At 32.9% G+C, this 57,671-nt stretch carries 53 protein-coding genes and 1 pseudogene (2 of these 54 cut by a window edge); 37 read left to right on the plus strand and 17 right to left on the minus strand.

Features of this window, described 5'->3' with window-relative positions; all coding sequences use genetic code 11:
• The 3 genes in view from holA to ettA are tightly spaced (at most 60 nt apart) and all read left to right on the plus strand, a layout consistent with a single transcriptional unit that may run on beyond the window.
• Nucleotides 1-291: the final stretch of a DNA polymerase III subunit delta gene (gene holA / locus ACM55G_RS13350; RefSeq protein WP_416844435.1), read on the plus strand. The gene continues 714 nt to the left of window position 1, outside the view; the window shows 291 of its 1,005 coding nt (coding positions 715-1,005); its start codon lies off the left edge, out of view; the stop codon is at nt 289-291.
• Nucleotides 292-351: 60 nt separating this feature from the next.
• Complete coding sequence (locus ACM55G_RS13355) at nt 352-534, plus strand: CAL67264 family membrane protein (protein ID WP_416844436.1); 183 nt, start codon at nt 352-354, stop codon at nt 532-534.
• Between the two features lie 44 nt (nt 535-578).
• Nucleotides 579-2,273 (plus strand): energy-dependent translational throttle protein EttA, encoded by a 1,695-nt coding sequence (gene ettA / locus ACM55G_RS13360; protein WP_416844437.1) that lies wholly within the window; start codon nt 579-581, stop codon nt 2,271-2,273.
• Between the two features lie 139 nt (nt 2,274-2,412).
• Here the strand turns inward: ettA and ACM55G_RS13365 are convergent, their stop codons facing one another.
• The 8 genes from ACM55G_RS13365 to ACM55G_RS13400 form a co-directional block, all read right to left on the minus strand.
• Nucleotides 2,413-2,826, minus strand: coding sequence for a thiol-disulfide oxidoreductase DCC family protein (locus tag ACM55G_RS13365; RefSeq protein WP_416844438.1), 414 nt, complete (start codon nt 2,824-2,826; stop codon nt 2,413-2,415).
• Between the two features lie 201 nt (nt 2,827-3,027).
• Nucleotides 3,028-3,960, minus strand: coding sequence for a transglutaminase (locus ACM55G_RS13370; protein ID WP_416844439.1), 933 nt, complete (start codon nt 3,958-3,960; stop codon nt 3,028-3,030).
• Nucleotides 3,961-3,981: 21 nt separating this feature from the next.
• A complete protein-coding gene (locus ACM55G_RS13375) occupies nt 3,982-4,833 on the minus strand; it encodes a substrate-binding domain-containing protein (protein ID WP_416844440.1) in 852 nt (283 codons plus the stop codon).
• A gap of 111 nt (nt 4,834-4,944) precedes the next feature.
• Nucleotides 4,945-6,069 carry an SDR family oxidoreductase gene (locus ACM55G_RS13380; RefSeq protein ID WP_416844441.1) on the minus strand — a complete coding sequence of 375 codons (1,125 nt, stop codon included), beginning with the start codon at nt 6,067-6,069 and terminating at the stop codon, nt 4,945-4,947.
• A gap of 94 nt (nt 6,070-6,163) precedes the next feature.
• Nucleotides 6,164-6,385 (minus strand): hypothetical protein, encoded by a 222-nt coding sequence (locus tag ACM55G_RS13385; protein WP_416844442.1) that lies wholly within the window; start codon nt 6,383-6,385, stop codon nt 6,164-6,166.
• A gap of 135 nt (nt 6,386-6,520) precedes the next feature.
• On the minus strand, nt 6,521-7,387 hold the full coding sequence (locus ACM55G_RS13390) for a nucleoside phosphorylase (RefSeq protein ID WP_416844443.1): 867 nt from the start codon (nt 7,385-7,387) through the stop codon (nt 6,521-6,523).
• Nucleotides 7,388-7,453: 66 nt separating this feature from the next.
• On the minus strand, nt 7,454-7,783 hold the full coding sequence (locus tag ACM55G_RS13395) for a translation initiation factor (RefSeq protein WP_035672460.1): 330 nt from the start codon (nt 7,781-7,783) through the stop codon (nt 7,454-7,456).
• 139 nt (nt 7,784-7,922) lie between these two features.
• Complete coding sequence (locus tag ACM55G_RS13400) at nt 7,923-8,873, minus strand: isopenicillin N synthase family dioxygenase (RefSeq protein ID WP_416844444.1); 951 nt, start codon at nt 8,871-8,873, stop codon at nt 7,923-7,925.
• A gap of 172 nt (nt 8,874-9,045) precedes the next feature.
• Between ACM55G_RS13400 and ACM55G_RS13405 the strand changes: the two genes are divergently transcribed.
• A complete protein-coding gene (locus ACM55G_RS13405) occupies nt 9,046-11,022 on the plus strand; it encodes an alpha-ketoacid dehydrogenase subunit alpha/beta (RefSeq protein WP_416844445.1) in 1,977 nt (658 codons plus the stop codon).
• Between the two features lie 353 nt (nt 11,023-11,375).
• Here the strand turns inward: ACM55G_RS13405 and ACM55G_RS13410 are convergent, their stop codons facing one another.
• The gene (locus tag ACM55G_RS13410; protein WP_416844446.1) at nt 11,376-12,920 is read right to left on the minus strand and encodes a hypothetical protein; all 1,545 of its coding nucleotides are present in this window, start codon (nt 12,918-12,920) and stop codon (nt 11,376-11,378) included.
• 154 nt (nt 12,921-13,074) lie between these two features.
• Here ACM55G_RS13410 and ACM55G_RS13415 point away from each other — a divergent pair, with 154 nt between their 5' ends.
• The 14 genes from ACM55G_RS13415 to ACM55G_RS13480 all read left to right on the plus strand — a co-directional run bounded on the left by ACM55G_RS13415 (nt 13,075) and on the right by ACM55G_RS13480 (nt 29,619).
• On the plus strand, nt 13,075-14,250 hold the full coding sequence (locus tag ACM55G_RS13415; RefSeq protein ID WP_416844447.1) for a 2-isopropylmalate synthase: 1,176 nt from the start codon (nt 13,075-13,077) through the stop codon (nt 14,248-14,250).
• A 30-nt stretch (nt 14,251-14,280) separates the two neighbouring features.
• Entirely contained in the window at nt 14,281-15,396 is a 1,116-nt protein-coding gene (gene leuB, locus ACM55G_RS13420; RefSeq protein ID WP_416844448.1) for a 3-isopropylmalate dehydrogenase, read from the plus strand.
• 266 nt (nt 15,397-15,662) lie between these two features.
• On the plus strand, nt 15,663-17,336 hold the full coding sequence (gene ilvD / locus ACM55G_RS13425) for a dihydroxy-acid dehydratase (protein WP_416844449.1): 1,674 nt from the start codon (nt 15,663-15,665) through the stop codon (nt 17,334-17,336).
• A 148-nt stretch (nt 17,337-17,484) separates the two neighbouring features.
• Nucleotides 17,485-19,179, plus strand: coding sequence for a biosynthetic-type acetolactate synthase large subunit (gene ilvB, locus ACM55G_RS13430; protein ID WP_416844450.1), 1,695 nt, complete (start codon nt 17,485-17,487; stop codon nt 19,177-19,179).
• Nucleotides 19,180-19,183: 4 nt separating this feature from the next.
• Nucleotides 19,184-19,705, plus strand: a complete 522-nt coding sequence (gene ilvN, locus ACM55G_RS13435) for an acetolactate synthase small subunit (RefSeq protein WP_379858263.1) — start codon at nt 19,184-19,186, stop codon at nt 19,703-19,705.
• An 84-nt stretch (nt 19,706-19,789) separates the two neighbouring features.
• Nucleotides 19,790-21,259 carry a ketol-acid reductoisomerase gene (gene ilvC / locus ACM55G_RS13440; protein ID WP_416844451.1) on the plus strand — a complete coding sequence of 490 codons (1,470 nt, stop codon included), beginning with the start codon at nt 19,790-19,792 and terminating at the stop codon, nt 21,257-21,259.
• 476 nt (nt 21,260-21,735) lie between these two features.
• Complete coding sequence (gene acs / locus ACM55G_RS13445; protein WP_416844452.1) at nt 21,736-23,643, plus strand: acetate--CoA ligase; 1,908 nt, start codon at nt 21,736-21,738, stop codon at nt 23,641-23,643.
• A 169-nt stretch (nt 23,644-23,812) separates the two neighbouring features.
• A complete protein-coding gene (locus tag ACM55G_RS13450; RefSeq protein WP_416844453.1) occupies nt 23,813-24,943 on the plus strand; it encodes an NAD(P)/FAD-dependent oxidoreductase in 1,131 nt (376 codons plus the stop codon).
• Complete coding sequence (locus tag ACM55G_RS13455) at nt 24,944-25,675, plus strand: methyltransferase domain-containing protein (protein WP_416844454.1); 732 nt, start codon at nt 24,944-24,946, stop codon at nt 25,673-25,675.
• Nucleotides 25,676-25,734: 59 nt separating this feature from the next.
• Nucleotides 25,735-26,787 (plus strand): type III polyketide synthase, encoded by a 1,053-nt coding sequence (locus tag ACM55G_RS13460; RefSeq protein ID WP_416844455.1) that lies wholly within the window; start codon nt 25,735-25,737, stop codon nt 26,785-26,787.
• A 31-nt stretch (nt 26,788-26,818) separates the two neighbouring features.
• Nucleotides 26,819-27,268 carry a 3-hydroxyacyl-ACP dehydratase FabZ family protein gene (locus ACM55G_RS13465; protein ID WP_416844456.1) on the plus strand — a complete coding sequence of 150 codons (450 nt, stop codon included), beginning with the start codon at nt 26,819-26,821 and terminating at the stop codon, nt 27,266-27,268.
• Nucleotides 27,269-27,331: 63 nt separating this feature from the next.
• Nucleotides 27,332-28,612 (plus strand): beta-ketoacyl-[acyl-carrier-protein] synthase family protein, encoded by a 1,281-nt coding sequence (locus tag ACM55G_RS13470; protein WP_416844457.1) that lies wholly within the window; start codon nt 27,332-27,334, stop codon nt 28,610-28,612.
• A gap of 151 nt (nt 28,613-28,763) precedes the next feature.
• Entirely contained in the window at nt 28,764-29,012 is a 249-nt protein-coding gene (locus ACM55G_RS13475; protein ID WP_416844458.1) for an acyl carrier protein, read from the plus strand.
• 112 nt (nt 29,013-29,124) lie between these two features.
• The gene (locus tag ACM55G_RS13480; RefSeq protein ID WP_416844459.1) at nt 29,125-29,619 is read left to right on the plus strand and encodes a 4'-phosphopantetheinyl transferase family protein; all 495 of its coding nucleotides are present in this window, start codon (nt 29,125-29,127) and stop codon (nt 29,617-29,619) included.
• 47 nt (nt 29,620-29,666) lie between these two features.
• Here ACM55G_RS13480 and ACM55G_RS13485 read toward each other — a convergent pair whose 3' ends face one another.
• Complete coding sequence (locus ACM55G_RS13485; RefSeq protein ID WP_416844460.1) at nt 29,667-30,263, minus strand: 3'-5' exonuclease; 597 nt, start codon at nt 30,261-30,263, stop codon at nt 29,667-29,669.
• Nucleotides 30,264-30,265: 2 nt separating this feature from the next.
• On the minus strand, nt 30,266-32,182 hold the full coding sequence (locus ACM55G_RS13490) for a DUF294 nucleotidyltransferase-like domain-containing protein (RefSeq protein ID WP_416844461.1): 1,917 nt from the start codon (nt 32,180-32,182) through the stop codon (nt 30,266-30,268).
• 186 nt (nt 32,183-32,368) lie between these two features.
• Here ACM55G_RS13490 and ACM55G_RS13495 point away from each other — a divergent pair, with 186 nt between their 5' ends.
• Both ACM55G_RS13495 and ACM55G_RS13500 read left to right on the plus strand, forming a co-directional pair.
• Nucleotides 32,369-32,872, plus strand: a complete 504-nt coding sequence (locus ACM55G_RS13495) for a DUF2911 domain-containing protein (protein ID WP_416844462.1) — start codon at nt 32,369-32,371, stop codon at nt 32,870-32,872.
• Nucleotides 32,873-33,149: 277 nt separating this feature from the next.
• Nucleotides 33,150-34,379, plus strand: a complete 1,230-nt coding sequence (locus ACM55G_RS13500) for a multidrug effflux MFS transporter (RefSeq protein WP_416844557.1) — start codon at nt 33,150-33,152, stop codon at nt 34,377-34,379.
• Nucleotides 34,380-34,390: 11 nt separating this feature from the next.
• Here the strand turns inward: ACM55G_RS13500 and ACM55G_RS13505 are convergent, their stop codons facing one another.
• The 4 genes from ACM55G_RS13505 to ACM55G_RS13520 all read right to left on the minus strand — a co-directional run bounded on the left by ACM55G_RS13505 (nt 34,391) and on the right by ACM55G_RS13520 (nt 39,421).
• Nucleotides 34,391-35,668, minus strand: a complete 1,278-nt coding sequence (locus ACM55G_RS13505) for an NAD(P)/FAD-dependent oxidoreductase (protein WP_416844463.1) — start codon at nt 35,666-35,668, stop codon at nt 34,391-34,393.
• A 94-nt stretch (nt 35,669-35,762) separates the two neighbouring features.
• The gene (locus tag ACM55G_RS13510) at nt 35,763-37,100 is read right to left on the minus strand and encodes a DEAD/DEAH box helicase (RefSeq protein WP_416844464.1); all 1,338 of its coding nucleotides are present in this window, start codon (nt 37,098-37,100) and stop codon (nt 35,763-35,765) included.
• A 141-nt stretch (nt 37,101-37,241) separates the two neighbouring features.
• Nucleotides 37,242-38,786: a DEAD/DEAH box helicase gene (locus ACM55G_RS13515; RefSeq protein WP_416844465.1), complete on the minus strand. Its 1,545-nt coding sequence runs from the start codon at nt 38,784-38,786 to the stop codon at nt 37,242-37,244.
• A 107-nt stretch (nt 38,787-38,893) separates the two neighbouring features.
• Nucleotides 38,894-39,421, minus strand: a complete 528-nt coding sequence (locus ACM55G_RS13520; protein ID WP_416844466.1) for a DUF6155 family protein — start codon at nt 39,419-39,421, stop codon at nt 38,894-38,896.
• Nucleotides 39,422-39,567: 146 nt separating this feature from the next.
• Here ACM55G_RS13520 and ACM55G_RS13525 point away from each other — a divergent pair, with 146 nt between their 5' ends.
• Together ACM55G_RS13525 and ACM55G_RS13530 are read left to right on the plus strand one after the other, a co-directional pair.
• Nucleotides 39,568-39,852: a DUF3817 domain-containing protein gene (locus ACM55G_RS13525; RefSeq protein ID WP_416844467.1), complete on the plus strand. Its 285-nt coding sequence runs from the start codon at nt 39,568-39,570 to the stop codon at nt 39,850-39,852.
• Entirely contained in the window at nt 39,845-41,101 is a 1,257-nt protein-coding gene (locus tag ACM55G_RS13530; RefSeq protein WP_416844468.1) for a mechanosensitive ion channel family protein, read from the plus strand. The genes ACM55G_RS13525 and ACM55G_RS13530 overlap by 8 nt, the downstream gene beginning before the upstream one ends.
• Nucleotides 41,102-41,108: 7 nt before the next feature.
• Here ACM55G_RS13530 and ACM55G_RS13535 read toward each other — a convergent pair.
• Nucleotides 41,109-41,486: pseudogene (locus tag ACM55G_RS13535) on the minus strand (acyl-CoA thioesterase); the annotation flags it as partial.
• Between the two features lie 72 nt (nt 41,487-41,558).
• Between ACM55G_RS13535 and ACM55G_RS13540 the strand changes: the two are divergent.
• The 15 genes from ACM55G_RS13540 (at nt 41,559) to ACM55G_RS13610 (ending at nt 57,587) form a co-directional block, all read left to right on the plus strand.
• Nucleotides 41,559-41,951 (plus strand): glyoxalase, encoded by a 393-nt coding sequence (locus ACM55G_RS13540; RefSeq protein WP_416844558.1) that lies wholly within the window; start codon nt 41,559-41,561, stop codon nt 41,949-41,951.
• A gap of 228 nt (nt 41,952-42,179) precedes the next feature.
• A complete protein-coding gene (locus tag ACM55G_RS13545) occupies nt 42,180-42,893 on the plus strand; it encodes an esterase family protein (RefSeq protein ID WP_416844469.1) in 714 nt (237 codons plus the stop codon).
• A gap of 18 nt (nt 42,894-42,911) precedes the next feature.
• Nucleotides 42,912-43,859, plus strand: coding sequence for an ATP-grasp domain-containing protein (locus ACM55G_RS13550; RefSeq protein ID WP_416844470.1), 948 nt, complete (start codon nt 42,912-42,914; stop codon nt 43,857-43,859).
• 122 nt (nt 43,860-43,981) lie between these two features.
• Nucleotides 43,982-45,088 carry a carboxylate-amine ligase gene (locus ACM55G_RS13555; RefSeq protein WP_416844471.1) on the plus strand — a complete coding sequence of 369 codons (1,107 nt, stop codon included), beginning with the start codon at nt 43,982-43,984 and terminating at the stop codon, nt 45,086-45,088.
• A 40-nt stretch (nt 45,089-45,128) separates the two neighbouring features.
• Nucleotides 45,129-45,959 carry a type 1 glutamine amidotransferase gene (locus ACM55G_RS13560; RefSeq protein ID WP_416844472.1) on the plus strand — a complete coding sequence of 277 codons (831 nt, stop codon included), beginning with the start codon at nt 45,129-45,131 and terminating at the stop codon, nt 45,957-45,959.
• Between the two features lie 15 nt (nt 45,960-45,974).
• The gene (locus ACM55G_RS13565) at nt 45,975-47,165 is read left to right on the plus strand and encodes a hypothetical protein (RefSeq protein WP_416844473.1); all 1,191 of its coding nucleotides are present in this window, start codon (nt 45,975-45,977) and stop codon (nt 47,163-47,165) included.
• Nucleotides 47,166-47,607: 442 nt separating this feature from the next.
• Nucleotides 47,608-48,168 (plus strand): gluconate 2-dehydrogenase subunit 3 family protein, encoded by a 561-nt coding sequence (locus ACM55G_RS13570; protein ID WP_416844474.1) that lies wholly within the window; start codon nt 47,608-47,610, stop codon nt 48,166-48,168.
• A gap of 105 nt (nt 48,169-48,273) precedes the next feature.
• Nucleotides 48,274-49,977 carry a GMC oxidoreductase gene (locus ACM55G_RS13575; RefSeq protein ID WP_416844475.1) on the plus strand — a complete coding sequence of 568 codons (1,704 nt, stop codon included), beginning with the start codon at nt 48,274-48,276 and terminating at the stop codon, nt 49,975-49,977.
• A gap of 10 nt (nt 49,978-49,987) precedes the next feature.
• Complete coding sequence (locus tag ACM55G_RS13580; protein WP_416844476.1) at nt 49,988-51,151, plus strand: Gfo/Idh/MocA family protein; 1,164 nt, start codon at nt 49,988-49,990, stop codon at nt 51,149-51,151.
• Nucleotides 51,152-51,186: 35 nt separating this feature from the next.
• Nucleotides 51,187-52,239 (plus strand): sugar phosphate isomerase/epimerase family protein, encoded by a 1,053-nt coding sequence (locus tag ACM55G_RS13585; protein WP_416844477.1) that lies wholly within the window; start codon nt 51,187-51,189, stop codon nt 52,237-52,239.
• Nucleotides 52,240-52,324: 85 nt separating this feature from the next.
• Complete coding sequence (locus tag ACM55G_RS13590; protein WP_416844478.1) at nt 52,325-53,791, plus strand: Gfo/Idh/MocA family protein; 1,467 nt, start codon at nt 52,325-52,327, stop codon at nt 53,789-53,791.
• 24 nt (nt 53,792-53,815) lie between these two features.
• The gene (locus tag ACM55G_RS13595; RefSeq protein WP_416844479.1) at nt 53,816-54,499 is read left to right on the plus strand and encodes a 3-keto-disaccharide hydrolase; all 684 of its coding nucleotides are present in this window, start codon (nt 53,816-53,818) and stop codon (nt 54,497-54,499) included.
• A 45-nt stretch (nt 54,500-54,544) separates the two neighbouring features.
• Nucleotides 54,545-55,786: a nucleoside permease gene (locus tag ACM55G_RS13600; RefSeq protein WP_416844480.1), complete on the plus strand. Its 1,242-nt coding sequence runs from the start codon at nt 54,545-54,547 to the stop codon at nt 55,784-55,786.
• An 11-nt stretch (nt 55,787-55,797) separates the two neighbouring features.
• Complete coding sequence (locus tag ACM55G_RS13605) at nt 55,798-56,691, plus strand: hydroxypyruvate isomerase family protein (protein ID WP_416844481.1); 894 nt, start codon at nt 55,798-55,800, stop codon at nt 56,689-56,691.
• A gap of 20 nt (nt 56,692-56,711) precedes the next feature.
• Nucleotides 56,712-57,587, plus strand: coding sequence for a sugar phosphate isomerase/epimerase family protein (locus ACM55G_RS13610; RefSeq protein WP_416844482.1), 876 nt, complete (start codon nt 56,712-56,714; stop codon nt 57,585-57,587).
• A 54-nt stretch (nt 57,588-57,641) separates the two neighbouring features.
• On the opposite strand, the gene ACM55G_RS13615 is transcribed toward ACM55G_RS13610, so the two are convergent.
• On the minus strand, nt 57,642-57,671 hold the 3' end of the coding sequence (locus ACM55G_RS13615; protein WP_416844483.1) for a phytanoyl-CoA dioxygenase family protein. Its footprint extends 966 nt past the window's final position; 30 of the gene's 996 nt are visible here — the last part of the coding sequence; its start codon lies beyond the right edge, outside the window; its stop codon occupies nt 57,642-57,644.

A 57,671-nucleotide genomic window follows, 5' to 3' on the forward strand; every position in this document is an offset into this window, starting at 1 on the left:
AAAGACAATCCCATGGTGGTGACAACGAGTTTGGTGTTTGGTTTTTTTATTCAATTGCTGAAATACCACGGATTGAAAGACAGAAATCCTAAAAATGTTGCGGCAGTATTAGGTGTTAATCCGTTCTTTTTGAAAGAATATGATGTGGCATTGAAGAATTATCCAATGAAAAAAGTCAGTCAAATTATTGGGGCTTTAAGAGATATTGATGTAAAAAGTAAAGGTGTTGGTGCTAATGCATTGTCACAATCGGATTTATTAAGAGAAATGCTTTATAAAATATTTAATTAGCGACTAAAATAACCGATATTTGCACTCCGAAACTTCGGCATAAATATAATTTACCTAAATATGGGAATGAATAAAAATACTATTTTAGGTTGGGCTACTTTAATAATGATTATAATGGGTTTGTTGCTTATAGCTTTAGGCGCTTTCAGATATGATGATGTAGCCGGTTGGGGATTTGCGGCCGTAGGGGTTGGCTTTTTGGCTAATGGCTGGGTTTTTAGTTCGCTTAAGGGCAGACTTTAATAGTTATTTTAAATGTTGAATTTTAAATTTTAAATTAAAAAAAAATGGCAGACGATAAGAAAGTAATATTCTCAATGTCAAAATTGAGTAAAACGTATTCAAGCAGTGATAAGCAGGTGTTAAAAAATATTTATTTAAGTTTCTTCTACGGAGCTAAAATTGGTATTTTGGGTTTAAATGGCTCAGGAAAATCTTCTTTATTAAAAATTATCGCAGGTGTTGATAAAAACTACCAAGGAGATGTAGTCTTTGCACCCGGGTATACGGTTGGTTATTTAGAACAAGAACCTGTTTTAGATGATAGTAAAACGGTTATTGAAATTGTAAGAGAAGGAGTTGCTGAAACAATGGCAGTATTAGACGAATTCAATAAAATCAACGATAGCTTTGGTCTTCCAGAAGTTTACGAAGATGCCGATAAAATGGAAAAATTGATGGACCGTCAGGCGTTATTACAAGACAAAATTGATGCGCTTGGAGCTTGGGAAATTGATACTAAATTAGAAATAGCGATGGATGCGTTACGTACTCCTGATGCTGATACTCCAATTAAAAATCTTTCTGGTGGTGAACGTCGCCGTGTGGCTTTATGTCGTTTGTTGTTACAACAACCTGACGTTTTGCTTTTGGATGAGCCTACGAATCACTTGGATGCTGAAAGTGTTCTTTGGTTGGAACAACATTTAGCACAATACGCCGGAACTGTTATTGCGGTAACGCACGATAGATATTTCTTGGATAATGTTGCAGGTTGGATTTTAGAGTTAGACAGAGGAGAAGGAATTCCTTGGAAAGGAAACTACTCTTCTTGGTTAGATCAAAAATCTAGCAGAATGGCGTTAGAAGAAAAAGTAGCTTCTAAACGTAGAAAAAACTTAGAACGGGAGTTGGACTGGGTTCGTCAAGGAGCTAAAGGCCGTCAAACAAAACAAAAAGCACGTTTACAGAATTACGATAAACTGCTAAATGAAGATCAAAAAGCATTAGATGAAAATCTAGAAATCTATATTCCAAACGGACCCCGTTTAGGAACCAATGTAATTGAAGCTAAAGGTGTTGCAAAAGCCTATGGTGATAAATTACTATATGACAATTTGAATTTCACATTGCCTCAAGCTGGTATCGTTGGGATTATTGGGCCAAACGGAGCTGGTAAATCAACGATTTTCAGAATGATTATGGGTGAAGAAAAACCTGATGCAGGGGAGTTTGCCATTGGAGAAACAGTGAAAATCGCATATGTCGATCAAGCACACTCTAATATTAATCCTGATAAATCAATTTGGGAAAACTTTTGTGATGGGCAGGAATTGATTATGATGGGTGGAAGACAGGTGAATTCCAGAGCTTATTTAAGCCGATTTAATTTTGGAGGAAGCGATCAAAACAAAAAAGTATCAACACTTTCAGGTGGAGAACGTAACCGTTTGCATCTTGCCATGACTTTGAAAGAAGAAGGAAACGTTCTTTTACTGGATGAACCTACCAATGATTTGGACATTAATACGCTTCGTGCATTAGAAGAAGGGTTGGAAAATTTTGCAGGTTGTGCGGTAGTTATTTCGCACGATAGGTGGTTCTTAGACAGAATTTGCACACACATTCTAGCTTTCGAAGGAAACTCTGAAGTGTATTATTTTGAAGGCGGTTTCTCTGAATACGAAGAGAATAAGAAGAAACGTTTGGGTGGTGATTTAACTCCGAAACGATTGAAATACAAAAAATTAATCAGAAGTTAATTCTATTTCAAATAATCAAAAAGCCTCAAATTCTATTGTAATTTGAGGCTTTTTTTTATGTTTTTAGGAGGTGTTTCCTGAATAAAGGATTTCCGTTGCTATCAGGGCTATTGCATTTGTTCCCGTTAGAAAATTAGCTTTACAAAAACTTAGCTTTTAATTCAGGAGTTGGCACCATGCAACTTTCTTTTTTGCCATACCATTTGTATCGATTTTTGGCGATATGATCATAAATGCGATTATTAAATGAAGTAGGAAAAATAGAAAATAAAGTGCCAAAATAATAAATCCCGCCTAAACTTTTAGCAATTTCTAATACGGCTTCCGATTTGTAGTAATAAGCGATTCCGGGCTGGTAGATAATTACACTCTCAATGTTTTTAGCATCAATTCCAATGTATTTAATGATTTCTTGACCTAAATCAGATTGAAGTGCCACAAACCTAAAAATATCTTTTTTGTCCTGTTTAATGATGAATTGTACCGCCGAATCGCAGAGATTACAAACACCATCAAACAGGATAATTTTTTTTTCTTTAGGAAGGTTCAGCATTTTCTTGTTTTATTTTTGCGAAAGTTAATTCGTCATTCTATTTTTGATTCTTCAAATAAATATTTCCAAGTTGGGTTCTTAGAACGAATTAAAGTATTTTTTGCTCTCTTGAGCCCACTTTTAATTGCTTCTCTCAATGCTATTGTATCACGCACCTATTACCCTTTTTTAGAATTTATACGGTACCTATTTTTTTAGTGATTAATCCAATGTTAATGCGCCCAGGATTTCTTCGGATAAAAAGGGGCCTCCGGGATATGTTGCAGTATAATCAAGGTTTAACCAAACTTGCCCTCGCTCATCTATGTGATAATGAAGTTGTTTTTCATTACTTTCAGTTGTAAACAGAATATTTTTAATTAGAAAATTTACTTTTTCTAAATCAATGAGGGAACCAATTAATATTTCGGGATAAATATGACCCTTTGTATGAATTAATCTTGGAGTTCCACCAATCGATTTTATACTCGCTGCCATTAAAATAGAATGATCATCACAATCTCCTGAAAAGTATAGCAATGATTCACTGGCAGTTGCAATATAATCGCCTTCTTTTGGATCACTCACATAATTCCATCGGTGATTTATTTCTTTAAATACTGCAAAACATTGAATGATGGTTCTGTAGTCTGAATATCCTTTTAAGTTTTTGAAATATTTAGAAGTAGCCATAATCGCAAAATTTCTAATTTTTGGATTTTGGTACTCAATAGCATTAATGATTTTTGATTTATTAGGAAACGGAAGTAGTTTGGCAATGATTATATCTTGTGGATATGGATTGTCAGACATGGAATACATCATTGAATTATAATCTTCAAAAACGCTGTTAAAACCATAGTTTCCAATAGTTGAACCATAAATCAAAATTAATAAATACAAGATGATACAAAAGAGAATAATCGTTCTTAAGAATCGCAGAATGATTTGAATAACAACAATTATTAATAGAAATAAAACGACTCTGTCGATATTCAGAAACCAATTTGGATTAATTAAATTTTGATGTACAATTATAAAAACGGGAATAGCAACCAATATGTTCAAAACAAAAATTATAACATCATCCCAGGGTTTTTTGACCTGAAATTTCTGTTTCATACCTTGAAAATTAATTTCTTTTATTTTTATCATAGTAAAAATAAAAACAGCAATCTAGACTGTTTTTACAATATCCTCAAAAGTACCTTTTTTATCGATAATTTTAAGTTGTAATAGTTGATTTTGAACTTTGTTTAACATTTTTTCTAACAATGGTTTTTGCGACCATTGAGTTATTGACAACCATTCCTCTATATCTTCTATTTTTTGACTGTAATTTGAGGCTAAAGTTTTGTCAATACTGGGAATGTCTTTAAATTCAATTGTAGTTTGATTGATGATTTTTAAAATATTAGAAATAATATCGGGTTGTTTTTCCAAAATTTCATCCCGAACGCCAATTACAAAACATGGCCAAGGTGTTGGGCAATCAGCAACTCTGCGAAAAATTCCTTTGTCGACAAGTGGTTTTGTCATGAACCGTTCCCACATAAAATAATCGGCAGTTCCGATAGTTAAAGCTTCAACGGCGCCGTCAATTGTATTTACGATTTCGAACTGAAGATTATCTGTTTTCCAACCTTGATTATCCGCATTGACGTACGCCATTAATTGCGAACCGGAACCCAATCTGGAAATAGCCACTTTGGTGTTTTGTAAATCTGCTAGCGTTTTAAAATTGGAGTTTGCAGCTACGTGAATCCCCCAAATTAATGGACTTTCTACATAAACCTGAACAATTTTACTTGGATTTCCGGCAACAATATCTTTGACAATTCCTTCGGTTAGGATTACGGCAATATCAGTTTCTCCATCACGAAGCATTTGACACATTTTTCCTGTTCCTTCAGGAACATCAGTCCATTGTAAATCGATATTTTCTTTTTCGAAATCTCCGTTTTCAATGCTTAAATGCCAAGGAAGATTAAAATGTTCTGGAACTCCAGCTATTTTTATTGTTGTCATTTTTTATTTTTATCGTTAATCGTTTTAAGTAGCCCAGATGAAACGGAAATCCTATTGTGCCGGGGTTCGGCGCAATAGATTATAGTGCACAGCAGGAGTTAGCTCCTAAAATTACACATTAATATCTTTGAAATTATTCAATCTCGCGTAACGAATCATATTAGTAAACGCTTCTGGGTCCAGTTTTGGTACTTCCAGAATGGAGTTCAATAAAGTGGTATCGTATTCGTTGGCAGCTGTTGTGAAATAAGGGTTTAAATGCTTTCCAATGCTTTCATAATACAATTTTTCTATAGTATTTTTGTATTTGAAATCTAACGGATTTTGGATTAAAGTGAAATTAGTGTAACCCACTTCCTTCATAATCAACTGCAATCCATTTACCATATTGAAACTTTTAGTATTTACAATGTTAAGCTGTTCAATATCGTCTCTTTCGAAGGTATTTACAATTACTTTTGCCACATAATCGACAGGAATAATGTTTAAAACTGTTTCTTTATTGATAATAAAACGGACATTTTCTTGTTCGCCTTTTCGTTGGGAAGTAAAGTGAAAGAATTTTGCCAAAAGATAAAAAACCATGTATTTTGGGATGAAATATTGATTTTCGGTTCCTAACATTTTACCTCCAATCACACTTGGACGCAGAATTTGGAATGGTAAACCTATTTTTTTACATTCTTGGGCTATAAAGTTTTCCGAGTGAAATTTTGCATTTTCATACGCATTTCGGTGCTCTGGTTTGAAACTTAAACTATGAAAATCATTAGCAATTAACCCTTTTCTAATTCCTGATGAAAAAGCGGTTCCTATATATATGAATTTTTTTATAAAGGGATGAAATATATTAAAAAGTGATTTTGTGATTTTAGTATTTTCATCAAAAATTTTATCGCGTTGTTCTTCATCTGTAGATAAATTAACGAATCCAGCCGAATGGATGAAATAAGCATCTTTTATTTTACTTGAAAAAGTATTCTGAATTACATCCAAATCCGTATCGATTATTTCAATGTATTCGTGTAGTTTTTCTACGCCTTTTTCTTTTATGATTTTAGGGGTGTAGCTACTGGATAAGAGTTCGTTAATTCTATTTAAAGCGGAGTTCTTTCCTTTATTTCTTGCTATAAGAAAAAGTTTTCCGTCAATTTTATTGTTGATAAAAAGTTCCAGAATTTCATACATAATATGAGAACCTAAAACTCCTGTAGCACCTGTAAGTATTATTTTCATTATCGTTTTGTTGTAAAAGCAAAGGTAGTTTTAAAAACTAAATATTTCAGGTTTAAAGTCGAATCGAGTTTTTGAAATAGTCAATCAATAATTATCACCCTTTTGCTTTCAAATCAGAAATAACAATTCGGAATTCATCAGGATCAAGAAACATTTTTCCGCCTAAAACTTGGGTATTATTCCAATATGAATTTTTTAAAGTTACGATTGAAATGTTTATTTCTAAAACATTATTTATGAGGCTGTTATATTCTAAAACAGTTTCAGGATAGAATATTAAAATATGACCATAATTGTTATGTTTTTGAAAACCCATAAGACGTTCAAAACCAAGAATATTAATATAAAAATATTCTATTTTCTAAATTTCCGGTTTGTCTAGCAATTCGTAAGTTCATAGTTATATAAATGAGAGATCAAAAAACGTTAATCTACATTCTTAAATCAAAAGCTATTTACTCAGTTTATCCAGCGTATACGAAATCAATTCATCGACCGCTTTATAGGGATCTTCACTAAAAGTTCCTGAAGCCCGATTGGCAATTATAGCGTTTAATGACAATGCATTATGTCCTAAAAGAGCCGAAAGTCCATATATAGCAGCGGTTTCCATTTCTAAATTAGTAATTTGATTGTCACCAAATTTAAAATTATCCATTTTAGAATTTAATGTTTCATCTTGAATATTTAAACGCAAAACACGGCCTTGTGGGCCGTAAAAACCTCCGGCTGTAGCAGTAATTCCTTTGTGCATTTTTTCGCTTTCAATCATTTTTTCCAATGTCGAAGAACACGAAATCACATACGGCTTTCCTTTTCGCAAATCCCAATTGGTGTGTTTTACAAAAGCATCTTCCATTTCAATATTCGAAACTTCATCAATCAAATAGGAGCGGAGCATGTTGTCCAAACCTAATCCAAATTTAGACAGCACAAAACTATCCACAGGAATATCAGCTTGTAAAGAACCCGAAGTTCCAATACGGATGATGTTCAATGAAGTCAGCTTTTCTTTTGGTTGACGCGTTTTTAAATCAATATTAACCAAAGCATCTAATTCATTCATGACAATATCAATATTATCTGGACCAATTCCTGTTGACATCACGGTAATTCGTTTCCCTTTGAAAATCCCGGTTTGCGTTTTAAATTCTCTTTTTTGAGTAGAAAATTCAATACTATCAAAAAACTGTGTGATTTTTTCGACCCGATTTTGATCCCCTACAAAGATGATATCTTGCGCAATATGCTCCGGTTTTAAATTCAAATGGTAGACGCTTCCATCTGGATTTAATATTAATTCTGATGATTGTATCATTCTTTTTTTGTTTAAGGTTTAATGTTTCAAGTTGCTCAACTGAATACTAATTACTGAACACTTTTTCTACCCTCCAACGCGTTTTACTTTAAAGCCTTTTTCTTTTAAAATAGTCATGATTTTATCCCGATAATCACCTTGTATAATGATGGAATCATCCTTGAAAGTTCCACCAACACTTAATTTGGTTTTGATTTCTTTTGCCAGAATTTTAAAATCCTCGTCTGTTCCTTCGTAACCTTCAATTATAGTGGTAGCTTTTCCTTTTCGTTTTTCGAATTTGCAGATCATAGGTTCTTTTTGAACATATAATTCGTGTGCAACTTCTTCAATTGCTTCCTCAGGTGATGGTTCGTGATCCGGAAAAAGGTTTTTTAATTGGTCTTTTAAGTCCATAATTTTAAAATTAATTTTTATTTAAAACTCTTTAAAAATTAAGAATAGGAAGTTTATTTTCTTAATTTCTAAAGAGTAAAAAACAAAAGACATTAAGCATACACTCAATGTCTTTTAGTATTTGACGTAAATTTAAGTTTTATTTTTTAATAAGTCCCAAATCTACTAAACGTTCATATAAATAAGCTCCTGCGGTAATATCTTCGAATTTTTTTGGATGTTCTGAATCAATACAGTTCTCTAAACAATCTAATTTCATATCACTCACCGGATGCATAAAAAACGGAATAGAATAACGCGAAGTTCCCCATAATTCTCTTGGTGGATTTACCACTTGATGAATCGTAGATTTCAACTTGTTATTGGTGTGGCGCGATAACATATCACCGACATTAATTACTAATTCATCGGGTTCAGCAATAGCATCAATCCATTCACCATCGTGATTTTGGACTTGTAATCCTTTTCCTTGCGCTCCCATCAATAAAGTAATCAAGTTGATGTCGCCATGAGCAGCGGCACGAATCGCATTGGCAGGTTCAGAAGTAATGGGTGGATAATGAATAGGTCTTAAAATTGAATTTCCGTCTTTGGCATAGATGTCAAAATAAAATTCATCCAAACCAAGATGTAAAGCCAAAGCTCTCAGGACATAAACACCTGTTTTTTCCAACATTTGATACGCTTCTTTACCAACCACATTAAAACGTGGCAATTCTTTTACTTCAACGTTTTCAGGATATTCTGAAGCATATTTGGAATCTTTGGATACATATTGTCCAAAGTGCCAAAACTCCTTCAAATCGCCTTCTTTTCTGCCTTTGGCATGCTCCGTTCCAAAAGAAACATAGCCTCTTTGTCCGCCAATTCCAGGAATTTCATAGCTGCGTTTTGTTTCTAATGGTAAAGCGAAAAAATTTCTAATTTCACCATACAATTCATCAACCAGTTGGTCGTCTAAAAAGTGCCCTTTGAGTGCTACGAAGCCAATATCTTCAAATGCACTTCCGATTTCATTTACAAATTTTTGTTTACGTTTCGGGTCGTCCGAAAGGAAATCACGCAAGTCAACACTAGGAATGTTTTGCATACTTTTAAATATTTTTTATAACTTACAAGTTTTTAAAATCTTGCACATACAAATGTAAAGAATAATTTTCTATCTGGATTTTAAAAATCACAAACAAATTAAAAAAATATAACAAAATAAAATCAAACTGTTATATTTTTTTATCTTTGAACACTGCAATAAAACTAAAAAAATGACTTTTGACCGAAAAAATCTTACTGACAATCAATTATTAGATTTATATAAGCGAATATTGAAACCAAGACTAATCGAAGAAAAAATGTTGATCCTTATTCGCCAAGGAAAAGTATCCAAATGGTTTTCTGGAATTGGCCAAGAGGCTATTTCTGTGGGAGTCACGGCAATTTTAGATTCTGATGAGTATATTTTGCCAATGCATCGAAATTTAGGCGTTTTTACAGGAAGAAACATTCCATTGTACCGACTTTTTTCGCAATGGCAAGGTAAAGCTAATGGTTTTACAAAAGGACGTGATCGAAGTTTTCACTTTGGAACACAGCAATACAAGATTATAGGAATGATTTCGCATTTGGGACCTCAATTAGGAGTTGCAGACGGAATCGCGTTGGCCAATAAACTCAAGAAAAACGGAAAAATTACCGCCGTTTTTACGGGTGAAGGAGCGACCAGTGAAGGCGATTTTCATGAAGCGTTGAATATAGCTTCGGTTTGGGAATTGCCGGTACTATTTGTAATAGAGAATAATGGATACGGACTTTCGACACCTACAAATGAGCAATACCGTTGCGAAAACCTAGCCGATAAAGGAAAAGGATACGGAATGGAAAGCCATATTATTGATGGTAATAATATTCTGGAAGTGTTTAATTTATTATCCGAATTGAAAGCTTCGATGAAAGAAAATCCACGTCCTGTTTTATTAGAATTCAAAACTTTCCGAATGCGTGGGCACGAAGAGGCGAGTGGGACAAAATATGTTCCACAAGAGTTAATGGACATGTGGGCGATTAAAGATCCTGTAGAAAATTATAGAAGATATTTGGCAGAAAACGGAGTTCTTACATCCGATTTTGATACTGCTTTACACACTGAAATAAAGGCAGCCATTGATGAAGGTTTGGCTGTTGCCAATGCCGAACCAGAAATAGAAGCTACTTTAATAGAAGAACTAAATGATGTTTATAAACCGTATGTATTTGAGTTAGTTAACCCTTCATATGAAAAAGAAAATATTCGTTTTATAGATGCCATTTCAACCAGTTTGAAGCAATCTATGGAACGCCATGAAAATTTAGTAATCATGGGTCAGGATATCGCTGAATATGGAGGTGCTTTCAAAATCACAGATGGTTTTGTAGCGCAGTTTGGTAGAGAGCGTGTCATCAATACTCCAATTTGTGAAAGTGCAGTAGTTTCGGCAGCAATGGGATTATCGATTAATGGATACAAAGCGATCGTGGAAATGCAGTTTGCTGATTTTGTTTCGACAGGTTTTAATCCAATTGTGAATTTATTAGCCAAATCACATTATCGTTGGTTAGAAAAAGCAGATGTTGTTGTCCGAATGCCTTGCGGTGGAGGAACACAAGCCGGGCCTTTTCATTCGCAAACCAATGAAGCTTGGTTTACTAAAACGCCGGGACTAAAAGTGGTTTATCCGGCATTTCCGTATGATGCGAAAGGACTGTTAAATACTGCAATCAATGATCCAAATCCTGTATTATTCTTTGAACACAAACAATTATACAGAAGCGTTTACCAAGATGTACCAAAAGATTATTATACCATTCCATTAGGAAAAGCGGCTTTGTTGAAAGAAGGGAATCAGGTTACGATTATTTCGTTTGGAGCAGCGGTGCATTGGGCTTTGGATACTTTAGCAAAAAACCCTGAAATATCAGCTGATTTATTGGATTTGAGAACCTTGCAACCTTTGGATACTGAAGCAATTTTTGATTCGGTAAAGAAAACAGGAAGAGTAATCATTTATCAGGAAGATTCTATGTTTGGTGGAATTGCGAGCGATATTTCGGCAATGATAATGGAAAATTGTTTCAAATATCTAGATGCGCCTGTTAAACGTGTTGCGAGTTTAGACACGCCGATTCCATTTACAAAAGCGTTGGAAGATCAATATTTACCGAAAGGCAGATTCGAAAATGATTTGAAACAACTTTTGAAATATTAAATGGGATTAGGTTATTTTATAGTTTTTATTCTAAAGATAACCTAATAACCAATAGATAATTATAAAAATAATAACTGTTCCGAAACAGCCACAGCCCATTTGCTTGGCACCGAAACCTGCCAGTATTGTTTTAAAGAAACTATTCATAAGCTTGAATTTAAGTGACTTATAAAATTAAACTTTTATTTTTTCAATGGCAAATTTACTTCAGTTCCATAAATTTTTCCTTAATCAAAGCTATTCCTAATACATTGTTTTTTTTTAGTGCCGATATGAAGCGTTTTTTAGTACTTCTTTTAAGGTTTTTTAGGTTTTTTAGGTTTTTCAAGTTTAGTTAATGCTTAATGATGAAATTATCTATTACTCAGTTTGGCTTTTTCCTTAATAATATCACTAATTTTGCGGTTTTCGATTTTGCTTTGCAGCCAAGAGATAATATCAAGATAAAGAAATGCTCTTTTTTCGTAAGTGTTTTTTTCTAATTCAATAAATCGTTCCCTCATTTTTACAAACTCTTTTTTGATGTCACTAGGATAAATGGAGTTTAAGTTTTTCATGAATCGCATGATTTCCTTTTGAACCTCATGCAAATCATTCATTTTTAATAAAAACTTATAGGTGTTTTTTAACTGATTTTCCAAGTAATAATCTTTTCCTAATTCATAATGAGCTATCAGACAAAGAATTCGAGAAAAGCACATTAAATCTTCCCGCATCGTTAGATTTTTGTTGTTTATGATTTTCTCCAAATAAAAGATACATTCATTGTATTTTTCGTTACCAAAATAAATGGATGCAATTTTATAATAAAACAACATTTCGTGATGCTCGTCAAGATGCTCACTGTGTAATTTTAATTTTTCTAAAATTTCAGGAATTAAATACTCACTTTCGGCAAAAGTACCTTCTAAAAGATGATAATTTAATTTGTTATTATACAGATACAAGAATGATAAAGAAGCAATATTATCATTCACTGGAAAACGAGGATCACTAATAGTTTCTTCTAATAAAACCAAATATTTTTTAAAATTTGACTTGTATTTAAGCATATATAAAGACTCCAGCAAATAATGATTCCCTTTGAGGAAAAATACCGGATTTAGATAGATCATATTGGGATTGTCATAAAAAAGATTAACCCATTTATAGGCATATTTATAGCTGGCCAAAAAGTCCTGTACTAAAAAACTATGCCAAAGATTAGCATTGTAAAACCAGTATTTTTCCCGAAATCCGAATTTTTTCTCGTCGAATTTAGAAATGTGTTTGTTGAAATAGTCATCTATATATTTATATTCCTCGTCACTTTTTACATAACCTGTTTTGAGCATAATACCATACAGTTGCAAGGATAAATTAGATAATTTACTGGATATTGTATTCCGATAATTCAACTCCTTGGCCTGAATAACCAACTCATCGGCTCGTCCTTGAATACTTCGGGTAATATATTGTGATTCAATTAGTTTTTCGAATTCTACAATCTCATATGCCATGAGTTTTTCGTCATTTTCTAATGCCAAAATCTTTGTTTTGTCTAATATTTTTAAGCTTTGTTTGTATAAACCTTTATTGTACAATATAGCTGCAAAATCAATTTGTTCTCGTAGCTGATACCGAATATTTTGACTCGGAATATTCAATCGAATACTCACTAAAATTTGTTTGTACAAATAGGACTTTAAGTTGGATAATTGTACTTTTTTGATAATATCACTTTTTAAAATAAGCTTCTCATCATATGCATCTGATTTATCTAAAATATTGAATAATTCGATGAATTTTGTATTTGAACTTGTCTCGAGTCGACTCGCAAAAATCTTAAATTGTCTTTTTTCAGACTTTGAAAGGGATTTTATTAATACAAATAAGAAATCTTTTTGATGGTTAGCCATTGTAATATATTGCGCCTTAATTATATGTAAATCAATCACTTACAAAGTATTAATTCTCTTTATAAGCAGTATATTTCGTTAAAATGAGTTTTATATTAAAGTAATGAAATATAAATTTGTTATCGAGATGTGAAATTACATTAAATAAATGAAAATGAATAGAGAGAAAGTTCAAATTTTTGATACCACTTTACGAGATGGAGAACAGGTCCCAGGATGTAAATTAGATACCAATCAAAAACTCGTTATAGCCAATCGCTTAGACGAAATGGGTGTTGACATTATTGAAGCTGGTTTTCCTGTTTCTAGTCCAGGTGATTTTTTGTCTGTTTCTGAAATTAGTAAGATTGTAAAAAATGCAACTGTTTGTGGTTTAACCAGAGCAGTAAAAAATGATATTGATGTTGCTGCAGCTGCCTTAAAACATGCCAAAAAACCCCGTATTCATACTGGAATAGGAACTTCAAATTCACATATAATACATAAATTAAATACTACCAGAGAAGATATTATTGCCAGAGCAAAATTTGCAGTTTCACATGCCAAATCGTATGTTGAAGATGTAGAGTTTTATGCTGAGGATGCCGGTAGAACTGACAATGATTTCTTGGCAAGAGTTTGCGAAGAAGTGATAAAATCAGGGGCTACAGTACTTAATATTCCTGATACAACCGGATATTGCTTACCGGAAGAATACGGTGCCAAAATAAAATACCTAAGAGAAAATGTAAAAGGTATTGAAAATGTTATTCTTTCTTGTCATTGCCATAATGATTTAGGGATGGCAACAGCCAATTCTATCGCAGGTGCTGTAAACGGAGCGAGACAAATAGAATGTACCATAAATGGAATAGGAGAAAGAGCCGGAAACACTGCACTTGAAGAAGTTGTAATGATTTTCAAACAACATCCTTATTTAAATTTATATACTGATATTAATACGAAGCAGTTGAACGAAATGAGTCGTTTGGTTTCTGAAAGTATGGGAATGATGGTGCAACCAAATAAAGCGATTGTTGGCGCGAATGCTTTTGCACACAGTTCAGGAATTCATCAGGACGGTGTGATTAAAAACAGAGCAACTTATGAAATCATGGATCCTTTGGATGTTGGTGTCAATGAGTCTTCAATAGTTCTTACAGCAAGAAGTGGTAGAGCAGCATTAGCATACAGAGCAAAAAAAGTAGGATATGAACTTACCAAAGTACAATTGGATGAAGTTTATATTGAGTTCTTGAAATTTGCCGATATCAAAAAAGAAGTTGTAGATGATGATATTCATCAAATTATTGAAGCTTGTAAAATACAAAGTGATTTAATAAGAAGCTAATCAAAGCACTATTTGTTAAAAAACTAAACCATGAATTTAAAAATAGCAGTACTGCCGGGAGACGGAATAGGGCCAGAGGTGACCTTACAGGCAAAGAAAGCTTTATATGCTATTGGTGTAGTATATGATCATGAATTTATTTTTGAAGATGCTCTTATTGGGGCTGTTGGTATAGATAAAACTGGAAAGCCTCTTCCTGAACAAACGCTTAATCTTTGTCTTAATACGGATGCAGTTTTGTTTGGCGCTATTGGAGATCCAAAATACGACAACAATCCTAGTGCTAAAGTACGCCCTGAGCAAGGATTATTAAAATTGAGAAAAGAATTAGGTCTTTTTGCAAATATCAGACCTATAAAACCATATAAGTCATTATTAGATTCTTCTCCTTTAAAGAGAGAGATAATCGAAGGTGCTGATTTTATTATTTTCAGAGAACTTACCGGAGGTATTTATTTTGGAGATAAAAAATTGAACGATGCTGGTACAATCGCTTCTGATTTATGCGAATATTCAGAAGAAGAAATCACCCGAATTACGCATTTGGCTTTTAAAACCGCACAAAACAGACGCAAAAAAGTAACGATGGTGGATAAAGCCAATGTGCTTGAAACTTCTCGATTATGGAGAAAAGTCGTGAAAAAAGTTAGCGAAAATTATCCTGATGTAGTGTTAGATTTTCTTTTTGTTGATAATGCTGCGATGCAAATTATTCTAAATCCAAAACAATTTGATGTCATTTTGACTGAAAATTTATTTGGGGATATATTATCTGATGAAGCGAGTGTCATTACAGGTTCTATAGGATTGTTGGCTTCGGCGTCATTAGGAAATAAAAATGCGCTTTTTGAACCAATTCATGGTTCTTATCCGCAAGTAAAAGGAAAAAATATAGCAAATCCAATTGCTTCCATATTATCAGCAGCAATGCTTTTAGAACATTTTGGACTTCATAAAGAAGCCAAAAAAGTATATGAAGCAGTAGAAAAAGCGATTGAATACAATGTGGTGACAATAGATTTGAAAGCAGATTCAAAATTTGGTACCAATGAAGTTGGAGACTTTATTTCGAATGTCATTTTAAGTAAAGACGATTTATATTTTAAAAGTGATAATGTACAAATAGGACAATCGACTATTGTTTAACAAAACAATGATCAGAATGCATTTAATAATTGAAAAGTGCTTATAATTTTAAGATTCTATTTTTTGTTCTATTTGTTTTTCATACTTTTGAAGCAAATAAAAAAAATGAAAATCATAACTATTATTTCAATTATTAATGTCAATGTGGTAATCACATATGCAGTAGGAATGTTATAGATATAATTAAAAAAATATTTAAAACCTTCCAATTATTTTGGAAGGTTTTTTTTTGGAATAAATTTAAAAAATACAGAAACAATCATATAATGGAATTAAATAAATACAGCAAAATAATCACCCAAGATGAAACACAACCAGCTTCTCAAGCCATGTTGTACGGAATTGGATTAACTGAAGAAGATCTTAAAAAAGCGCAGGTAGGAATTGTGAGTATGGGTTACGATGGAAACCCTTGTAATATGCACTTAAACGATTTGGCTAAAGATATTAAGACTGGTGTCTGGAAAGAAGATTTAGTTGGTTTGATTTTTAATACTATTGGTGTTAGTGATGGTATTTCAAATGGTAATGATGGAATGCGTTTTTCTTTAGTTTCTCGGGATGTAATTGCAGATTCTATCGAAACTGTTATGGGAGCACAATGGTATGATGGTATGATCGCTGTTCCAGGTTGTGATAAAAATATGCCAGGAGCTTTAATGGCTATGGGTAGAGTAAATCGCCCTTCTATTATGGTATATGGAGGTTCTATTCATCCTGGAAAATGGAAAGGGGAGGATTTGAATATTGTTTCTGCTTTTGAAGCATTAGGAAAAAAATTCAACAACACTATTACACCTGAAGATTTTAAAGGTGTGATACAAAATGCTTGTCCAGGAGCAGGTGCTTGTGGTGGTATGTATACTGCCAATACAATGTCATCAGCGATTGAAGCTTTAGGGATGAGTTTACCGTACAGTTCTTCTAATCCTGCTTTGAGTCCAGAAAAAAAACAAGAGTGTGCTGATGCTGGTAAAGCAATCAGAATATTACTGGAAAAAGATATTAAGCCTAGAGATATTATGACTCGTAAAGCATTTGAAAATGCGATTACAATAGTGGCTGTTTTAGGAGGTTCAACTAATGCGGTTATGCACTTAATTGCAATGGCACATGCAGTAGGAGTTGATCTTACATTAAAAGATTTCCAAGATATTAGTGATAAAACACCATTGCTTGCTGACTTGAAACCAAGTGGTAAATACTTAATGGAAGATTTACATAATGTAGGTGGCGTTCCGGCAGTAATGAAATATTTATTGAAAGAAGGACTTTTACACGGTGAATGTTTAACGGTAACGGGAAAAACAATTGCGGAAAACTTAGCTTCAGTTCCTGATTTGAATGATGGACAAGACGTAATTCATGAAATCCAAAAAGCGTTAAAAGCTACTGGAAATATTCAGATTTTATATGGAAACATAGCTTCAGAAGGTTGTGTGGCTAAAATTAGTGGTAAAGAAGGAGAATTTTTTGAAGGTACAGCAGTAGTTTATGAAAACGAACACGATGTAATTAAAGGAATTAGAGGAGGCGAAGTAAAACCAGGAAATGTGGTTATTATTCGGTACTGTGGTCCAAAAGGAGGTCCAGGTATGCCGGAAATGCTTAAACCAACATCTGCCATTATGGGAGCTGGCTTAGGAAGTACTGTCGCTTTAATTACTGACGGACGATTTTCTGGAGGGTCTCACGGATTCGTAGTAGGACACGTTACTCCAGAAGCCTATGAAGGTGGAGGAATTGCTTTAATACAAAACGGTGATGTGATTTCAATTGATGCTGTGAAAAACACGATAAATATGAAAATATCTGACGAAGAATTTGCAAAACGTAAAGCCAGCTGGATTCAACCTGTATCACCAATTAAACAAGGAGTTTTACTTAAATATATGCGTTCGGTCTCCAGTGCCTCTGAAGGATGTGTTACCGATAAATAATTTTCCTAACTCTCCCGTAAGGGAAATAACAAGTAAGTTTGGACTTTTATTTTAAAAATAAAAAATAGGAATACTATATCAATCTCGGCACCCTTTCCTTTGGAGAATCCCGAAGTTCGGGAGGGAAGAGAAAAAAATAAACGTACCCATGGGAACAAAGAAAATATCAGGCGCAGAAGCCGTTATTAGATGCTTATTAGAAGAAGGAGTAGACTTGGTTTATGGCTATCCAGGAGGTGCCATAATGCCTGTTTACGACGAATTATATAAATTTCAAGATCAATTACAGCATGTTTTAGTACGTCACGAACAAGGCGCAACTCATGCAGCTCAGGGATTTGCAAGAGCAACAGGAAAAGTTGGAGTTGCCATTGCGACTTCAGGCCCTGGAGCAACAAATCTTGTAACCGGAATTGCTGATGCTCAAATTGATTCTACTCCAATGGTTTGTATTACTGGTCAAGTAGGAAAACATTTATTAGGTTCAGATGCATTTCAGGAAACAGATATTATCGGAATTTCGACTCCGGTTACCAAATGGAATTATCAAATTACCGAAGCACATGAAATACCAGAAATCATTGCAAAAGCCTTTTTTATTGCAAAATCAGGTCGTCCGGGTCCCGTATTGATTGATATTACAAAAAATGCGCAATTTGACGAAATTGAATTTAGTTATAAAAAATGCACTAGCATTAGAAGTTACAATCCAAAACCAACTTTAGATATTGAAAAAATAAAAGAAGCTGCGGAACTAATCAACAATGCAAAAAAACCATATATCGTTTTTGGTCAGGGAATTATCCTTGGCGAAGCGGAAGAACAATTAAAAGCATTAGTTGAAAAATCAGGAATTCCTGCCGCATGGACTATTTTAGGACTTTCGGCATTGCCAACAGATCACCCGTTAAATGTGGGAATGTTAGGAATGCACGGTAATTATGGTCCTAATTTGTTGACTAACGAATGTGATGTTTTGATTGCCCTTGGAATGCGTTTTGATGATCGTGTTACAGGAAATTTAGCTACTTATGCAAAACAAGCCAAAGTAATTCACTTTGAAATTGATCCATCAGAGATAGATAAAAATGTAAAAACGACTGTAGCTGTTTTAGCTGATGTCAAAGAATCGCTGACGGCTTTACTTCCTTTTATTAAAAGTAATACACATGAATCTTGGCACAACGAATTCAAGGAGATGTATAAAATTGAATTGGAAGCGGTTATCAATGAGGAGTTAAAACCTAAGAAAGAAGGAATTTCTATGGGTGAAACTATCGAAATGATCAATAAGCACTCAAAAGGGGATGCGATTATGGTTTCGGATGTGGGACAACACCAAATGTTTGCTTGTCGTTATGCCAAATTCAATTCTACAAAAAGTAATGTTACTTCTGGTGGATTAGGAACCATGGGATTTGCGTTACCAGCTGCAATTGGTGCCAAAATGGGAATGCCAGAACGTGAAGTAGTAGCTATTATTGGTGATGGTGGTTTTCAAATGACCATTCAGGAATTAGGAACTATTTTTCAAACTAAGGTTCCTGTAAAAATTGTAGTGTTGAACAACGAATTTTTAGGAATGGTGCGTCAGTGGCAACAATTGTTTTTTGACAAAAGATATGCTTCTACAGAAATGACCAACCCTAACTTTATAGCGATTGCTGAAGGATATTATATTAAGGCCAAAAAAGTAACCAAAAGAGAAGATTTAGATGCTGCCGTTGCCGAAATGATGGCTTCAAAAGAATCGTACTTCCTGGAAGTTATGGTAGAAAAAGAAAATAATGTATTCCCAATGATTCCAACAGGAGCATCGGTTTCGGAGATGAGATTAAGTTAATATTATGGAAAATAAAACATTCACCATTTCTGTTTATTCAGAAAACAACGTTGGCTTATTAAACAGAATATCAGGAATATTCTTGAAACGCCATATCAATATTTTAAGTTTAAATGTATCCGAATCAGAAATTGAAAACGTTTCCAGATTCATCATTGTAGTGGACACAACTGAAAAGTGGGTGCAAAATATTGTAGGCCAAATAGAAAAACAAATCGAAGTAATCAAAGCCTTTTATCATGTTGATGAAGAAACTATTTTCTTAGAAAGCGCTTTGTTCAAAATAAATTCGAGTTTGTTATTTGACGAAAGACAAATACAAAATATCATCAAAGAGAGTCATTCAGAAATTGTTACCGTATCAAGAGACTTTTTTGTAATTTCAAAATCAGGGAGACGCTCTGAGATTGAAGAACTATATGAGAAATTAAAACCTTTCGGAATCATGCAATTTGTACGTTCAGGAAGAATATCTGTTTCCAAAGAAAAAATGGAAATATCAACGTTATTAGAAGAGCTTAAATAGAATTCATTGCAGTAACACTAGATAATGTTAGTGCAGCAATCAAAATTTCAATTATTAAATTTTAAAATCATTAAATAAAAAAAGATGGCAAATTATTTCAATTCATTACCACTTAGATTACAATTAGAACAATTAGGCGTTTGCGAATTCATGGATCAATCAGAATTTGCAAATGGTATAACAGCATTAGCAGGAAAAAAAGTAGTTATCGTAGGTTGTGGAGCACAAGGTTTAAACCAAGGTTTGAACATGAGAGATTCTGGTCTAGATATTTCTTACGCATTGCGTGCAGAAGCAATTTCACAAAAAAGAGCTTCTTATATGAATGCTGCTGATAATGGTTTCAAAGTGGGAACTTATGAAGAATTAATTCCAACTGCTGATTTGGTTTGTAACCTAACACCAGATAAGCAACATACCGCTGTAGTAACAGCAATCATGCCTTTGATGAAAAATGGTTCAACATTAGCGTATTCTCATGGTTTTAATATCGTAGAGGAAGGAATGCAAATCCGTAAAGACATCACAGTTATTATGTGTGCTCCAAAATGTCCAGGATCTGAGGTTCGTGAAGAATACAAAAGAGGTTTTGGAGTACCAACTTTAATCGCAGTTCACCCTGAAAATGATCCAAATAATGAAGGTTTCGAACAAGCTAAAGCGTATGCAGTTGCCACTGGAGGTAACAAAGCAGGAGTTTTGAACTCTTCCTTTGTAGCTGAAGTAAAATCAGATTTAATGGGAGAACAAACAATCCTTTGTGGAATGTTACAAACAGGTTCTATCTTATGTTTCGACAAAATGGTTGAAAAAGGAATCGAGCCAGCATATGCATCAAAATTAATTCAATACGGTTGGGAAACGGTAACTGAAGCTTTGAAACATGGTGGAATTACAAACATGATGGATCGTCTTTCTAATCCTGCAAAAATCGAAGCTTACGAAATTTCGGAAGAATTGAAAGATATTATGCGTCCATTATTCCAAAAACACCAAGACGATATCATTTCTGGAGAATTTTCAAAAAACATGATGATTGACTGGGATAATAATGATGTTAATTTATTGACTTGGAGAGCTGCAACTGCAGAAACTAATTTTGAAAAAACAGCTCCAACAGCAGCTCACATTTCGGAACAAGAATATTTTGACAATGGAGTTTTGATGATTGCCATGGTAAAAGCCGGAGTAGAATTAGCTTTTGAAACAATGACACAATCAGGCATCATTGAAGAATCGGCTTATTACGAATCTTTACATGAATTGCCTTTAATTGCTAATACAGTAGCAAGAAAAAAATTATATGAAATGAACAGAATCATTTCAGATACTGCAGAATATGGTTGTTATTTATTTGATCATGCTTGTAAGCCTTTATTGGTTGATTATATGAAAACTGTAGATACAAACGTAATTGGTAAACCATTCTCAACTTCTAACGGAGTAGATAATGCAGTTCTTATTGCAGTAAATAAAAGTATTCGTCAACACCCTATTGAAGAAGTAGGAGGGTGGTTAAGAGAATCTATGACTGCTATGAAAAAAATAGGATAAAAAATTAGGAATTACACACATGAGGGTGTGTTGGGAATTGCATTATATCATTTGAATCCATAATATTTTGAATTAGTAAGCACTTATTAAAATAAAAAGAGATATGGATGCATATTACATTCACTTAACTTCGAATGAGTTTGAAAGTTAAGTGAAGTAATTCCTTTGTAAAATTGAATTTGATACCATTTTTTAATATCTGAATTTACATTTTGTTAGGTTTCAATTGCTATTATAATAATGCATGTTTTTTATTAGTAAATTATTGCTGTTAAATTTTGTTGAAATAAAAGGCGAGGTAGAAATTCTATCTCGCTTTTTTTGTTTGAACCAGAATTGTCATAATTAGCAAAAACAAATAAATTATTATCAAAAAATAGTTTTTTTTATTCAATATTCAATTTAACATAGGAATTTATAATTTAAATAATTTTAAGAATAGAAAGAGATTTAATACTTTTATAAAAAATTAAAACATGAGCTACTATAAAATTGATAATTTAGAACAATATTTTAAACATTACAATAAATCAGTTCGTGAACCAAGAAAATTTTGGGGTAAAATAGCAGAGGAAAATTTCACTTGGTACCAACAATGGGATAAAGTTGTCGATTTTAATATGGCTGAAGCTGAAGTAAAATGGTTTACTGAAGCTAAAGTAAACATGACTAAAAATTGTATTGACAGACATCTTGCTAAAAAAGGTGATAAAACGGCTATTATTTTTGAACCTAATGATCCAACAGAAACAGCATTACATATAACCTATAATGAATTACACCAGCGTGTTTGTAAAATGGCAAATGTGTTGCGGGAGCAAGGCATAAAAAAAGGAGATCGTGTTTGTATTTATTTACCAATGATCCCTGAATTGGCCATAACTACTTTGGCTTGTGCTAGAATTGGAGCCATACATTCCGTTATTTTTGCAGGATTCTCTTCTTCAGCTGTAGCCACTAGGATAAATGATAGCGATTGTAAAATGATAATCACTTCAGATGGAGGTTATCGCGGTAACAAAACTATTGATTTAAAAGGAATTATTGATGAAGCATTGGTAAGTTGCCCTGGAGTATCAAATGTTTTGGTAGTAAAAAGAACCCATACATCCGTAAATATGAAAGATGGACGTGACCAATGGTTGCAGCCTCTTTTAGAAGAAGCTTCAGATAATAATGTTGCTGAAATTATGGATTCAGAAGACCCATTATTTATCCTTTACACTTCAGGATCTACCGGTAAACCAAAAGGAATGGTACACACGACTGCAGGATATATGGTTTATACTGCTTATACTTTTAAAAATGTTTTTAATCATGAAGAAAACGATATTTTTTGGTGTACTGCTGATATAGGTTGGATTACCGGACATTCCTATACTTTATATGGTCCGTTATTAAATGGTGGAACAACTGTAATTTTTGAAGGAGTTCCGTCTTATCCAGATTTTAGTCGTTTCTGGGAAATCATCGAGAAACATAAAGTGACTCAATTTTATACCGCACCAACTGCTATTCGTGCTTTGGCAAAAGAAAGCACAGAATATGTACAAAAGTTTGCTTTAAAATCATTAAAAGTAATCGGTTCAGTAGGTGAGCCAATAAATGAAGAAGCTTGGCACTGGTTCAATGATCATGTTGGAGATAAGAGATGTCCAATTGTGGATACATGGTGGCAAACCGAAACAGGTGGAATCATGATTTCCCCAATTGCATTTGTAACTCCCACAAAGCCAACATATGCTACTTTGCCTTTACCTGGAATTCAACCGGTATTAATGGACGAAAAACGCAATGAAATTGAAGGCAATCAAGTGGTAGGCAGCCTGTGTATTAAATTCCCATGGCCTGGAATCGCCAGGACTATTTGGGGCGATCACCAGCGATATAAAGACACATACTTTTCTACTTTTCCAGGCAAATATTTCACTGGTGACGGTGCTTTGCGCGATGAAGTAGGATATTATAGGATTACGGGTCGTGTAGATGATGTGGTTATCGTTTCAGGACACAATTTAGGAACGGCTCCAATTGAAGATGCTATTAATGAACATCCTGCAGTTGCTGAATCAGCCATTGTAGGTTTTCCTCACGATATCAAAGGAAATGCCTTATATGGTTTTGTAATTCTAAAAGAAACGGGAGAAACTAGAAATAAAGAAAATCTTATCAAAGAGATTAATCAACATATAACGGATCACATTGGTCCAATTGCTAAGTTGGACAAAATTCAATTTGTTTCCGGTTTGCCAAAAACTCGCTCCGGTAAGATCATGCGTAGGATTCTTCGTAAAATAGCTGAAGGAGATTATTCAAATTTTGGAGATACGACAACATTATTAAATCCTGAAATTGTAGAGGAGATTAAAGAAGGAAAATTGTAAATTAATTAAAAGCTGCTTGTAATAATGTAGCTTTTTTTTTTGGGGGATTATATTGTTTGACAGAACTAAAAAAGAAAATAATTTCAATTTATTAAAATATATAATTATGTAAGATTTATATTTAATAATATAGCTACGTTCCCAAGCAAATCCATAAATTTACTCCCCTATGAAAAATAATGAAGTTTTAATTATTGGTGGTGGTTTAGCAGGATTAACTGCAGCAATTCATTTATCCAAAATTGGATTTCAAATTACCGTTGTAGAAAAAAATGAATTTCCAAAACATAAAGTTTGTGGTGAATACATTTCTAATGAAGTTTTACCTTATCTAAATTGGCTGGATATAAAAATAGCCGATTTATATCCTACAGCCATTACAAAACTTGAATTTTCAACTGTCAGTGGAAAGAAAATTAAAAGTATTTTACCGCTTGGCGGTTTTGGAATTAGTCGTTATACCTTGGATGAATATTTATATAAAAAAGCAATTGCAAATGGGTGTGAAATTATTCGAGATTTAGTTGAAGAAATAGATTTTGAGGATGAAATATTTACTGTAACAACTTCAAATAAAATTATTTTAAAAGCTAAAATCGTAATTGGAGCTTTTGGCAAACGTTCTATTATTGATCAAAAACTAAATCGTAATTTTATTCAGAATAAATCACCATGGTTGGCTGTCAAAGGGCATTATTCAGGAGATTTTCCTAGTGATTTAGTAGGATTACATAACTTTAAAGGCGGCTATTGTGGTGTTTCAAAAGTTGAAAATAATGTAATTAATATTTGTTATTTAGCAGATTATGAAACCTTCAAGCAGTTTAAAAACGTTGAAGAATATCAAAACAATATTCTTTCTCAAAACCCACATTTAAAAGTAATTTTCGAAAAAAGTAATTTGCTTTTCGAAAAACCATTAACGATAAGCCAAATTTCTTTCGAAAAAAAACAAGCAGTTGAAAATCATGTTTTGATGATTGGAGATACTGCCGGATTAATCCATCCTTTGTGTGGAAATGGAATGGCGATGGCTATTCATAGTGCTAAAATTGTTTCGGAATTAGTAGAGAAATATTTCAATAGCGAAATTAAATCCAGAAAGGAATTAGAAGAAAAATATATTCAAGAATGGAGTTCTAATTTTAGCCAAAGATTAAAAATAGGGAGATTTTTATCAAATCTTTTTAAAAAGCAAAAACTTTCGGGTTTCTTAATGCTTATATTGATTACATTTCCATTTTTATTGCCGAAAATTATAAAAAAAACGCATGGAAAACCTATAATTTTAAGCTCATAGATGTTTATAAACACCAAATACAGAACAGATTTGCCTGAAACGATGGACGATTTTGCCATGGAAGGAGAAATCTTACGAGATGCCTTAGACAAAATTGCCCAAATTAATCAACTTTTAGGTGGAAACCTGTTAACTTTACGAGGCGTTCAAGATTTGATTAAGGATATTTCTAAATCAAATGAAATTAGAATTGTGGATGTTGGTTGCGGGAATGGTGATATGCTGCGAACATTAGCGGATTTTGGATTAAAAAACAATCTTAAATTTCAATTAATAGGTATTGATGCTAATAATTTTACTATTAGCCATGCGCGAAAATTGTCTGAAAAATATTCTAATATATCATACCAATGTGAAGATATATTTGATAGAGCTTTTGAAGAATTAAAATATGATATCATTCTATGTACACTGACTTTACATCATTTTAAAGAAAAGGAAATTATTCATTTGTTGAATGTGTTTAATGTCAATTCGAAAGTTGGGGTTGTTATAAATGACTTACAGAGAAGTGCTGGTGCCTATCGTTTATTTCAAGTATTGTGTTTTGTTTTTAGATTAAATGAAATGTCACGTGACGATGGATTAATTTCAATTTTAAGAGGTTTTAAAAAAGAAGAACTAGTTAGTTTCTCCCAAAAATTAAATTTTAACAACTATAAAATTCATTGGAAATGGGCCTTTCGATACCAATGGATTATAAAAAAAGATAAAGATATAATGGACGAATAGATAAAACATAAAGTTTAAATCTACTATTTATTAATATTTCATCTACAAGTCTAAAAAATATGAGTGTAAAAATAAAAGCCGTTACAAAACAATTACCAAAATACTCCAGAACAACCGAAGAAATTATTCCATTTTTGGATGCTTGGTTAGTAGGACAAGACGAACGTTTCATTAGAAAAGTAAAAAAAATTTTTGAAGGTGCAGCTGTGGATAAACGGTATTCTATTATGGATCCAATTGCCGTTTTTACTGAAACTTCTTTTCAAGAAAGAAATGACATTTATGTTCGCGAAGTAATTGATTTAGGCGAAAAAGTTTTAGAAAAAGCTTTAAAGAAAGCCAATTGGAATCCAGAAGATTTAGATTATATCATTACGGTGAGTTGTACCGGAATTATGATTCCATCTTTGGATGCCTATTTGATTAATAAATTAAAATTGCGTCAGGATATCGTTCGGCTTCCAGTAACTGAAATGGGCTGTGCCGCTGGGATTTCCGGAATTATTTACGCTAAAAATTTCTTACAGGCTAATCCAGGAAAACGGGCTGCTGTAATTGCAGTGGAAAGCCCAACGGCTACATTTCAATTGGATGATTTTTCAATGGCTAATATTGTAAGCGCAGCTATTTTTGGCGATGGAGCGGCTTGTGTTTTACTTTCTTCTCATCAGGATGAGGAAGGGCCAGAAATACTAGCCGAAGAAATGTATCATTTCTATGATAATATTCATATGATGGGTTTTAAACTTACGAATTCAGGTTTGCAAATGGTATTGGATATAGAAGTTCCAGAAACTATTGCATCGCATTTTCCGGATATTATTAATCCTTTTTTAGAGAAGAATAATCAAACAATTGATACCGTCGATCATCTAATTTTTCATCCAGGAGGAAAAAAAATTGTTCAAACAGTGGAAACATTATTTTCTGATTTAGGAAAGAATATAAACGATACCAAAGAAGTATTGCGACTATACGGAAATATGTCTAGTGCGACGGTTTTATACGTTTTAGAGCGGATTATGGACAGCAAACCTAAAAAAGGAGAAAAAGGATTAATGCTGAGTTTTGGTCCTGGATTTTCGGCACAACGGGTTTTATTACAGTTTTAGCACCTTAACCCCAAAGGGGAATAGAAAAGCTATGAGAAAAAAAGAAATTATATCAAAATTACCGTATTCAAAACCATTTTTATTTGTGGACGAAATAGTCCAAATCGATGAAAATGGAGTAGAAGGGAAGTATACCTTTGATGAGAACTTAGATTTTTATAAAGGGCATTTTAAAGATAATCCAGTAACTCCTGGAGTTATTTTGATTGAAGTTATGGCACAAATTGGGCTAGTTTGTTTTGGGATATTTTTATTAGATAATTCATTTAATAAAAGAACTTCAATTGCCTTAACATCAACTGAAATAGATTTTTTAAAACCTGTTTTTCCAAATGAAAAAGTAATAGTGATTTCAGAAAAAATATATTTTAGATTTGGAAAATTAAAATGCAAAGTGAAGATGATGAATGAAAAAGAAGAATTGGTTTGTATGGGGACAATAGCGGGAATAATTGTCACCCCAGTCCTTTCCAAAGGATAGGTATTCCAAACTGGATTAAAATAATCTATTAAAATTTACATTGTCATTAAAATTGAATTTTATATGAAAAAACGCGTCGTAATTACAGGACTTGGTGTTGTTGCTCCAAATGGAGTAGGACTTGACGCTTTTACTCATGCTATAAAAAATGGAATTTCGGGAATCAAACATGATCCAGAATTAGAAAGATTACAATTTTCTTGTCAGATTGCTGGGAAACCTGAAATTTCGACTGAATTAGCATTACATTATTTTTTGGAATTAGAGTTGAGAAATTTCAATTCAACAGGAATTTTATATGGAGTAATTGCAGGAATTGATGCTTGGAAAGATGCTGGTTTAACTGTGGATGCCAATAAGGAACCGGATTGGGATAGCGGAACTATTTTTGGAACAGGAACCTCAGGAATTGATAAATTTCGCGAAAGCATTTATAAAATAGATGATTTTCAGACCCGGAGATTAGGGAGTACAGCTGTGGCACAAACCATGAATAGTGGTGTGAGTGCCTATTTAGGAGGGAAATTAGGGTTAGGAAATCAAGTTACGACAAATTCTTCAGCATGTACTACAGGAACCGAAAGTATATTGATGGCGTATGAACGTATAAAATCAGGCCAGGCAAAACGCATTTTAGCAGGTAGTACAAGTGATTCTGGTCCTTATATTTGGGGTGGTTTTGATGCTATGAAAGTCTGCACTTTTAAGCATAATGAAAATCCGGAACAAGGCTCAAGGCCAATGTCTGAAAGCGCTTCAGGATTTGTTCCAGGAAGTGGCGCAGGAGCTCTGGTTTTGGAAGATTTACAAAGCGCATTATCTCGTGGAGCTAAAATCTATGCAGAAGTTTTGGGCGGAAATGTAAATTCTGGTGGGCAACGCGGTTTAGGAACTATGACCGCTCCAAATCCGATAGCCGTTCAAAAATGCATTAAAAATGCTATTGAAAATGCTGGAATTTATGCCGACGATATTGACGCTATAAACGGACATTTAACAGCCACATCAAAAGATAGTTTGGAAATCCAGAATTGGAGTGAATCTTTAGGAAGAAAAGGCAAAAAATTTCCTTATATAAACTCATTGAAATCAATGGTAGGACATTGTTTGTCAGGAGCGGGAAGTATAGAAAGTGTCGCCTCAGTATTACAATTGCATAAGGGATTTGTTTTCCCAAATATTAATTGTGAAGATTTAAACCCTGAAATTAACGCCCTCATTGATGAATCAAGAATTCCAAGGCAATTGGTAAAAAAAGAATTGGATATTATTGCTAAAGCCAGTTTTGGTTTTGGCGATGTGAACGGTTGTGTAATTTTTAAAAGATGGAAATCCCATCACTAGCCCTTCCCAGGAGAAATGGAGCCGAAGCCAAAAACAAAAGTATTATATAAAAATCTAATAGATTTTTATATAATACTTTTGTAAATTAAGCTAAATAAAAATAAACAACTTCGCTTTTAAGTCTTTACGAGCAAAAAAAATAAAAAAAACTATGAATAAACAAGAAACAATCGATCAATTAAAAGCTATTGTAAAGCCTTATATTCAAAATCAAGAGGCATTTAATACACTTACTGAAGATACTGATTTTATTAATGATTTGAAGATTAATTCTGCAAATCTAGTTGATGTAATTCTTGATATTGAGGAAAAATACAATATAATAATAGATAATGAATCTATGGAACAGATGGTTAATGTAAGAGCAGCTATGAAAATTATTAATGAAAAATCATCCTGAAAATTAACTAAAACAAAGAGTTGGATTGTTATTCTTTAAAATAAAAAGTAGCAGAAAATTCAATTTTTAACACTTTTTTCTGCCTTTTCTGTTAAAAAAAAACAGCTCATAGATGATTGGAAATGACATTGTAGATTTGGCTTTAGCTAAAAAAGAAAGCAACTGGAAACGCAAAGGTTTTTTAGATAAAATTTTTACTCCACAAGAGCAGTTGTTGATTTATAATGCAATAAATCCAGAAGTTATGGTTTGGAATTTATGGAGCAGGAAAGAAGCTGCCTATAAAATTTACAATAGAGAAACTCAAATCAGGGCATTTATTCCACTAAAGTTGATTTGCTATTTTGAAAATGAAACTTTAGGAACGGTTATTTGCAATGAAATTTTATATTATACACAAACTAAAATTTCGGAGCAATATATTCACTCTATTGCAGTTATAAAAAAGGAATATTTTAATGAAATAAAAACTTTAGATTCTAACGCTAAAATTATCAAAAAAAACGGAATTCCTTTTATAATTGACGAGCAAACCAAAATTGAAAAGCCTGTTTCCATCAGTCATCATGGAAGGTTTTGGAAAGGTGTGATGTTACCGATTAAATAAATTAAAAATTTTATTTTAAAATCTTTGTTACCAGCTATTGGTATGAATTACTTTATCCCCAGTCTAGATTTTAATTTCAAAAACAATAAAGCGGTTTTGTAAGCATCCTCAGCGGAAGAATTTCGGTCACTTTTAGGAATGTTATAGGCCGTGCAAAGTTCATCTAGAGAAAATTGTTTGTCATTGATATCATTCAGTTTGCGATGCATAACATCAACGTCCAAAGCTTCATTTTTTAATCGGCCGCAATCAAATCTTTCAAGAGCGGCATTAATCATATCTACATCAAAATCAATATGATGCCCCACTAAAATAGCATTCCCAATATATTCTATTAAAGTTTGTATTGCTTCGGCTTCCCCAAGTTTTTTCATTTTGCTTTCGACTATAAACTCGTTCGAAAGACCATTATCATGTAAAAATTTATATTGCAATAAAACCGTTTCAAAACTGTCCCCAATAAAAATACTATTATCAACTACTGCAAAAGAACCAATTGATAAAATAACATCTTTTACAGGGTTTAAGCCTGAAGTTTCTGTAGATAAAACTACAAATCGAGTTGATTTTTTATCAAATTTAGCCAAATAGGTTTTCCAAAATTCAGGGTATTCTTTATTTAAATTTTTGAGCCAGTCTAACATAGTTATGAAAATTGGGTGAGTTGAAATTTACTTTTAATTAATTCTTCCAATTCTCTCATTGGAGCCAAAGCATTTTTCAATTTTTCTTTGTCAATTTTTGATAATTCATTTAAATTTATAAATTGGCCTGAATCATCATTTTTTAAACCTTCTAAAGTTCTAAATTTTGATAATGTTAAAAAGGCTTCTGCACAATTAAGGTAAATCTCGGAATGTTTGGAATCTATAATGGCTAACTGCTTGAATCGTTGATATGTATTGTTAATTCCTCTCAAATCATAATGCAATGTAAATAAACGAGCGCCATCAATCAAAGGCATTAATGCGCGCGTTTTTATATCAAATTTATCTTTATTTGGACCTTCTTCTTCAACATTAAATTTTTTGAAAAAACTCAATGGAGCGTTTTTTCTTAACGCATCATTTCCAAGGAAATCAAAGAATAACGTATTGTTTTTTGCGTTTTTTGATACTATATTCCCTATTGCATCTTCAATTTTTTGTTCTCCAAAAGTGATTTCATAATCAAAGAAAATACTACTTAAATCATTACTATTTTCACCTGGAGTATTCATCCAACTATCATATTGTTTCGTCCAATCAGTTAGCGACTTACACCACAGCATATTACTTCCCATGTGACCATTTGGACACAATTCATAACCGATTTTTTCAAGTGTGCCTGTGGTTCTTTTTGCAAGTTTAAGAAAATAGTCTTTCACATCCCGGTATTTATCTGCAGAGACATCTTCAAAAATTAAAATGCTGTCTTGATCCGTTAATAATAACTGCTCTTTTCTTCCTTGACTACCAATACTCAACCAAGCAAAACGCGCAGGAGGTGAGCCTAAATCTAAAATTGATAATTCTACGGAACGCTTAATGATGGCCAAATTTATTTCACTTGCAATATTGAAAACATGAGATAACGGTATATTTTTTGAAAGGGAAGTCTGAATCAAATCCGTTAAACGTTCCCGTATTAGTTTTAGTTCTTTTGGATTTTGGGAACGTTTTATTTCTTTAATCAAAACTCCAGGATTACTGGCTTGGGCAACTACCAAATCATGTTCAGAAATAATTCCTTTCAAAGCAGATTTATTTGTACCATCCTGCGTTACACACAAATGAGTTACGTTATGTTTAAGCATAAGTAATTGAGCTTCGGCTAAAGAAACATTCTCTACAACTGTAATGACGGGTGATGACATTATTTTATCTACCGATATTGTGATAGGAAATCGTCCAGTGGCAATTTTTGATCGCATATCCGTATCCGTAATTATTCCTAAAGGAATATTATTGTTACAGATCACAATATTGTTCTTTAGGGATTCAGTCATCAATTGTGCTACGTCTTTTACAATAGCCGAAACGGTTGTTTTTAAAGGGGAAATGTTGTACGATAAAGATTGAAAATATTGCATTTCAGTTTGCTGATCAGAATAGAAAACATTGTCAGAAATAAGTTTTCCAATTAAATTTTCTTTATCTTTTGGATTGCGCGTGTTTACAGCAAAACTTTCTAATAAAAAGTTTAATACTTCCGAATTATTGGCAACAAAAGGACGGAAAGTAGCTATGGGAATAGCGTAAACAATGCTTTCCTCTCTGGCTTTAGCCGTCATCATATAATTGTTTTTGGCGAAAAATGGACGTAAACCAAAGATATCACCAACGTTACATTTATTCAATAGAGTTTCTTCAGCATCTGCTATGACAGATAGATTGATAACTCCTGAAGCCACAACATAAAAACTATCATGTAAAATATCATTTACTTGAAATAATATTTTATGTTTTTCTAAATTTACAACGCGAATATTTGTAGCTATTTCAGATAGTTCTTCAAACGTCAAGTGATTAAATGGTGGGTATTCCTTTAAAAAATCAGCAATGTGCTCAGCAATTGTATTCATAGTAAGGCAAATAAATATAGTATTGTTTGTAAAAATAACAAATTAAATAATTACAATACTGTCAATTTTATAGTAAAACAAATAATTTGTACAATCCTTATTTTTTTCTTAAAATTCATAAGAATTTATAATAAATTAAATAAAGTTATTTTAAGTTTGTTACTTATAACTAAAACATTTTAAATCATGAGATTACTAAAGAAAATACCTTTTTTTGCCTTTGTATTGTTGTTTGTTAATTTTTTAAATGCTCAAGAGAAAGCAAGCCCGCCAGCTGTTGCAACAGGAAAAATTAATGGAGCTACCATTAGTATTAATTATAGCAGTCCGTCAGTTAAAGGAAGACAAATCTGGGGTGGGTTAGTTCCATTTAATGAAGTTTGGCGTGCTGGCGCAAATGAAGCAACCACTTTTGAAACAGATAAAGAGCTTACTATTGAGGGATCAAAATTACCAGCAGGGAAATATTCCTTTTTTGTTTTGCCAAATGAAAAAGAATGTGTTATCATTTTTAATAAAGCTGCGAAACAATGGGGAGCTTATAAATATAATGATAAAGAGGATCAGCTAAGAGTTACGGTAAAACAAAAAGCAACAGTTGCAACGACTGAAAAATTAGTATACTCAATAAATAAAGACAATATTATTTTAAGTTGGGGAAATTGGAACATACCATTTTCAGTTAAATAATTTTTTAGAAGATTATAATATAAAGAGCATTACTGAAAGGTAATGCTTTTTATATTTAGAGGAATTATTAAAAATTACTATTTTACATAATATAAATTATAGTTCAATAAAATATATGAAAAGTAGGGTTATTTCTCTTTAATTTAAAAACGCCTTTAGTTTTCTTATTGATCAGTCATAATGCATTATATAAGTTATTAATGTAGTTTGATTCAGTACTTAATTATTTACCTTTGCAAAAAAATAAAAAAATTAAATTTTCATGATTGCAACCGAAATGACGAAAACAAAATATATCAAATTAATATTAATTTTAGGTTCATTAACAGCACTGGGCCCATTTTCTATTGATATGTATTTGCCCGGTTTTGCTGGAATTGCTAAAGACTTAAATACTTCAGTAGCTAATGTTTCCATGACATTATCGAGTTATTTCATTGGAATTTCTGCAGGACAATTACTTTACGGACCTTTATTAGATCGTTTCGGTCGAAAAAAACCGCTTTTTATAGGATTACTAGTGTATATTTTAGCTTCATTAGGCTGTGTTTTTGTAACGGATATTGATACTTTTATAGGTTTACGATTTATTCAGGCTGTTGGTAGTTGCGCTGCAACTGTCGCATCGGTTTCGATGGTTCGGGATTTATTTCCTGTGAAAGATATTCCTAAAGTATTCTCTTTATTGATGCTGGTTGTAGGGCTTTCGCCAATGTTAGCGCCTACAGTTGGTGGTTATATCACAGAAGATTATGGGTGGCATACCGTTTTTTTAATATTAATGTGTATGGGTGTTTTGATTCTTTTGGCAGCTCAAATGGGTTTACCAAATACTTTTAAGCCTGACACTTCTCTTTCATTAAAACCAAAACCCATAATTACAAATTTCATCAGTATTGTAAAAGAACCCCAGTTTTACACCTATGCTTTTACGGGAGCTATCGCTTTCTCAGGTTTGTTTACGTATGTTGCCGCTTCCCCTATTTTATTTATGGATATTTTCAAAGTGGATGCTAAAACCTACGGATGGATATTTGCTTTTATGTCGTTAAGTTTTATAGGTGCCAGCCAGCTTAATTCATTATTATTAAGGAAATTCACAAGTGAGAAAATGATTTATGGTGCATTGATTACACAATCCATTATTAGTATTTTATTTCTTGTTTTTGTAATGAATGATCTTTTAGGATTATATGAAACTATCGCTATGCTATTCTTATTCTTAGGTTGTTTAGGGATCTCAAATCCAAATACTGCAGGACTTACGCTTGCTCCTTTCTCAAGAAATGCGGGAAGCGCTTCGGCTTTAATGGGGGCTATTCAGTTAGGGCTGGGGGCTTTGGCTTCTTTTGCAGTTGGTGTTTTTGTAAAAGATTCTATAGTGCCTATGGTTGTGATTATGACCTTTACAACAATTTTGGCATTAATCATTTTGGTTTTTGGAAAACGAACCATAAAAAAAACTATTGCAACTTCTCATAATGAAGGAATTGCAATAGTTCATTAATAGGGTTTAATTTATTCTTGTTTTTCTAATTTTACTTTTTTATCAGGTCTGATAATCATACGTAAAGATTGATCTTTTGCAAAATAAGCAATCATCCAATTGAAGAATGTTTTTATCCTATTGCGATACGTTATCAACGAAATGAGGTGAATAAATAACCAAATTATCCAAGCAAAAAATCCATTGAAATGCATTTTGGGTTTAGGTAAATCAACTACTGCCTTGTTCTTTCCAATGATAGCCATTGATCCTTTATCATTATATTTAAATGGTTTTAATGCCTTGGTCTGGTTCATTAACTTAAAATTTTTTGCCAAATTTAGTCCTTGTTGAATGGCAACTTGTGCTACTTGCGGATGTCCATTAGGAAAATGGGGATCTGTAAGTTGAATACAAGTATCGCCTATTGCAAAGATATTTTCTGTACCATTAACTTTATTGAAAGCATCCGTAGCCATTCTTTTTCCGCGACCATAACTTTCAGCTGGAATTCCTTCGAAAACTTTTGCTGTAACTCCTGCAGCCCAAATTAAATTTTTGGTTTGAATTGTTTCCCCATTTCCAAAATATACGGTATCATCAATATAATCCACCACTGTAGTATTTAATTTTACTACAACGCCTAATTTGGTTAGTGCTTCGAGTGTATCATCCTGAGAAGCTTTACTCATTGGAGATAATACCGCATTGGCACCGTCAACTAGATAGATATTACTTGCCGTAGTACTTAATTCAGGGTATTCTTTCAGCAAAATATTTTTACGCATCTCTGCAAACATTCCCGAAACTTCAACACCTGTAGGGCCACCGCCGGCAACAACAATAGTTAAGAGTTTTCTGCGTTCACGAATGTCTTTGCAAATGGCTGCTTTTTCTAAATTTTTCAACAAAGTATTACGCATCACAATGGCATCATTCAGCGTTTTCATAGGAATAGCATTTTTCTTTACGTTTTCCATTCCAAAATAGCTGGTTTCAGCACCAGTAGCAAAAACCAAGTAATCGTATTTTAATTCGCCGTTGTTGAGAATAATTTTATTTTCTGAAGGGTTTACTTTTAATAAGTTTCCCAAACGAAATTGTAGATTTTTTTTACCTGAAAAAAATTTTCGGAAAGGGTAACTGATACTGGAAGGCTCTAAAAAAGCAGTAGCAACCTGATATATAAGTGGTGGAAAGAAATTATAATTGTTTTTGTCAACGAGCGTTACATTAATTCCTTTTTCGTTTACTAATTCTTCAGCAAGATTCAACCCAGCAAATCCTCCTCCTATTATTATTATTTCCATATTGTATTTTTGTGCAAAATTAAAAAAAAAACATCCCTAAATATACTCTATTAAGGGATGTTATCAAAATACAATTATTAAAAAACTTTAAAAATTAGTTCTTTTTTAGTTTTTTGACCGGCTTTTCTAAAGGTTCGTTTTTGTTTTGAAGGATATAATTAGCCAATAATTTTTCAATTAATTCATCTTTAGTTAAATGATGAAAAACTGTTTTTATCTTTTCTTTTAAATCAGGGGTAACATCATGATTGGGCTTGGTTTTAAAGATTTGTTTTGCCCACAATAATGTGTTGTTTTCTTCGATGCTGGCAACCGTTGGTTTTTTAAATTCAATAAATTGTATTCCCAATTCTTTTTCGAAATCAGCAATCTCTACGACTTCTTCGGGTTGTAAAACCGTTAGAGATAGTCCCTTTGCCCCTGCCCTAGCCGTTCTTCCGCTACGGTGAACGTATACTTCATAAACATCAGGCAAATGATAATTAACTACATAAGAAATTTCCTTTACGTCAATTCCTCTTGCTGCTAAATCAGTAGCTACTAATATATTGATATGTCCTTCACGGAATTGCTCCATGATTCTGTCTCGTATTCCTTGCGATAAACTGCCATGTAATGCTCCAGATGAAAATCGATTGATGGCTAAGTTTTTAGCTAATTTATTGACAGCGGCTTTCGTTTTACAAAAAATAATTCCACGTTCCCCTTCTTTAGTATTCAAGAAATGCATCAAAACATCCAGTTTCTCAATTGGATCCACCACAATATATTCATGATCAATGCCTTGATTTCCTACTGTTTCCATATTAGCACTAACTTGTACTACGTTTTTGTTTAAGTAGTTTTGAATTAGTTGTTTTATGGTTCCCGGCATGGTTGCCGAGAATAAAAAAGTATTGTGATTTGTAGGTAATTCGGCGATGATTTCGTCTAAACCTTCTTTCAATATAGTAACCATTTCATCGGCTTCATCAAGCACGAGGAATTTGGTTTCTTTTAAGTTTATCGCTTTGCGCTGAATCAAATCTATTAAACGTCCAGGTGTTGCCACTACAATATGTGTAGGCAATGTAAGTCTTTCTATTTGTGGCTTGATTGGAATTCCTCCGCAAGTTGCTGCAATAGAAACTTCGGGTAGGAATTTAGCAAAAGATTCTAAATTTTTAAATATTTGTTGGCCCAATTCTCTTGTAGGTACAAGAATTACTGCTTGTATAACAGATAAATTGGTATCTATTAATTGTAAAATGGGTAATCCAAATGCCGCAGTTTTTCCAGTACCCGTTTTGGCAAGTCCAACCAAATCCGTTGTATTTGATAAAAGCAACGGAATAGTTTTTTGTTGAATTTCCGTTGGTACAGCAAATTTCAATTCATTTATGGCTTTTAATATTGGTGCTGAAATTCCTAAATCAGAGAATTGCTTTGGCATTTTTTTTGGATTTTATAATTTTATAAAAAAATTGTTGTGTAAACGTAATTTTTAGCCCCGATGGAAACGGCATCCTGTTGTGGCGGGGTTCGCCACGACAGATATAGTGTACAGCGGGATTAGCTCCTTGAAAAGAAAATATTAATCTTCGTCAGGTTCGTTCATGATTTTCTCACGATATTTTTTCCCAGTTAACAATACTAATTTTAATTTGTAATCGTCCACAAGCCACTCGCGGTAATTTTTACTACATTGACTCAAACATTTAGAATACCGTTTGATGCGACAATCGATATCATCATCTAACAGTTTTCCTAATGCTTTAGCTTCTTGCAAAGTCTCCGAATTATCAACACACATGGCGGCGTGCTGCTCCAACGATTTTTCCAGCACTTCTTTTGAACGCAAATTTTGTTTAATGATGAGTTTATGTTCTTCATCGACATCAAAAGTTACTAGTTGCGTTTTACTGAATTTAGCGCGTATTTCTGGTGGCATGCTGTATTTGAAATACAATTCAATCTCGGTATCATCCCTTAAATTTTCCAGGTAAAACTCCGGTGATTTAAAGATGTGTTGCCAGTTTACCGGTTCACTCCATAGTCCAAATCGTGCTGCATTATTTCCTAAATCGATAACATTAAAAATATCTTTATTAGGTAGTTTCCTTGAACCACGACCAATCATTTGATAATATAATGTCAATGATTTTGTTGCTCTATTTAGAATAATGGTTTCTACGGTAGGTTCATCAAAACCAGTTGTAAGAATCCCAACGGATGTTAAAATGGCATCAGGAGTATGTTTAAACCAATGTAGAATATCTTTTCTTTCTTCGTTATTACTGGTATTGTCCAAATGACGAATCGCATAACCGGCTTCTCTAAAAGTTTCATATACATATAAAGATGTATTGATACCATTATTGAAAATCAAGGTTTTCTTGCCTAAAGATTTCTCGGTATAGGCATGCAATAATTTTTCCTGCATGGCCATATTGGTGTATAAATCATCTGATGATTTAACGGTGTAATCACCATTGATACCTACTTTTAATGAAGTTAACCCAACATCATAACTATAGGTAATTGCTTTGGCCAAAAATCCATTTGCAATTAAAGAACTAATGGTGTCCCCTACAATTAATTCATCGTAGCTTTCATGCATTGGTAATTTAATATTAGAACTTAAAGGCGTTGCGGTAACTCCTAATATAAAGGCATTTTTGAATGAGCTTAATAATTTTCTAAACGAATTGTAATGTGCCTCATCGATGATTACCAATCCTACATTATCTAAATGTAATTTTTCGTCATTGATTCGGTTTTTCAAAGTTTCCACCATAGCAACAAAACAGGAATAATCGTTTTGATCTGGAAGTTCTTTTACTTTACTGTTGATGATTTTGTTTTTCACATCAAAACCCTTCAACATTTTTGAAGTTTGCTTACACAACTCAATTCGGTGGGTTAAAACAACCACTTTTTTATCATGTTGTGATAAATAACGACGCACGATTTCTGAAAACACTACAGTTTTTCCACCACCAGTAGGCAATTGGTATAACAAATGATGTTGTGGCGGAGCATTATCTATGCGTTCAAATATGGCGTCAATATCGCCTTTTTGATATGCATAAAGTTCTTTTTTGTCTTCGATTTCTATTTCTAAAGTGTTTTGGGACATTGCTTATTGTTGGATTTTTGCAAAAATACGCCTAAAAAACAGTTTAATTGTCAATTTTTAATTAAAAAAAAACGATTGATTAAATAAAATTGAATTATACAGCAAACTTAATACTCAAATCGCTCTATAATTGCATTGAATTCGGGTTCATTGTACCATTTTTGTGTTATGGTTTCGTTATGAACAGCTAAAATCCTTGTTTTGAAATCATTTAGGATTCCATTTGCTATCAAAAAGACAACGGCTTGTTCAAAAGAATTAAACATACTTTTGAAAAACAAGTCTTGTTTTATAATGTGTTCCGAGGAGAATGTTTGGGCAATTTCAATATTGTAAAGCATCACATCCCCAATTATAAAAGGATCCACTCCCAAAAGCACGAAATGCTTAATATATTTTTGGGCAACGGACCGTCTCATTTTTGGTTTGCTGCGTCTTCCTGCCTTTTTTAAAGGATAATATTCATTTGAAATTTTGAGTTTGCATTCCTGCAAAAGCGTTTCTTCTTTTGGATTGAAAACAAAATTATAATAGATTTTTACGGGACTAAATTTCTCGTACAATTCGATAATCTGTTCTTCGAGTTGTTCTTTATTAAGTTCGGCTAAATATTTTTTTAAATCGCGTTTGCTCATTATCAAAGTTTAAGAATACAAAAGTAAATTACTTTAGGAGTGAATACATCTTGAATCAATGATAATACTTAATTTTGACATAAATAAATAGGTAAATCAGTTTTTCAAAACCTATTTTTTTACTTTTATACTCTAATTTAATTTTTATGCTTAGATTTTTTAAGATTGTTGCCATTCTAGAAGGGGTTTCTTATTTGGTTTTATTTTCAAATATGCTTATAGTAAAACCTACAAATTTAGTTCTATACAAAACACTTTTATTTCCAATAGGAATGGCTCACGGAGTGTTGTTCATTACCTATATTTTATTGGCAATACTGTTAAAATTTAAAGAAAATTGGGATTATAAAAAATTTGGGATTATCGGTCTGGCATCAATAATTCCTTTTGGGACTTTTTACATGGAACAGAAATACTTGAAAAATGTATAAATTAATAGAAAAAATATTCACTTTTCTATATCCTATATTACGGAAAATGGGATTTGGGAATAGTTTTTCAAGCTACCTAAGTTTGATTATAAATATTGCATTATTATGTGTAATAGCTTACGGTATATACATAGTATTCAGACTTATTTTAGTCACCTTAATGATCGTTGTTGCCAAGAAAACAAAAACTAAGTTTGATGATTTATTGGTAACTAACAAAACGGCAAAATACATTGCCCATTTAATTCCATTGCTATTTATTTACAAATCAGTTCCTATAATATTAGATCGTTTTGATTACTGGGAAGGTGTTTTTGGCAAATTGGTAGGAATCTATATTGTATTGCTAGTACTGTGGATTATACGAACTATTTTCAATGCATTACGGGACTATTTAAAACTAAAACCAAGGTACAGCGACAAACCCATCGATAGTTTTATTCAGGTTATTATGATTGTGCTTTGGATTGTTGGAATTACAGTTATAATTTCGAAACTATTTGATATAGATGAAAAAGAGCTATTGACCATTTTAGGAGCGGTTTCAGCGGTAATTATTTTGATTTTTAGAGATACCATTTTAGGATTTGTTTCGAGTGTTCAAGTATCTATAAATGATATGGTTCGTATTGGCGATTGGATTACAATGGATAAATTTGGAGCAGATGGAGATGTTATTGAAATTAATCTGGCTACTGTAAAAGTACGAAATTTCGACAATACTACAACCACTATTCCTACATACAGTTTAAGTTCTGATTCGTTTCAAAACTGGCGGGGCATGCTTAATTCTGATGGGCGACGTATAAAACGACACATTCTTATTAAAACAAGCAGCATTCGGTTTTTGGAAGAAGCAGACTTAAACCAATTAAAAAAAATTCAACTGATTTCAGATTATATTAATACTAGGAAATTAGAAATTGATACTTTTAATTCGAGTCATAAAATCGATAAATCATTGGCTATTAATGGTCGGAATTTGACTAATTTAGGTTTGTTTAGAAAATATATTACCCAATATCTTCATCATTATCCGGGATTAAATAAAGACATGATAATGCTTTGCCGTCAATTGCAATCTACTTCTCACGGTGTTCCTCTTGAAGTCTATGCTTTTTCGCATGACAAACGATTTGAAAACTATGAATATATAATGTCAGACATATTTGATCATATCATTGCATCCGTAAAATATTTCGAATTGGAAATTTTCGAATCCGGCTCTGAAAATGATTCGACTAATTAATAGTAATCTACAATCGATCCTTTACAAATTCAATTTCAGTTTTCCCGTGTGCTTTTGGTTTTCCATCAGCGCCCAAACTTACTATGTAGCATAGTCAATTGTGATAATTGCTTCTCTTGTCATTGTTTCTAGCCTCCCATTTTAGCATAAGCGAAGAATTTCCGAATTTGACAACATCAATACCAATTTCTATAATATCCCCTTGTTTTGCTGAACTTCTAAAATTGATTTCAGACATATGTTTAGTAACAATTCTTGTGTTTTCTAATTGGATAATGATGTATAAAGCTAATTCTTTATCAATCCAGACTAATAATCTACCTCCAAATAAGGTTCCTTTTGGGTTTAAATCTTACGGTTTTACCCATTTTCTAACGTGAAATCTCTTTGTTTTTCTTTATTTCTGTGAAAATAAACTTTTCTTATGGCTATTTTCTTTATTTTTAAAGAAAAAACCATGAACGAACGTGATACTTTTTTAATAGAATTCCGAGGACAAACAATAGGTTCCGTAACTACCCAATCTTCAACAGAGGAATCATTTCAAAATGAGGTGCTTAGGCCAATTTTGAAATTACAAAATGATTTATTTATTGCTTCATTCATAAATTATGTTGCAAAAAATAAAATTGATTTTAATGGCTACACCACCGAAAAAAAATTAACGGTTATAGAAAATGCAGTTCAAAAAGACATCAAATTTAGAAATGCTTTAAAAGGAATGATAATCGCGTTATTTACTGCCGATGAATACGATGAGTATATAAAAAATTCCTCCAATATCAACAAAAGAATGATGAGTATGCTTATTGAAAGATTAAAAAGCCAAGTCCAATTGCTTAATATCTAATCTGATTTATTTTTTGGAGTTCATTCAAAGTCATTATTTAGAAATAGTGATATGTTAAATCAACTTGATTTGTTGTCTATAATTTAAAAAAAAGACACTTATTGATCTAAATATTACAATTTAATTATGATTTGATAATCGCAATGTTTTTATAATAAATATTAGTTAAGTGAAATTATTTATGCTATTCCCTCGGATTTTTTTATTATAATTGTTAAAAATAAAGTTATGAAGGAAGAGTATATCAAATGGCATTCCCCTAATCTGGGCAGAGATATTGAAATGCTGGTTTTTGGACAGGCAGGATATCCTGTAATCTTATTCCCTACTTCTATGGGTAGTTTCCATGAAAATAAAGATATGGGGTTGATTGATTCCGCAAAATGGTATATTGAACAAGGTTTAATCCAAATATTTTGTCCAGACAGTATCGATAAAGACAGCTTTTACAATAAACAAATTCATCCAACTCATCGCATAGAAAATCATGTTAAATATGACAAAATGATTTGTCATGAAATCGTTGAAAAAGTAAAAAACAATACATCTTCCGGTAAAGTTGTTGTTGCTGGTTGCAGTTTTGGCGGGTATCATGCCGCTAATTTCGCCTTTCGTCATCCGGGTTATGTGAGTCATATATTTTCCATGAGTGGTGCTTTTAATATCAAGAGTTTTTTAGATGGTTTTCATAATGATGATGTGTTTTATAACAGTCCTGAAGATTATTTATACGGACTTAATAATGATGAATTGTGGAATATGGATATTGTTCTTGGAACCTCAAATTGGGATATTTGTTTTGATGCGAATCTAAAATTAAGTAAAGTTTTAAGTGACAGAAATATGCATCATTGGTTTGATATCCGTCAGGAGCGAAAACACGATTGGCCAGTTTGGCAAGAAATGTTTCCACATTATTTATCAAGAATTAAATTTTTTTAAAAGTACAAACGTAGCAAGATGAAAAAAATAGGAATTTTATTTGGAATGGAAGACACCTTTCCACAAGCATTTATAGATCGCGTCAATTCAAAAAACGAAAAAGAAATTATTGCCGAAGCAGTTGTTGTTGATAAAGTAATACAAAATCAAGACGGAGAATATGCTGTAATTATTGACCGAATTTCACAAGATGTTCCCTTTTACCGTGCTTATTTAAAAAATGCAGCCTTAACAGGAACAAATGTTATCAACAATCCTTTTTGGTGGAGCGCTGATGATAAGTTTTTCAATAACGCTTTGGCAGATACTCTGGGAGTTCCGCTTCCTAATACCGTTATACTTCCATCTGCAGAACATCCTACGGATACCACCGGAACATCATTCCGGAATCTTAAATACCCAATGGATTGGGAAGGGATTTTTGAATATATCGGATTTCCAGCGTATATGAAACCGTATGCCGGTGGCGGTTGGAAAAACGTATATCGATTGGAAAATAAAGAAGAGTTTTGGGAGAAACATCAGGAAACGGGACAATTAGTGATGATGTTGCAAGAAGAAATTGTCTTTACAGAATATTTCAGAGTGTATTGTTTGGGCTGCAAAGCGGTTCGAATTATGCAATATGAACCTAGAAATCCACATCATTTGCGTTATGTAATTGATGGACCACCGGTTGATAAAAAATTATTAGCCACTATAAAAGAGTACACTTTACGCCTTTGCAAAGGATTGGGATATGACTTTAATACCGTAGAATTTGCAGTACGTGATGGAATACCTTATGCGATTGATTTTGGAAATCCAGCCCCTGATGCTGAATTAACTTCGGTAGGTGCCGAAAATTTTGAATGGGTAGTTGAAGAAGCTGCAAAAATGGCTATCGCTGCCGCAAAAAAACAAAAACCAGGTAAAATAAATCTTACTTGGGGAACTTTTATTAAAGACGCCGTAGCTGTAAAATAAAAAGTATAGATAAACGGAATTTCCTAGCCCCGATTACAGTGAAAATCCTTTCTATTCCTGATTTTTTTCAGGAATAGAAAGATTGAAACGAAAAGCGGGAAATAGCTCCTAAAAAAAAAATAATGAAAAAATTACCAGTTTTCACACTTGGTGTAGAAGAAGAATATCAAATTATAGATCCGGTAACAAGGGATTTACGTTCACACTTGTCTAAAATTGTGGATGGCGCCAAAGTAATTTTGAATGAACAGGTAAAGGCTGAAATGCATCAATCGGTTGTGGAAGTAGGTACTAATATTTGTAATAGCGTCACTGATGCCAAAAACGAAATTAGATTTTTGCGATCCAAAATTGTTGAATTAGCCGATAAACAAGATTTGATTGTGGGCGGTGCCGGGACGCATCCTTTTTCGAAATGGCAAGATCAGCCTATTACCGATGACCCTCGTTATCATGACATTGTAAATGAATTGCAAGATGCGGCACGTTCCAATTTAATTTTCGGGATGCATTGTCATGTGGGTATTGAAAATCGGGAAATTGGCTTACAACTGATGAATCAGGCGACTTATTTCTTGCCTCATATTTTTGCGCTGTCTACGAATTCTCCTTTTTGGGAAGGAAGACAAACGGGCTATAAATCCTTTAGAACAAAAGTTTTTGATAAATTCCCAAGAACTGGATTACCGGAATATTTTGATTCGGTAGGATCGTATGAAAATTATTTAGAGACTTTGGTAAAGACGAATTGTATTGATAATCCAAAGAAAATTTGGTGGGATTTACGTTTACACCCGTTTTATAATACGATTGAATTTAGAATTTGTGACATGTGCTTAACCGTTGATGAAACGATTTGTATTGTTGCAATTATTCAAGGAATTGTAGCGAAACTCTACAAATTGAATATGAATAATACCAGTTTTAATATTTATCGATTGGCATTGATTAAAGAAAATAAATTTCGTGCGGCCCGATATGGGATTGATAATAATATGATTGATTTTGGCTTGCAAAAAGAAGTGGAAACCAAGATGCTTATTCTGGAATTACTTGATTTTATTGATGATGTAGTTGATGAATTAGGAAGTCGTGAGGATATAAATTATGTGCATGAAATTTTAAAAAATGGAACTGGAGCAGATAAACAATTAGTTGTTTTTGAAGAAACTGGTGACCTTTGCAGAGTTGTTGACTTTATAACTGGTGAATTCACCAAGGGATTGTAAAATATAAATTACATTTGCACATTGTTTTTTAAAATAGTTTATGTATAATAAAATTATAAAAATAGCCATTTTAGATATGTATAACGGTGAACCTAATCAAGGTATGCGTTGTATTATTGATGTGGTTAGCAGATTTAGTCCAGTTGTAAGTTTCGAAATATTTGATGTTAGGATAAAATGTGAATTCCCAGATATTGATAAATTTGATATTTATATTTCAACGGGAGGACCCGGAAATCCATTAATTGGAGATGGGAAGTGGGATGTGAAATATTATAAATTAATTGATTCATTGAACAAATGGAATAATGAAAATGATATTAAAAAGCATGTGTTATTTATTTGTCACTCTTTTCAAATGGCATGTTTGCATTTTGGATTAGCCACAGTTACCAAAAGAAGCGATACTTCTTTTGGCGTTATGACCATTCATAAAACCAAAGAAGGGCTTGTTGATCCACTTTTTCAAGGATTAGCTGATCCCTTCTATGCTATTGATTCTAGAGATTATCAGGTTGTACAGCCCAAGTTAAGTATTTTTACAAAAAAAGGGGCTAAAATTATTTCTTTAGAAAAAATCAGAGACTATGTGCAATATGAACGTGCGATTATGGCAGTTCGTTTTACTGACTATTTTGTAGGCACTCAATTTCACCCAGAAGCGGATCCAATTAGCTTTTTATCTCATTTGAGAAATAAAGATGCAAAAGAAAAAATCAGAGCCATGAAAGGAAAAAGAAAGTTTAGAAATATGCTCGAAGATTTGCTTGACGATGATAAAATTTATAGAACTAATGAAACTTTGATTCCAAATTTCCTTCGAATAGCTATTAATGATTTGATGAAAACAAAGAAAATGCTTTCTAATTAATACAATCCATTCAATATGATTTCAAAATATCGGGAGTTATTTAATGCTCAATTTACAGAGAAAAAATATCAAGATCTTAAAGATGATATAGCTTCCGATTTTAATTATATGCCTACTTTTCGATTGGGTGAAACCCCTTTTTTTATTTCGAATGAACTAAAATCACAATTGATTGAAGGCAGTAATGAAGTTATAGCTTTAATTCAAGATGAATCATTTAAATTACTTACAAATAAATCATTAGAACTAAACCATAAAGTTCCAAATGAAGATGGGCATACTACTTTTTTAGCGATTGATTTTGGAATTTGTGAAGAAGACGGAGTGATTATTCCTAAACTGATTGAAGTGCAAGGATTCCCATCTTTGTACAATTATCAAATTAATTTGTATGAAAAATTTAAGAATCAGTATTCTTTTCTTAACGAATTAACACCATTAATTAATAACATTGAATCACAAGAATATTTCAATATTCTCGAAGAAGCAATTTGTAATAATCATTCAAAAGAAAATGTTATTCTTCTTGAAATAGAACCGGAAAAACAAAACACAAAAATCGATTTTTATTATTGCCAAAGAGATATTGGAATTCCAATAGTTTGTGTTACTGAACTTGTAAAAAAAGGAAAACAACTTTTCTACAAAAATGAAAAAGGAGATGAAATTCTTGTAAAACGAATCTATAATCGGGTTATTTTTGATGAATTGGATTTACGAACCGATTTGAAATTAAATTTCCATTTCTCAGATGATCTGGATGTAGAATGGGCTGGACATCCCAATTGGTTTTTTCGAATCAGTAAATTTATTTTACCTTTCCTTAAAGGCAAATATTTTATAGAAACCACTTTATTAAGTGAACTCAAAGAAATTCCTAAGGATTTAGAGAATTATGTTTTAAAACCTTTATTTTCTTTTTCAGGCACAGGTGTAATTTTTCATGTAAAAAAAGAAGACATTGAAGCTGTAGTCGAAAAAGAACTTTATATTCTTCAAAAAAAGGTAAACTACCTTCCTATAGTTCAATCTCCTGATGGAAAAGTAAAAGCTGAAGTGCGTATGCTTTGTGTTTGGAAAAAAGAAGACATCGCTCCTACGCTACTTTGTAACTTAGTGCGATTGAGTCGTGGTGAAATGATCGGAGTAAAATTCAATAAAGATAAGGACTGGGTTGGTGGTACACTGGGATTATTTGAAAGATAAAACACTTTTATATTGACCGAATTTCAACATTAGCTACCTGTTTATTTGTAATAAATCATCTTTATGTTTTTTCTAATATTTAAATACTTTTTTACAATTGTTTTTTTTGAAGTAAATGTCATTTTAACGCATTGAAATTGATTTCAACAAAAAATCAATTATTTTTGTAGTCTAAAGAATGTTAAATTAGGCTCTTAATTGCTTTTTAAATAATTTTTAGCTTTGTCAGCTATTTTTAAAACCTAACTTTTTTCATATTTTACTTGATTTGAGTCCCTCTTTAATGAATTTTTTAAAGGGATTCCCTTAATAATTTACAAATTATTGAATTCTATCAATAATTTAACACTAAAAAAACGAATCTAACTTATTTTTATTTATTATTGTATTGTTATAATAAATGCATATTTAACAATCATCAATACTTTTAATAATTTAGTAAATGGATAGACGTAGAGCAATCAAAAACTTGGCGTTGGTGCTAGGAGGTGTAATCTCAGTAACAACAGTTGGAATTTTAATTAAAGATATTATAATTCCTGACAACGAAAATAGTAATGTATCGTTTTCTGCTACAGACGAAGAACTTTTAGCCGAATTTGCAGATATTATTATTCCAACTACAAAAGCTGCACCCGGAGCTAAAGCTGCTGGTTTAGGAGTTTTTATTCCTATGATGCTTAAAGAATGTTACCCAAAAGATTTACAACAAACGTTCTTTACTGGAATGAAAGAGATGGAAGAGAAATGTCAAAAAGAATACAATAAAAATTTCACAGCATTGTCTCCTGAAGAACGTACTAAAATAATGGAACAATTAAGAACTGAATCGCTTGTAGATATTAAAAAACCTTCCTTTTTTATTCTCGCTAGAGACTTAACAATTCTAGGATACTTTTCATCAGAAATTGGTTGTACACAATCACGTGAATATTTAGCAGTTCCTGGTAGATATGACGGAAATGCGGATTACAAACCCGGACAAAAAGCTTGGGCTACTTAAGAAATCAATTGGCGAATAAAATCCTTTTTTATAAAATGTTTAGGATTTTGTCGTATTGATTTTCAAAATATTATCTTCAAATTAACAAAATAGAACTCCCCTAGAATGAATATAAATTCAAATTTAAAAGAAGAAAATACTTATGACGCGATTGTTGTAGGTTCAGGAATAAGTGGTGGTTGGGCCGCAAAAGAGCTAACTGAAAAAGGATTAAGAGTTTTGATGCTGGAACGCGGAATGAACATCGAACATATTAAAGATTATGATTCGGCCATGAAAAATCCATGGGAATTTAAGCATGCCGGAAAAATGACCGAAGAGCAAAAAAGAACGCATCCTGTTCAAACAAGAGATTATCCTTATAATGAAGCAACTGAAAAATGGTGGGTAAATGATTTAGAGTGCCCATATACTGAAGACAAACGTTTTGACTGGTACAGAGGATTTCATGTGGGTGGAAAATCATTAATGTGGGGACGTCAAAGTTACCGTTTAAGTGATCATAATTTTGAAGATAATGCTAAAGATGGGCATGGTAACGACTGGCCTATTCGTTATAAAGATATTTCTCCTTGGTATGATTATGCTGAAAAATTTGCAGGAATAAGCGGGCAAGCAGAAAATTGGCCTCTTTTACCTGATGGTATATTTTTACCTCCAATGGATTTGAACTGTGTAGAGAAATCTGTCAAGGAAAGAATGGAGAAACATTATAAAGGCACCCGTATTCTTACTATTGGTCGTACAGCCAATTTGACTGTTCCTCATAATGGTCGTGGTAGTTGTCAATATAGAAATTTATGCAGTCGTGGTTGTCCTTTTGGAGCTTATTTCAGCACACAATCAGCGACCCTTCCTGCAGCTATGGCAACTAAAAGGCTAACGGTAAGACCCTACTCTATCGTAAATCATATCATTTATGATAAAGATACCAAAAAAGCCAAAGGGGTTATGGTGATTGATGCAGAAACAAATGAAACTATGGAGTTTTATGCTAAAATTGTTTTTGTAAATGGTTCCACTTTAGGCTCAACATTTATTTTATTAAATTCAACTTCTGAAGCACATCCAGAAGGATTGGGTAATGCTAGCGGTCAATTAGGACATAATTTGATGGATCATCATTTCCGTTGTGGCGCTTCGGGAAAAGCAGAAGGTTTTGAAGATAAATATACTTATGGTCGAAGAGCAAATGGAGTATATGTTCCAAGGTATCAAAATATTGGCAATGATAAAAGAGATTATTTAAGAGGATTTGGTTATCAAGGCGGTGCCAGTAGAAATCCTTGGCATGAAGAAGTTGCTGAATTAGCTTTCGGTGGAGATTTTAAAGATAAAATGAGTCTTCCAGCTGATACCTGGAATATGGGATTAGGTGGTTTTGGTGAAATGTTACCTTATTATGAAAATAAGGTTTATATCAACCATGATAAAAAAGACAAATGGGGCCAACCGGTATTAGCCATCGATTGCGAATACAAAGAAAATGAGAAAAAAATGCGTATTGACATGATGAATGATGCAGCGGAAATGCTTGAAGCATCAGGAATTAAAAATGTAGAAACGTATGATAACGAATGTTATCCAGGAATGGCCATTCACGAAATGGGAACTGCCAGAATGGGTAACGATCCTAAAACTTCTGTTTTGAACAAATGGAATCAAATGCATGAAGTCAATAATGTATTTGTTACAGATGGTTCTTGTATGCCATCAATTGCTTGCCAAAATCCATCATTGACTTTTATGGCATTAACGGCAAGAGCCTGCGATTATGCGGTTAAAGAATTAAAAAAAGGGAATATTTAGTATACAAAAAATGAATAGAAAATTAAGAATGGGTATGGTCGGTGGTGGCCAAGATGCATTTATAGGTGCCATTCACCGCTTGGCTGCCAATATGGATGGTCTTATAGAATTAAGTTGTGGAGCATTAAGTATAAAACCAGAAACAGCAATAGCATCCGGAAAAGCTTTATTTCTACCAGAGTCAAGAACATACTTGACTTATGAAGAAATGTTTAAAGCAGAAAAGGTATTGCCGGCTAGTGAACGAATGGATTTTGTGACTATAGTTACACCTAATTTTGCACATTTTGCACCAGCTATGATGGCTTTAGATTACGGTTTTAACGTTGTAATCGAAAAACCAATCACTTTTTCATTAGAAGAAGCCAAACTATTAGACCAAAAAATAAAAGAAACAGGATTAATCCTTTGTTTGACACATACCTATTCCGGTTACCCAATGGTGAAACAGGCAAAAGCTATGGTAAGAGAAGGAAAATTAGGAAACATAAGAAAAGTTTGGGTAGAATACCCTCAAGGATGGTTAAGTAAATTATCCGAAAGGGAAGGAAATGCACAAGCTGCTTGGAGAACGGATCCTACAAAGGCGGGGAAAAGTTCTGTAATGGGAGATATTGGAACGCATGCAGCTCATTTAGCAGAATATATTACAGGATCTAAGATTACAGATGTATGTGCAGAATTAAACACATTAGTTGAAGGACGTGTAATGGATGATGATGGAGCCGTAATGCTGAAATTTGACAATGGTTCCAAAGGAGTTTTAATGGCATCACAAGTTGCTGCTGGTGAAGAAAACGCTTTAAGAATAAGAGTTTATGGTGAAAAAGGGGGCATCGAATGGTTACAACACGATCCCAATACTCTGATCGTAAAGTGGCTGGATGAACCGACACAGATTTTAAGAGCAGGATCTAATTATGCACATCTATCCTCATTTGCAACTCATAATTGTCGTACTCCAGGAGGGCATCCCGAAGGCTATTTAGAAGCTTTTGCTAATATCTACCGCAATTTTGCATTAACACTTGGGTGTAAATTAGATGGATTAGAGCCCACTCCAGAAATGTTAGACTTCCCATCTGTTGAAGATGGATTAAGAGGAATGGCGTTTATTGATAACGTAGTTACTTCAGCACATTCAGATCAAAAATGGACTCCTTACGTTTTATAGTAAAAAGGTATTCATAAAAAAAATAAAAAAAATAAATGACAACAATACAAGGTCCTGCAGTATTTTTAGCTCAGTTTATTGGTGATGGAGCTCCTTTTAATTCCTTAGATGGAATTTGTAAATGGGCAGCTGATTTGGGTTTTAAAGGTATTCAAATGCCAACATTAGATACTCGATTCATCGATTTGCAAAAGGCAGCAGAAAGTAAAACCTATGCTGATGAATTAAAAGGTACCATCGCATCATACGGATTAGAAATCACAGAATTATCAACGCATTTACAAGGTCAATTGGTGGCAGTTCATCCTGCTTACGATGACTTTTTTGATGCTTTTGCACCAAAAAATGTGCATGGGAATTCAAAAGCAAGACAAGAATGGGCTGTTCAACAGTTAAAATATGCTGCAAAAGCATCACATAATTTAGGTTTAAAGGCTCATGCCACTTTCAGCGGTTCTTTACTATGGCAGTATTTTCATCCATGGCCTCAGCGACCAACAGGTTTAGTTGAAGATGGTTTTGCAGAGCTAGCCAAACGCTGGTTGCCTATACTAAATGAATTTGATGAAAATGGTGTTGATCTTTGTTATGAAATTCATCCCGGAGAAGATTTATTCGATGGGGAAACCTATGAAATGTTCTTAAAAGCTGTAAATAATCACTCTAGAGCTTGTATTTTATACGATCCCTCCCATTTTGTTTTACAACAGTTGGATTATATTCAATATATCGATTTTTATCATGAACGAATAAAAGCATTTCATGTTAAGGATGCTGAATTTAACCCAACAGGAAAACAAGGTACTTTTGGAGGCTATCAAAGTTGGGCAAATCGTGCAGGACGCTATCGATCACCTGGCGATGGGCAAATTGATTTTAAAACTATTTTCAGCAAATTAGCGCAATACGATTATAAAGGCTGGGCAGTTATGGAATGGGAATGCTGTATTAAAAATCAAGAGGATGGCGCTCGGGAAGGTGCTGAATTTATAAAGAAACATATTATAAAAGTAACGGATAAAGCTTTTGACGATTTTGCAGCGGTAGAAACAAATAAAGCATTTAACTTGAAAAATTTAGGATTATAAAAAATCCAAAACGCAGTCAACCTAGACAATAATTCGAGAATCAATTAATTTTCTGTATTTCATAATAAATAACAAACATCTTATAATGGATATTAAAAAAGAAGACGATAAAGAGAATAAAATCATAACGAATCGTCGTGATTTTATAAAAACTAGTACTATAGCCGCTGCGGCATTTATGATTGTTCCCAGACATGTTTTGGGCCGTGGCTTTGTTGCTCCAAGTGATCGTTTATTAATCGCCAGTATTGGTGTGGGAGGTAAAGGACAATCTGATATTGCTATGTTTGATAAAAGTGGAAAAGCGAATATTGCTTTTCTTTGTGATGTTGATGATCGAAGAGCCTCCAAAAGTGTTAATGCATTTCCTAAAGCCAAATATTATAAAGATTGGCGTGAAATGTTTGATAAAGAACACAAAAATTTTGATGCTGTTTCAGTAGCAACACCAGACCATAATCATGCGATACAAACCCTAGCTGCTATGCAATTAGGCAAGCATGTTTATGTTCAAAAACCATTAACGCATGATATTTATGAAGCTCGTATTTTAACCCAAGCTGCAAAAAAATATAAAGTAGTTACCCAAATGGGAAATCAAGGTGCCTCTAACGATGGAACCAGAATAATGAAAGAATGGTATGAAGCGGATTTAATTGGAGATGTTCATACTGTTTACGCTTGGACTGATCGCCCAGTTTGGCCACAGGGTATCCCCTGGTCTACAGCAAAAGCAGAAATACCAAAAGAATTAGATTGGGATTTATGGTTAGGAACTGCTCCTCAAAAAGATTATGTAGATAAATTAGTCCCTTTCAACTGGCGAGGCTGGTGGGATTATGGAACAGGCGCTTTGGGAGATATGGGTTGTCATCTTATTGAAGCTCCTTTTAGTGTGTTAAACTTAAAATATGCTAAAGATGTTCAATGTAGTGTTGGATCCGTATATGTTGATGAATTTAAAAGAGGTTATTTTCCACAAAGTTGTCCCCCTTCAAGCCATGTCACTTTAACTTTCCCAAAAACTAATAAAACAAAGGGCGATGTATCTTTACATTGGATGGACGGAGGGATTCAACCGGAGAGACCATTAGAATTAGAACCAAACGAAATTTTTGGAGACGGAGGAAATGGAACGTTATTTATAGGTACAAAAGGAAAAATGATGTGTGACACTTACGGGATGAATCCTCGATTACTTCCTTTGACAAAAAATCAAAATATAAATGTTGCCCAAAAATATGCCAGAGTAAACGACGGAGCAAATGGACATTATAAACAATGGGTTGAAGCTGCTATAGCTGGTCATGGCAAACAAGAATTAAGTTCTCCTTTTGAAATCGCAGGTCCTTTGACCGAGGCTTTATTAATGGCAAATTTGGCTATTAGAGGATATGACATTCAAAAAGAAACACTTGGGAAAATTAAATACCCAGGACGATCAGTTAAATTACTTTGGGATAATGACAATATGAAAATCACCAATTTTGATGACGTAAATCAATTTGTGAAACGTGACTACCGCCAGGGCTGGAAAAATTTATCTTTATAAAAATTAATACATAACACTTAAATCATGTTAAAAAATATTGTTTTCTTTTTATTTTTAATTGCGATGGTACAAAGTACAAATGCCCAAATTGGATTTAAACCATTATTTGATGGTAAAACTACAAAAGGCTGGCATACTTATGGAAAAAAAACTGTCGGTACAGCTTGGAAAATTGATGGAGGTATATTGCATTTAGATCCAACTGCAAAAGAAAAAAATCAAGGCGGTGACCTTGTAACAGATAAAGAATATGCTAATTTTCATTTAAAATTGGAATGGAAAGTGGCTCCGAAATCTAACAGTGGAATTATTTTTTACATTAATGAAAATCCTATAAAATACAAAAATACGTATGAAACAGGTATGGAAATGCAAGTTCTAGATAATGACGGACATCCTGACGGAAAAATAACAAAACACCGAGCTGGCAATTTATATGATTTAATAAAAAGTGATGTGGAGCCAGTAAAAGCTGTGGGTGAATGGAATACTGTTGAAATAATCAGTAATAAAGGAGCATTGACTTTTATTTTAAACGGAATAACTGTTGTAAAAACAACTCTTTGGGATGAAAATTGGAAAGCACTTGTTGCAGGAAGTAAATTCAAAGCCTGGAAAGATTTTGGAACATTCAAAAAAGGAAAAATAGCTTTACAGGATCATGATGATCCTATTTGGTACAGAAATATTGTAATTAAAGAATTATAATTCGGCAATTATATTAAAACATTTATATTAACTAACCTAAAACCAATGAATACCACAATCCGAATTAAATTATCTATAATGATGTTCCTAGAATTTTTTATCTGGGGATCATGGTTTGTAACATTAGGAACTTTTCTATCAAGCAATTTACATGCTTCAGGTTCAGAAACTGCTGCTGTTTTTTCAACTCAATCATGGGGTGCTATCATTGCTCCTTTTATTATAGGTTTGATTGCAGACCGCTATTTCAACGCCGAGAAAATTTTAGGTATTCTTCATCTAATTGGAGCATTTTTGATGTATCAAATGTATGTTTCAGATGATATAACTTTTTTTTATTCTTATGTTTTAGGATATATGATTTTGTATATGCCAACATTGGCGCTTGTAAATTCAGTTTCTTTTAATCAAATGAACGATCCAGAAAAAGAATTTGCAAATATTAGAGTTTGGGGAACTATAGGTTGGATTTTAGCAGGATTGTCGATAAGTTTCTTATTTCATTGGGATTCTGCAGAAGGTGTAACTCAGGGATTACTAAAAAACACATTTCTTTTGGCAGGAATCGCTGCTTTTATTTTAGGAATATTTAGTTTTTCATTACCTAAAACACCACCTAAAGTTGCTGCAACCGAAAAAATTAAAATTGGTGACATTATCGGTCTTGATGCTTTAAAACTTTTGAAAGATAAAAATTTCGCTGTCTTTTTTATCTCATCTATTCTTATTTGTATTCCATTAGCTTTTTATTATCAAAATGCACACCCTTTTTTGACAGAAGCAGGAGTTGAAAACCCAACAGGAAAAATGGCAATTGGCCAAATATCAGAAGCATTGTTCTTATTGTTAATTCCGGTATTTTTCGCTCGTTTTGGTTTTAAGAAAACTATTCTGGTTGGTATGTTAGCTTGGGCAATTCGGTATGTTTTGTTTGCTTATGGTAATGGAAGCGAATTGAGCTTTATGCTGATTATTGGTATTGCTTTACACGGTATTTGCTATGATTTCTTTTTTGTGTCGGGTCAAATATACACTAACTCAAAAGCTGGTGAAAAATATAAAAGTGCTGCTCAAGGCTTGATAACATTAGCTACTTATGGTATAGGAATGTTAGTAGGTTTTGGTGTTGCAGGTTGGATAACGGATAATTACAAAACTTTGGATGGTTCCATAGATTGGAAAATGGTTTGGATTATCCCAGCAGGAATTGCTCTTGCAGTATTCATACTTTTTGCTCTTTTATTTAATGATAAAACTAAATCAGAAAAGGAAATTGCTGCAGTTTAAGAAATAAAGATATGGACACAAATTTAAATAGAAGATCGGCTATAAAAGGCATTCTCGCTGGAACGGCAGCGTTGAGTATTCCTTCTGGATTTTCTGCTTTGGCTATGCCAAAAAATGAAACAGAAATACAATCAGGTATCTTAAAAGGAAAGATAAATCATTCTGTTGCTCGATGGTGTTTTAACGATTTTGACTTAGACACACTTTGCATCGAAGCAAAAAAAATAGGAATCACAGGAATTGATTTAGTTGGTCCTAAAGAATGGCCAACTTTAAAGAAATATGATCTTGTTTCTACTATGTGTAATGGAGCCGAGATTAATTTGGTTGATGGTTTCAACGATATTAAATTTCATGAAACGCTACTAAAAAATTATACCAAAATGATTCCTCTAGTAGCGAAAGCAGGATATAAAAATCTTATTTGCTTTAGTGGAAACAAAAGAGACAAGACAGATGAAGAAGGTTGGAATAATTGTGTAATTGGTCTACAAAAATTAATCCCATTGGCTGAAAAGCATAATGTAACGCTAGTAATGGAACTTTTAAATAGTAAAATTAACCATAAAGATTATCAATGTGATAAAACATCTTGGGGAGTGGAATTAGCTAAGCGTTTAAATTCCGAAAATTTTAAGCTCCTTTATGACATTTATCACATGCAAATCGATGAGGGTGATGTAATTAGGACTATACAAGAAAACCATCAGTATATTGCACATTTTCATACTGGCGGTGTTCCGGGACGAAATGAAATTGATGAGACACAAGAACTAAATTATATTGCTATAATGAAAGCTATTGCAGAAACTGGTTTTAAAGGATTTGTGGGACAAGAATTTATACCCAAAAATGCGGATAAGATTGGTTCTTTGAAAAAAGCTATCACTATTTGTGATATTTAACTAATAAAAAAAATTAAGTCATGATAAAAAGAAGAGATTTTTTAATAAATAGCGGTTTGGCATTGGGAGCATTAGCTATAGCACCTTCATTTGCATTTACTTCAAAAAAGAGACCTATTGGAATTCAATTATGGACTCTAAGAGACACTTTGCCTAAAGATGTCAAAGGTGTATTAGCTCAAGTTGGAAAAGTAGGATTTAATGAAGTAGAAACTTTTGGCTATTCCCCAAGTAATGGTTTTTTTGGTACTTCTGTAAAGGATTTTAAATCTATGCTGTGTGATAATGGCTTAAAGGCTACTAGTAATCATTTTGATTTCAATGGATATATAGAAAATGGTTCGACAGAATCTCTTAAGTCTTATGTAGAGACTGCTAATATTTTAGAAAGTGACTATGTTACTGTACCTTATATAGTACAAAACTTAAGAGGGAAAAGTAGTGATGATTATAAAAAATTAGCGTCAAAAATAAATCAGGCAGCTGAAATTTGTAAAGCTTCAGGTTTAAAATTAGCGTATCACAATCATGATTTTGAATTTGAAAAATTTGGATCGACCACAGGTTATGAGATTTTATTAAATAATACAGATAAAAACTTAGTTGATTTTGAATTGGATTTGTATTGGGTGGTTCGTTCCGGAAATAATCCATTGCAATTATTCAAGCAACATCCAGGACGTTTTAAAATGTGGCATGTGAAAGACATGGATAAAATAAATCCAGATTTTAATGCAGAAATTGGAACTGGTTCGATAGATTTTAAAGCTATTTTTGGTGAAGCCGAACTTTCTGGAATGAAACGTTTCTTTTTGGAACATGAATCTAATTACAAACCTAATCCAATAGAATCTGCAGCGTTAAGTTATAATTACATCAAAAATAACTTAATCTAATATTTTAAAGAAATATAGTTATATAAAAAAGGGATACTTAGTATCCCTTTTTTATTACCATTTAGTCACTCCTAATAATTTTTC

It is taken from the genome of Flavobacterium algoriphilum (assembly GCF_048158655.1).
GTDB classification, from domain to species: domain Bacteria; phylum Bacteroidota; class Bacteroidia; order Flavobacteriales; family Flavobacteriaceae; genus Flavobacterium; species Flavobacterium algoriphilum.

Bases quoted from the DNA above. Each gene is read 5' to 3' on its own strand.
- ACM55G_RS13410 (WP_416844446.1), bottom strand. From the start codon at position 12,920: ATGGCTAACCATCAAAAAGATTTCTTATTTGTATTAATAAAATCCCTT.
- ACM55G_RS13400 (WP_416844444.1), bottom strand. From the start codon at position 8,873: ATGCAAAACATTCCTAGTGTTGACTTGCGTGATTTCCTTTCGGACGAC.
- ACM55G_RS13590 (WP_416844478.1), top strand. From the start codon at position 52,325: ATGGATATTAAAAAAGAAGACGATAAAGAGAATAAAATCATAACGAAT.
- leuB (WP_416844448.1), top strand. From the start codon at position 14,281: ATGAATTTAAAAATAGCAGTACTGCCGGGAGACGGAATAGGGCCAGAG.
- ACM55G_RS13450 (WP_416844453.1), top strand. From the start codon at position 23,813: ATGAAAAATAATGAAGTTTTAATTATTGGTGGTGGTTTAGCAGGATTA.
- ilvD (WP_416844449.1), top strand. From the start codon at position 15,663: ATGGAATTAAATAAATACAGCAAAATAATCACCCAAGATGAAACACAA.
- ACM55G_RS13365 (WP_416844438.1), bottom strand. From the start codon at position 2,826: ATGCTGAACCTTCCTAAAGAAAAAAAAATTATCCTGTTTGATGGTGTT.
- ACM55G_RS13500 (WP_416844557.1), top strand. From the start codon at position 33,150: ATGACGAAAACAAAATATATCAAATTAATATTAATTTTAGGTTCATTA.
- ACM55G_RS13600 (WP_416844480.1), top strand. From the start codon at position 54,545: ATGAATACCACAATCCGAATTAAATTATCTATAATGATGTTCCTAGAA.
- ilvB (WP_416844450.1), top strand. From the start codon at position 17,485: ATGGGAACAAAGAAAATATCAGGCGCAGAAGCCGTTATTAGATGCTTA.
- ACM55G_RS13505 (WP_416844463.1), bottom strand. From the start codon at position 35,668: ATGGAAATAATAATAATAGGAGGAGGATTTGCTGGGTTGAATCTTGCT.
- ettA (WP_416844437.1), top strand. From the start codon at position 579: ATGGCAGACGATAAGAAAGTAATATTCTCAATGTCAAAATTGAGTAAA.
- ACM55G_RS13480 (WP_416844459.1), top strand. From the start codon at position 29,125: ATGATTGGAAATGACATTGTAGATTTGGCTTTAGCTAAAAAAGAAAGC.
- ACM55G_RS13465 (WP_416844456.1), top strand. From the start codon at position 26,819: ATGAGAAAAAAAGAAATTATATCAAAATTACCGTATTCAAAACCATTT.
- acs (WP_416844452.1), top strand. From the start codon at position 21,736: ATGAGCTACTATAAAATTGATAATTTAGAACAATATTTTAAACATTAC.
- ACM55G_RS13380 (WP_416844441.1), bottom strand. From the start codon at position 6,069: ATGAAAATAATACTTACAGGTGCTACAGGAGTTTTAGGTTCTCATATT.
- ACM55G_RS13565 (WP_416844473.1), top strand. From the start codon at position 45,975: ATGATTTCAAAATATCGGGAGTTATTTAATGCTCAATTTACAGAGAAA.
- ACM55G_RS13610 (WP_416844482.1), top strand. From the start codon at position 56,712: ATGATAAAAAGAAGAGATTTTTTAATAAATAGCGGTTTGGCATTGGGA.
- ACM55G_RS13370 (WP_416844439.1), bottom strand. From the start codon at position 3,960: ATGATAAAAATAAAAGAAATTAATTTTCAAGGTATGAAACAGAAATTT.
- ACM55G_RS13545 (WP_416844469.1), top strand. From the start codon at position 42,180: ATGAAGGAAGAGTATATCAAATGGCATTCCCCTAATCTGGGCAGAGAT.
- ACM55G_RS13595 (WP_416844479.1), top strand. From the start codon at position 53,816: ATGTTAAAAAATATTGTTTTCTTTTTATTTTTAATTGCGATGGTACAA.
- ilvC (WP_416844451.1), top strand. From the start codon at position 19,790: ATGGCAAATTATTTCAATTCATTACCACTTAGATTACAATTAGAACAA.
- ilvN (WP_379858263.1), top strand. From the start codon at position 19,184: ATGGAAAATAAAACATTCACCATTTCTGTTTATTCAGAAAACAACGTT.
- ACM55G_RS13570 (WP_416844474.1), top strand. From the start codon at position 47,608: ATGGATAGACGTAGAGCAATCAAAAACTTGGCGTTGGTGCTAGGAGGT.
- ACM55G_RS13385 (WP_416844442.1), bottom strand. From the start codon at position 6,385: ATGGGTTTTCAAAAACATAACAATTATGGTCATATTTTAATATTCTAT.
- ACM55G_RS13525 (WP_416844467.1), top strand. From the start codon at position 39,568: ATGCTTAGATTTTTTAAGATTGTTGCCATTCTAGAAGGGGTTTCTTAT.
- ACM55G_RS13560 (WP_416844472.1), top strand. From the start codon at position 45,129: ATGTATAATAAAATTATAAAAATAGCCATTTTAGATATGTATAACGGT.
- ACM55G_RS13355 (WP_416844436.1), top strand. From the start codon at position 352: ATGGGAATGAATAAAAATACTATTTTAGGTTGGGCTACTTTAATAATG.
- ACM55G_RS13605 (WP_416844481.1), top strand. From the start codon at position 55,798: ATGGACACAAATTTAAATAGAAGATCGGCTATAAAAGGCATTCTCGCT.
- ACM55G_RS13455 (WP_416844454.1), top strand. From the start codon at position 24,944: ATGTTTATAAACACCAAATACAGAACAGATTTGCCTGAAACGATGGAC.
- ACM55G_RS13555 (WP_416844471.1), top strand. From the start codon at position 43,982: ATGAAAAAATTACCAGTTTTCACACTTGGTGTAGAAGAAGAATATCAA.
- ACM55G_RS13495 (WP_416844462.1), top strand. From the start codon at position 32,369: ATGAGATTACTAAAGAAAATACCTTTTTTTGCCTTTGTATTGTTGTTT.
- ACM55G_RS13510 (WP_416844464.1), bottom strand. From the start codon at position 37,100: ATGCCAAAGCAATTCTCTGATTTAGGAATTTCAGCACCAATATTAAAA.
- ACM55G_RS13540 (WP_416844558.1), top strand. From the start codon at position 41,559: ATGAACGAACGTGATACTTTTTTAATAGAATTCCGAGGACAAACAATA.
- ACM55G_RS13415 (WP_416844447.1), top strand. From the start codon at position 13,075: ATGAATAGAGAGAAAGTTCAAATTTTTGATACCACTTTACGAGATGGA.
- ACM55G_RS13390 (WP_416844443.1), bottom strand. From the start codon at position 7,387: ATGATACAATCATCAGAATTAATATTAAATCCAGATGGAAGCGTCTAC.
- ACM55G_RS13575 (WP_416844475.1), top strand. From the start codon at position 48,274: ATGAATATAAATTCAAATTTAAAAGAAGAAAATACTTATGACGCGATT.
- ACM55G_RS13405 (WP_416844445.1), top strand. From the start codon at position 9,046: ATGACTTTTGACCGAAAAAATCTTACTGACAATCAATTATTAGATTTA.
- ACM55G_RS13520 (WP_416844466.1), bottom strand. From the start codon at position 39,421: ATGAGCAAACGCGATTTAAAAAAATATTTAGCCGAACTTAATAAAGAA.
- ACM55G_RS13530 (WP_416844468.1), top strand. From the start codon at position 39,845: ATGTATAAATTAATAGAAAAAATATTCACTTTTCTATATCCTATATTA.
- ACM55G_RS13550 (WP_416844470.1), top strand. From the start codon at position 42,912: ATGAAAAAAATAGGAATTTTATTTGGAATGGAAGACACCTTTCCACAA.
- ACM55G_RS13580 (WP_416844476.1), top strand. From the start codon at position 49,988: ATGAATAGAAAATTAAGAATGGGTATGGTCGGTGGTGGCCAAGATGCA.
- ACM55G_RS13475 (WP_416844458.1), top strand. From the start codon at position 28,764: ATGAATAAACAAGAAACAATCGATCAATTAAAAGCTATTGTAAAGCCT.
- ACM55G_RS13375 (WP_416844440.1), bottom strand. From the start codon at position 4,833: ATGACAACAATAAAAATAGCTGGAGTTCCAGAACATTTTAATCTTCCT.
- ACM55G_RS13395 (WP_035672460.1), bottom strand. From the start codon at position 7,783: ATGGACTTAAAAGACCAATTAAAAAACCTTTTTCCGGATCACGAACCA.
- ACM55G_RS13490 (WP_416844461.1), bottom strand. From the start codon at position 32,182: ATGAATACAATTGCTGAGCACATTGCTGATTTTTTAAAGGAATACCCA.
- ACM55G_RS13460 (WP_416844455.1), top strand. From the start codon at position 25,735: ATGAGTGTAAAAATAAAAGCCGTTACAAAACAATTACCAAAATACTCC.
- ACM55G_RS13585 (WP_416844477.1), top strand. From the start codon at position 51,187: ATGACAACAATACAAGGTCCTGCAGTATTTTTAGCTCAGTTTATTGGT.
- ACM55G_RS13470 (WP_416844457.1), top strand. From the start codon at position 27,332: ATGAAAAAACGCGTCGTAATTACAGGACTTGGTGTTGTTGCTCCAAAT.
- ACM55G_RS13515 (WP_416844465.1), bottom strand. From the start codon at position 38,786: ATGTCCCAAAACACTTTAGAAATAGAAATCGAAGACAAAAAAGAACTT.
- ACM55G_RS13485 (WP_416844460.1), bottom strand. From the start codon at position 30,263: ATGTTAGACTGGCTCAAAAATTTAAATAAAGAATACCCTGAATTTTGG.